The following is a 57,671-nucleotide window of genomic DNA, read 5'->3' on the forward strand; positions in this document are numbered from 1 at the left end:
CGCCGAACTTTTTTTAGCCGTAGGCCCTGGACCAGGAATGGTTCGGGGCCTACGGCATTTTTGCGTTGTGCCCACACTCGTGCCCATGCCCGTGCCCGTTCCTGTATTCGCATGACCCTTCAGCTATCCCCGGGGGGTGTGGGGAAGGGGAACGCCTCCCCCACACCCCCGGGATCAATTACTTCTGCTCGTCCTCCGCGGCGGCCCGCGTGAGTTCGATGTCCAAGGACTCGCGACGAATGCGCTGATCCATATACAGCAGAGCCGTCACCCCGGACGTAATGGGCAGGGCGACGGTCGAAGAAATGGTGGCGCTGATGCCGGTGATGATCAAGTAAGACCAGCTCATGGAACCGGGGGCGAACCCGGCGGAGAGGTTTTCAAGATCAGTAGAGGTGAGCAGTCCGATGACGGTCGACGGAATCTGGACCACTGTGCCGATCATGAATACAAGGAGAGCGGCGAGAAGCTGTATTCCGAGGATCCGCCATCCCGAGCCCCGTACCAGTTTCGCCGAGCGTCGCATACTCGCGATGGCGCCCTGCTTTTCCAGTACGAGCGCCGGCGCGGCGAGGCTGTAGCGGACCCAGAGCCAGGCGGCCAGGGCGACGGCCGCGAGTCCTCCGGTCGCCATCGCCAGCACCCCCGGACCTTCCGCACCGCTCGCGAGGAGCAGCAGGCCGGGCAGCAGGCCGACGCCGAAGACCCCCACGACCAGCAGCGGCACCAGGCAGAACAGTCCGGCCATGCTTCCCAGCTGGGGGCGGGTGCGAGCCCAGGCCTCGCGGGTCGTGACGGGCCGGCCCAGGACCGCGCGGCTCACGACGAAGGTGAGCATCGCGGCGGCGAAGACCGAGCCCACGAGGCCGACGAGCCCCATGACCGCCGTCCCGCCCAGGTCCTTCACCGCGGCGTCGAGCCACTCCCGCACCGGTGTGCTCTCGTCCAGGTCCGCCACGTCGGGCAGATCGCGGAGCCACAGTCCCGTGATGACGGTGCCGACGGCCTGGGTGGAGGCCGCGACGGCGAAGGAGACGCCCAGTGCCGTCTTCCAGTGCCTGCGCGCCGTGCTGAACGCACCGTCCAGGATCTCGCCGACGCTCAGCGGCCGTAGGGGGACCACACCCGGCTGCGGTGCCTGAGGCTGCTGGAGGCCGCCCCAGCCGCCTCCAGGGCCCCATCCCCCGGTTCCCCGGCCCTGGCCACCGCTGCTGTCGGCGTGGGCCCGGCCCCAGCCGGGCGGAATCCCGCCCGGAGACTCGTTCATTTGCATAGCTCCTTCTGACATTCCTTACCAGTCGGCCATCGTGTCACGGCCCCCGGCGGCGCCCCCCGGCTCGTGATGCTCGTAAGAGGGAGCCGGGTCGGGGAGGCCTTCAATAGTTGGTGTGCGCGGGGCAGACTGGACTAATGGCTGATCAGCACGCGGCACCCGCGTCCCGCTCCGGATCTTCCGCCGTCCCCGCCCTGCGCTGGGAGGACCTCCCCGAAGGCCCCGTGATCGTCCTCCTGGACCAGCGGCGGCTTCCCGCCGACGAGACCGAGCTGATCTGCACCGACGTACCCGCGCTGATCGAAGCGATACGGAGCCTCGCCGTGCGCGGTGCCCCCCTCCTGGGGGTCGCCGGCGCGTACGGGCTCGCGCTGGCGGCCGTACGCGGCTTCGACGTGGAAGAGGCGGCCGAGATGCTCGCCCATGCGCGTCCCACCGCCGTGAACCTCGCCTACGGCGTGCGTCGCGCCCTCGCGGCACATCGCCTCGCCCTCCGGGCCGGCGCGGGCCCGGAGAAGGCCGCCGCGGCCGCTCTCACCGAGGCGCGCGCCCTGCACCGGGAGGACGCCGAGGCGAGCGCGGACATGGCGGCGCACGGGCTCGCCCTGCTCCAGGAACTGCTGCCCGGCGGCGGCTACCGCATCCTCACCCACTGCAACACCGGTGCCCTGGTCTCCGGCGGCGAGGGCACGGCCTTCGCCGTGGCGGGTGCCGCGCACCGGGCCGGTGAGCTGCGGCGGCTGTGGGTGGACGAGACGCGGCCGCTGCTGCAGGGTGCCCGGCTGACCGCCTACGAGGCGGGCCGGGCCGGGATGCCGTACACGCTGCTCACCGACAACGCGGCGGGCTCCCTGTTCTCGGCCGGGGAAGTGGACGCCGTGCTCATCGGCGCGGACCGGATAACCGCGGACGGCTCGGTGGCCAACAAGGTCGGCAGCTATCCGCTGGCCGTGCTGGCCCGCTACCACCACGTGCCGTTCATCGTCGTCGCGCCGACCACGACCGTCGACCTCGGTACGCAGGAGGGCTCCGCGATCGAGGTGGAGCAGCGGCCCGGCCATGAGGTGACGGAGTTGCCGGCGACGGGCACGGGCACGGGAACGGGAGCGACGGCTTCTGTCACCGTCGCTCCGGTCGGTGCGCAGGCCTACAATCCTGCGTTTGATGTCACACCGCCGGAGTTGGTGACCGCGATTGTCACGGAAAACGGCGTTCTCTCACCCGTCACGGAGGCGGGTCTGGCGGAGCTGTGTGACAGGTCACGATCGGGTAATGGGATGATGTCGATATGAAGGGACGCGTCCTTGTCGTCGACGACGACACAGCACTGGCCGAGATGCTCGGAATTGTGCTTCGTGGTGAGGGTTTCGAGCCGTCGTTTGTAGCGGACGGCGACAAGGCTCTCGCTGCTTTTCGGGAGGCCAAACCCGATCTTGTATTGCTCGATCTGATGCTGCCCGGCCGTGACGGCATTGAGGTGTGCAGACTGATCCGGGCCGAGTCCGGGGTGCCGATCGTGATGTTGACGGCGAAGAGCGACACGGTCGATGTGGTGGTCGGGCTGGAGTCCGGCGCGGACGACTACATCGTCAAGCCGTTCAAGCCGAAGGAGCTGGTGGCCCGCATCCGGGCGCGTCTGCGCAGGTCGGAGGAGCCGGCACCGGAGCAGCTGACCATCGGCGACCTGGTGATCGACGTGGCCGGGCACTCGGTGAAGCGCGACGGGCAGTCGATCGCGCTGACGCCGCTGGAGTTCGACCTGCTGGTGGCCCTGGCCCGTAAGCCGTGGCAGGTGTTCACCCGTGAGGTGCTGCTCGAGCAGGTCTGGGGCTACCGCCACGCCGCCGACACGCGGCTGGTGAACGTGCACGTGCAGCGGCTGCGCTCGAAGGTCGAGAAGGACCCCGAGCGGCCGGAGATCGTGGTGACCGTCCGTGGTGTGGGCTACAAGGCGGGGCCGAGCTGACATGCCGGGCAACGGTGCCGCTCCGGAGCGGGACACGGGGCGGCCCGTCGGCACGTCGTCGGGCGGCATATCGTTCTTCCGCCGTCTGTGGCGTGCCGGAAGGCTGCTGTCGGACGGCGCGGGCGCGGCACCGGTGCATCCGCTGCTGCGTCTGTACGTGCGCTGGGTGCGGCGGCCGCTGCTGCCCGCGATGCGGCTGTGGCGGCGCAACATCCAGCTGCGGGTGGTCGCCACCACGCTGCTGATGTCGCTCGGCGTGGTGCTGCTGCTGGGCGTCGTCGTCATCGGGCAGGTGCGCAACGGCCTGCTCGACGCGAAGCGGCACGCCTCGCAGAGCCAGGCCGAGGGCGGTTTCAAGGCGGCGCGGGACGCCGCCGACCCGGGCGCGGAGGGACGCGGCCAGGACGGTTCGCAGTCCGGCGGCAGGGGCAACCCCGACTCCGGCGCGTGGCTGACCGCTCTGGTGCAGCAGCTGGCCAGCGGTGGCCAGGGTGTCTACCACGTGGTGGCGCTCAGCGCCGCCGGTGACGGCAGCGGCTCGTACGTGGGCGCGGGCGGTACGCGCGGCCCGCGGGCCTCGGGGGACATCGACCCCGAGCGCAGTGTGCCGGCGGATCTGCGCCGGCAGCTGGACGTGCGCACGGGCACCTTCGAGAAGCCCGGCACGATCAAGCGCAGCGCCTCGGACGAGGGCGAGCCGGCGCTGATCGTCGGCAAGCGGCTGTACGACGTCAACGGTGAGCCGTACCAGCTCTACTACCTCTTCCCCTTCACTCAGGAGGAGAAGTCGCTGAGTCTGGTCAAGGGCACGCTGGCGACGGCCGGGGTGTTCGTGGTGGTGCTGCTGGGCGCCATCGCGTGGCTGGTGGTGCGGCAAATCGTTACGCCGGTGCGGATGGCCGCGAGCATTTCCGAGCGGCTGGCCGCCGGCGTGCTGCAGGAACGGATGAAGGTCACCGGCGAGGACGACATCGCGCGTCTGGGTGAAGCCTTCAACAAGATGGCGCAGAACCTCCAGGTGAAGATCCAGCAGCTGGAGGAGCTGTCGCGCATGCAGCGCCGCTTCGTCTCGGACGTCTCGCACGAGCTGCGGACGCCGCTGACGACCGTACGGATGGCCGCGGACGTCATCCACGAGGCGCGCGACGGCTTCGATCCGGTGACCGCGCGGTCGGCGGAGCTGCTCTTCGGGCAGCTCGACCGCTTCGAGTCGCTGCTGGCGGACCTGCTGGAGATCAGCCGGTTCGACGCGGGCGCGGCGGCCCTGGAGGCCGAGCCGATAGACCTGCGCGACGTGGTGAACCGGGTGATCGACGCCGCCCTTCCGCTCGCGGACCGCAAGGGCAGCAGGCTGCTCGTGCGCGGCGGTGAGCAGCCGGTGATCGCCGAGGCGGACGCGCGGCGCGTGGAGCGGATCCTGCGCAACCTCGTGGTCAACGCCGTGGAGCACGGCGAGGGCCGGGACGTGGTGGTGCGGCTGGCCGTGGCCGGCGGCGCCGTGGCGGTCGCGGTGCGCGACTACGGCGTCGGCCTCAAGCCGGGCGAGGCGACGCGGGTGTTCAACCGCTTCTGGCGGGCCGACCCCGCCCGGGCCCGGACGACCGGTGGCACCGGCCTGGGTCTGTCGATCGCGGTCGAGGACGCGCGGCTGCATGGCGGCTGGCTGCAGGCCTGGGGCGAGCCGGGCGGCGGTTCGCAGTTCCGGCTGACCCTGCCGCGCACGGCCGGCGACACGCTGCGCGGCTCGCCGATCCCGCTGGAACCGGACGACTCGCGGCGCAACCGCGGGGTGAACGAAGCGGGGGTGCCGCAGGCGCTGCCGGGAAGGCAGGCGCCGGTGCCGGCGCAGACCAGGAACGTACGCCCGACGGCGGACCCGACCGCCCTGCCGGGCAGCGGGGCGCGCGTGGTGCCGCGTCCGGGCGGGACGCTCGGCGGGGACAGGAACGAGAAGAACGGTGACCGGGCGGGCCACGGGTCCGCGGGCGGCGGTCGCGGGACGACCGGGGGTGACCGTGACGGTCAGGCGTAGGGTCCGGCGGGTCATCGGCGACCGTGGCCGCCGGGCGACGGGTTTCGGCGTGCTGGCGGTCAGCGGCATGCTGCTGGCGGGCTGTGCCTCGATGCCCGGCAGCGGGGAAGTGACCTCGGTCGACTCCTCGCAGCGTGCCGACGCCGACGCGCAGGTGCGGGTGTACGGCGTGCCGCCGCGCAAGAGCGAGCACCCCCAGGAACTCGTGGCGGGCTTCCTCGAGGCGACGACGAGCGACGACCCGGACTACGAGACGGCCCGGATGTACCTGGCCAAGAACGTCAAGCGGCAGTGGGACCCGTCCGCGTCGACCACCGTGCTGGACCGCACGCCGCAGGTGCGCGTCGAGCGCCGCGGCGGCGACCGCGAGCAGTCCTACACCGTCACGCTGACCGGCCGGCAGATCGCGCAGGTCGACGCCAAGCACGCGTACAAGCCGAACGAGCGCCAGTTCACGACGACCCTGCACATGGCGCGGGAGGACGGCGAGTGGCGCATCGACGCGCTGGACGCCGGCCTGGTGCTGGGGCTCTCCGACTTCCAGCGCATCTACCGGTCGGTCAATAAGTACTACTTCGCCGAGCTGGGGCCGGACGGGGGCGGCGCGGGCAGGGCCCGGGGCGTGCTCGTCGCGGACCCGGTCTACCTGCGCAAGCGGATAGACCCGGTGACCTCCGGAGTCAAGGCGCTGCTGGACGGGCCCACGAACTGGCTGGACCCGGTCGCGGGGACGGCCTTCCCCACCGGTACGCGCCTGGTCGAGCCGCGGCTGTCCCTGGACGATTCGAACGCCCTGAAGGTGCGGCTGAACGACCGGGCGGCCGGCGCCAACCAGGAGCAGTGCCGGCGCATGGCCGCGCAGCTGCTGTACACCGTGCAGGAGTCGGCCAAGGTCACCGATGTGACGCTGCAGCGCAAGGACGGCTCGCGGCTGTGCGCGCTCGGCAGGGAGCAAGCCAAGGAGTACGCGTCGGACCAGACCTCCGGGCGGCCCGACCGCCAGTACTTCGTCGACGGCCAGCACCGGATGGTGAGCCTGGCCGACACCGACCACGAGGCGCGCCGGGTGCCGGGGCCGTTCGGCACGGACGGGGCGGCCCAGTTGCGGTCGGTGGCGGTGGACCGCGACCAGCACCGTGCGGCGGGAGTGTCCGCCAACGGTCAGTCGTTGTTCGTCACCCATCTGCAGGGCGGCGCGCCGCTGGGCGAGGCCCGGGTGAACGTGCACGGCGGCGGCTCCGCGAAGACGGGGCTGACCGCGCCGAGCTGGGACGGGCTGGGCGACCTGTGGGTCGCGGACCAGGACCCGGACCGGCCGCGGCTGCTGCGGCTGGCGGGCGGCACGGGCACGCCGGAGGAGGTCCAGGTGCCCGGGCTGGACGGCGGGCGGATCAGCGGGGTGCGGGTCGCGGCGGACGGCGTCCGGATCGCGCTGCTGGTGACGAAGGGCGACCATACGGTCCTCAAGCTCGGCAGGGTCGAGCGCCGGGGCAGCGTGGGGCGGCCGAGTCTGTCGGTGCAGGAGTTGCGTGCCGTGGCGCCGCGGCTCGAGGACGTCGGCGCGGTGTCGTGGTCGGGTGCGAGCCGGCTGCTGGTGGCGGGCAGCGAGCAGGGCGGCCTGCAGCAGCTGCAGTACGTCGAGACCGACGGATCCCAGCAGAACGGCTCCGGGCTGCCCGGCATCACCGGGGTGCGCGGCATCGCCGCGTCCGAGACGCCCGGCAAGGCGCAGGCGCTGGTCGCCGAGGGCGACGGGGGCATCTTCCGGCTGCTGCCGGAGTCGAACTGGAAGCTGGTGGGCAAGGAAGGCTCGGCTCCGGTCTACCCGGGGTGACGGGTTCCTGCCCTTGGTGACGCCCCGGTGTTTGTGCTGGCCGGGGCCGGTCTTCCGGGTTTTCCACAGGGGTGGCGGGGTCGCGGCCGCGGCGGGACAGTGGATGCATGCGCGGGTGGTGGCGGGAGATCACGGGCCTGGTGCTGCCGCCGGTCTGCGCGGGTTGCGGGCGGCCCCGGGTCCTGTTGTGCGAGGAGTGCCGCGTGCGGCTGTGCGGCGGGCGGGCGCGCCGGGTGCTGCCGGATCCGGTGCCGCCGGGGCTGCCGTCCGTCCACGCGACCGCGCGGTACGCGGACGCGGTGCGGCATGTGCTGCTGGCGCACAAGGAGCGCGGGGCGATGGGGCTGGCCGAGCCGCTGGGCGCCGCGCTGGCGGCCGCGGTCGTGGGGGCGCGACGCTCGGGCGCGGGTGGGGATGTGCGGGACGGGAGTGCCCCTTTACTGCTCGTCCCGGTGCCTTCCGCGCGGAGCGCGGTGGCCGGGCGGGGGCATGACGCCGGGCGCCGGATCGCCCTCGCGGCGGCGGGCGGGCTGCGCGGTGCCGGGGTGCCGGCCCGGGTGGCGGGCGTGCTGCGGCTGCGGCGGGCGGTCGCGGACCAGTCGGGGCTGGACGCCCGGCAGCGCAGGGCGAATGTGTCGGGGGCGATGGGGGTAGCAGAGAGGGTGGGACGCCTGTGGCTGCAGGGAAAGCAGGTGATGGTGGTGGACGACCTGATGACGACCGGGGCCTCCCTGGCGGAGGCGGCGCGCGCGGTGTCCGCGGCGGGCGGCCGCGTCGTGGGGGCCGCCGTGGTCGCGGCCTCTTCGCGCGCTTTCGAAAACCACCGGAACTGACGGAGAAGGCCCTTCGTTCCTGAGGGAAACGGCAGGAAAACACCTGAATGGAGGTACGTCGCGGTAGGGGGTACCGACGGGCTTCCCAGCGAGATATGTTCGGTTGTGAGGAATGGCAAGAGCTATGCCTCATATCTCCGATTGGCGCGTTTCGTACGCCTTCGATGAAGCTTGAGAGAAGCGCGAAGGGGCTCGAAGCCAGGGGGTGTAGATCTTGTCGACGGGGGAGGAGGAGGTGGAAACCGCCTAGTCGGTGGCTCCGGGGATCCCCGGAGCCTGTTGCAAGAGGGATGCGCTCCGCAACCTTCGGCGGGGCGATCCGGGAACGGAGTTCTGCGTGGACATCGTCGTCAAGGGCCGCAAGACAGAGGTGCCCGAGCGGTTTCGCAAGCACGTGGCCGAGAAGCTGAAGCTGGACAAGGTCCAGAAGCTGGACGGCAAGGTGATTCGCCTCGACGTGGAGGTGTCCAAGGAGCCCAACCCCAGGCAGGCCGACCGTTCGGACCGGGTGGAGATCACGGTGATCTCCCGTGGACCGGTGATCCGGGCGGAGGCCGCGGCGACGGATCCCTACGCCGCGCTCGATCTGGCAACCAACAAGCTCGAGGCGCGGCTGCGCAAGCAGCACGACAAGCGCCACGACCGCCGGGGCAACGGACGCATCCCGGCGAGCAACGTTGCGGCGGCCGTCATCGGCGCCGCGGAACTCAACGACAGCGGTCAGCTGGCTTCGGAGCAGCAGACGGGCGGGGTGCCCGTCACGCACATGGGTTCGCTGGAGGTGCAGGGCGAAGGACCGCTGGTGGTCCGCGAGAAGACCCACTCCGCAGCCCCGATGACGCTCGACCAGGCGCTCTACGAAATGGAGTTGGTCGGCCACGACTTCTACCTCTTCGTCGACTCCGAGTCCAAGCTGCCCAGCGTCGTCTACCGGCGACACGCCTACGACTACGGCGTCATCCGCCTCAACGCCGACCCCCTCTTCGAGGCGGAGCCCGGCGGCTCGGGCGGAGCACTCGGAGGCTGAAGCGTGCGGCCACGGCCGTGATGCGCGGCCGTGGCCCGCGTGAGCCGTTGGACCCGTGAAGGTGCCCCAGGAACGCCGGAGCGCTCCCGGGGCACCGCCGTGCGACCGCGAAGAGCACTGCCCGGCGCCCCGGCATGAAATCATGAGGGGCCAACCTCCGGTCCTCCGAAACCGGTTGGGGCGGCGCAGACTGTGCAACCGCGAGGGGCCATGGCCTTCAGGGGGAGGAACAATGGCGGACAGGTTCGGACTCGTGACCGGGCCCGGCGAGGACGACGACGAGGGCGCCCACCCGGACCGGGAGGCCGCCCCGGCGGAGCCGATCCGGGTCCTGGTCGTGGACGACCACGCCCTCTTCCGCCGGGGACTGGAGATCGTCCTCGCGCAGGAGGAGGACATCCTGGTCGTGGGGGAGGCCGGGGACGGCGCGGAGGCGGTGGACAAGGCGGCCGACCTGCTGCCCGACATCGTGCTGATGGACGTCCGCATGCCCAAGCGCGGCGGCATCGAGGCCTGCACCTCCATCAAGGAGGTGGCCCCCAGCGCGAAGATCATCATGCTGACGATCAGCGACGAGGAGGCCGATCTCTACGACGCCATCAAGGCCGGGGCGACCGGCTACCTCCTCAAGGAGATCTCCACCGACGAGGTGGCGACCGCGATCCGCGCGGTGGCGGACGGGCAGTCCCAGATCAGCCCCTCGATGGCGTCCAAGTTGCTGACCGAGTTCAAGTCGATGATCCAGCGCACCGACGAGCGACGGCTGGTGCCGGCGCCCCGGCTCACCGACCGCGAGCTCGAGGTGCTCAAGCTCGTGGCGACGGGGATGAACAACCGCGACATCGCCAAGGAGTTGTTCATCAGCGAGAACACCGTCAAGAACCACGTCCGCAACATCCTGGAGAAGCTGCAGCTGCACTCCAGGATGGAGGCCGTGGTCTACGCGATGCGGGAGAAGATCCTCGAGATCCGGTGACCGGAGGCCGGTGACCCGAGCCGGTGACCCGAGGCCGAAGGCATGAGGCCGCCGGCTGCCGGCCCGTGATTCCGGCGCCCCCGGCCCGTATCCCGTAGGTCAGCCGAGGGCGGAGACCAGCGCCGCGGCGAGGCGGGCGTCGTCGCAGCGCTCGACGCGCACGGCGTCGCAGCCCACCCACTCCGCGGCCTCCCGCAGCGCCCGGGCCATGGGCTCCACGGCCCGGGGCCCCTCGAGGGAGACCTGCCGGGCCACCAGCGTCCGCCCCTCGCGGGCCGGGTCCACCCGCCCGGCCAGCCGGCCGCCCGTCAGCAGGGGCATCGCGAAGTAGCCGTGCACCCGCTTCGCCTTGGGCACGTACGCCTCCAGCCGGTGCGTGAAGCCGAATATCCGCTCCGTGCGCGGCCGGTCCCAGACCAGGGAGTCGAACGGCGACAGCAGCGTCGTGCGATGCCGCCCCCGGGCGTCGTCGGCCAGCGCCGCCGGGTCCGCCCAGGCCGGCTTGGACCAGCCCGCCACCGCGACCGGCACCAGGCCCGTGCCCTCGATGACCGCGTCCACCTGCTCGCCCTTGAGCCGGTGGTAGTCGGCCAGGTCCGCCCGCGTGGCCACCCCCATCGCCGCGCCGGCCTGCGCGACCAGGCGCCGCGTGCACTCGGCGTCGTCGAGGTCATCGTGGAGGAGCGCGTCCGGCACCGCGCGGTGGGCCAGGTCGTACACCCGCTTCCAGCCGCGCCGCCGCGTGCACACCACCTCACCGGTGTCCAGCAGCCACTCCACCGCGATCTTGGTCTCGGACCAGTCCCACCACTCGCCGCCGTTCCGCGCGCCGCCCAATTCCGCCGCCGTCAGGGGACCGTCCGCCTCGAGACGGGCGCGTACGGCCGCGCACGAGCGCTCGGAGTCCTTCATCACGTGCCAGCGGTGACCGCGCGCCCGCAGGGCGCGGCGGCGGAAGGCGAAGAGCGGCCACTCCTCGACGGGCAGGATGCACGCCGCGTGCGACCAGTACTCGAAGGCGTGGTCACCGGACCAGTACGCCTCCTCGACCGCGTCCCGCCCGACCGCGCCCAGGCGGGCGTACGGGACCAGTTCGTGCGAACGCGCCAGCACCGAGATCGTGTCCAGCTGGACCGCGCCCAGCCGGCGCAGCACTCCGCGCGTCGCCGCGCGCCGGTCGGGCGCGCCGAGCAGGCCCTGGGCGCGCAGCGCGAGCCGCCGGGCCTCGTCGGCGGACAGTTCGGTCTCGGGCCTGGGCGTCGCGGTCGTACGGGCGGTGCCCGCACGGCCGTTGGGGGCGGCGGTCGTCATACCGAGCACCCTAGAGCCGGCCACTGACATCGCCGCGGGGAAGATCAGCCGCGCTCGGGAAACGGCAGGTAGGGCGTCCGCGTCGGCATGCCGAGGTCGGAGGGGAGCAGCGAGCCGGTCCAGGCGTCGCGGCGGGTGCCGTTGTGGTGGATCTTCGCGCGCTGGATCCCCTCCATCCGGAAGCCGACCTTCAGCGCGACGCGGCGCGAGCCTTCGTTCCCGGCCTCGGCGGACCACTCCAGGCGCTCGACGCCGAGGTCCTCGAAGGCCCAGCGGATCACCTCGCGCGCCGCCTCCACGGTGTGGCCGCGGCCGCGGGCCTCCTTGGCGGTCCAGTAGCCGAGCTCCGCCTGCCGCTCGGGGGCGCGCAGCTCGGCGAGCCGGAGCAGGCCCATGGAGCCGACGAGGCGGTCGTCGTCGCGGCCGAAGAGCCCGAAGTTGTACATGGAGTCGTCGCGCCATCCGTTCGGGGACATCTCCTCGACGAAGGCGCGGGCGTCCTCCAGCGAGTAGGGGGAGGGCACGTGGGTGTAGCGCGGAATGTCCGGGTCCTGGCAGGCGGAGTGCACCGCGGGCACGTCGGCGGGGGTGAAGGGGCGCAGCACGAGCCGTTCGGTGGTCAGCTGTATGGGCTCCATGGCCGGAGTGTAGAGAGAAGCCCGCAAAACGGCGTCCGAATATCGGTGCCCGGCACCTTCCGGGAGCGCCGTTCGTTCTCCCTGCGGGTGACACCCGGCCTGGGTGGCGACGGACCTCCCGGCGCGGCGGGGTCCTCGCTTACGATGGCCGTTGCGGCGGGGACTGTCCCGTCGTGCCCGCGCACCCCACCGTGCCCAGGCCCGACCGGCAAGGAGCCAGCCTACGTGTCCGTCTTCGGCAAGATCATGCGTGCAGGAGAAGGCAAGATCCTGCGCAAGCTGCACCGCATCGCGGACCAGGTCAATTCCATCGAAGAGGACTTCCTCAACCTCTCCGACGCCGAGCTGCGTGCCCTGACCGAGGAGTACAAGCAGCGGTACGCGGACGGCGAGAGCCTGGACGACCTGCTGCCCGAGGCCTTCGCGACCGTCCGCGAGGCCGCCAAGCGCGTTCTCGGTCAGCGTCACTACGACGTGCAGCTCATGGGCGGTGCCGCCCTGCACCTGGGATACGTCGCGGAGATGAAGACCGGTGAGGGCAAGACCCTCGTCGGCACCCTCCCCGCGTACCTCAACGCCCTGTCCGGCAAGGGCGTCCACCTGATCACGGTGAACGACTACCTCGCGGAGCGCGACTCCGAGTTGATGGGCCGGGTGCACAAGTTCCTCGGCCTGTCGGTCGGCTGCATCCTCGCCAACATGACCCCGGCGCAGCGTCGCGAACAGTACGGCTGCGACATCACGTACGGCACGAACAACGAGTTCGGCTTCGACTACCTGCGCGACAACATGGCGTGGTCCCAGGAGGAGCTGGTCCAGCGCGGCCACAACTTCGCGGTCGTCGACGAGGTCGACTCCATCCTGGTCGACGAGGCCCGTACGCCGCTGATCATCTCCGGCCCGGCCGACCAGGCCACCAAGTGGTACGGCGACTTCGCCAAGCTGGTCACCCGCCTGACCAAGGGCGAGCCCGCCAACCCGCAGAAGGGCATCGAGGAGACCGGCGACTACGAGGTCGACGAGAAGAAGCGCACGGTCGCGATCCACGAGGCCGGCGTCGGCAAGGTCGAGGACTGGCTGGGCATCGACAACCTCTACGAGTCGGTCAACACCCCGCTCGTCGGCTATCTGAACAACGCCATCAAGGCGAAGGAACTGTTCAAGAAGGACAAGGACTACGTCGTCATGGACGGCGAAGTCATGATCGTCGATGAGCACACCGGCCGTATCCTCGCCGGTCGCCGCTACAACGAGGGCATGCACCAGGCGATCGAGGCGAAGGAAGGGGTGGACATCAAGGACGAGAACCAGACCCTCGCCACGATCACCCTGCAGAACTTCTTCCGCCTCTACGACAAGCTGTCCGGAATGACCGGTACGGCCATGACCGAGGCCGCCGAGTTCCACCAGATCTACAAGCTCGGCGTGGTGCCGATCCCGACGAACCGGCCGATGCAGCGCATGGACCAGTCGGACCTGATCTACCGCACCGAGGTCGCGAAGTTCGCCGCCGTCGTCGAGGACATCGCCGAGAAGCACGAGAAGGGCCAGCCGATCCTGGTCGGCACCACCTCGGTCGAGAAGTCCGAGTACCTCTCGCAGCAGCTCGCCAAGCGCGGCATCCCGCACGAGGTGCTCAACGCCAAGCACCACGAGCGCGAGGCGTCGATCGTCGCCCAGGCCGGCCGCAAGGGCGCCGTCACGGTCGCCACCAACATGGCCGGCCGCGGCACCGACATCAAGCTCGGCGGCAACCCCGACGACCTCGCCGAGGCGGAGCTGCGCCAGCGCGGCCTGGACCCGGTCGAGCACGTCGAGGAGTGGGCGGCCGCGCTGCCCGACGCCCTCAAGAAGGCCGAGGCCGCGGTCAAGGAGGAGTTCGAGGAGGTCAAGGCGCTGGGCGGCCTGTACGTCCTGGGCACCGAGCGCCACGAGTCCCGCCGCATCGACAACCAGCTGCGCGGCCGCTCCGGCCGTCAGGGCGACCCCGGCGAGTCCCGCTTCTACCTGTCGCTGGGCGACGACCTGATGCGCCTGTTCAAGGCCCAGATGGTCGAGCGCGTGATGGCCATGGCCAACGTCCCCGACGACGTGCCGATCGAGAATAAGATGGTCACCCGCGCCATCGCCTCCGCCCAGTCCCAGGTCGAGCAGCAGAACTTCGAGACCCGTAAGAACGTCCTGAAGTACGACGAGGTGCTCAACCGCCAGCGCGAGGTCATCTACGCCGAGCGCCGCCGCGTCCTGGAGGGCGAGGACCTGCAGGACCAGGTCAAGCACTTCATGGACGACACCATCGACGACTACATCCGCCAGGAGACCGTCGAGGGCTTCGCGGAGGAGTGGGACCTCGAGCGGCTGTGGAGCGCGTTCAAGCAGCTCTACCCCGTGCGCGTGACCATCGAGGAGCTCGAGGACGCCGCCGGCGACCGCGCGGGCATCACCGCCGAGTTCATCGCCGAGTCCGTCAAGGACGACATCCACGAGCAGTACGCGGCCCGCGAGGAGCAGCTCGGCTCCGACATCATGCGCGAGCTCGAGCGCCGCGTCGTGCTGTCCGTCCTGGACCGCAAGTGGCGCGAGCACCTCTACGAGATGGACTACCTCCAGGAGGGCATCGGCCTGCGGGCCATGGCCCAGAAGGACCCGCTCGTGGAGTACCAGCGCGAGGGCTTCGACATGTTCACCGCCATGATGGAGGGCATCAAGGAGGAGTCCGTCGGCTACCTGTTCAACCTGGAGGTCCAGGTCGACCAGCAGCTGGAGGAGGTCCCCGTCGACGAGGCCGAGCGCCCGTCCCTGGAGAAGGTCCAGGACACCGTGCCGGCGGCCCGCCCCGAGATCCGGGCCAAGGGCCTCGCCGCCCCGCAGCGGCCCGACCGGCTGCACTTCTCCGCCCCCACCGTGGACGGCGAGGGCGGCGTGGTCGAGGGCGACTTCACCAACGACGAGCCGGGTGAGTACCGCTCCGAGGCGGACGGCCTGACCCGCGCCGAGCGTCGCAAGGCGCAGCGCAGCGGCGGTGGCGGCCGCCGTCGCAAGAAGTAAGCCGCGCGAGCGGCCTCGGAGGGGCGGGACACCGGCGGTGTCCCGCCCCTCCGGCGTTCTCTCCCTCGCGTCCGCCGCCCCCTTCATGCCCGCTGTGCCCCGCCCAGCTCGACGGCGGAGCACCGCCAGCGCAGGTCGGGGCAGTGCTCGAGCCGGAAGGCCAGCGCCCGGAGCCGGTCGCCGGAGGCGATCCGCGCGTACGCCTCGATCACCCCGGGCCGGGGCCGGAACTCGTCGCAGCGGCGTACGACCGGGACGGCGCGGGCCGGCGGCTCGGGGCGCAGGGGCGCGCCGGGGGCCAGGGCGGCCAGCTGGTCGTAGGCCGGGCCGAGGGCGTAGCCGAGCATCCAGTGCACCGGGCGCTGCCCGCTGAGGGTGAGCAGCAGGCGTTCGGCGAACCAGTAGCGGGGGTGCCGTTCGCGTTCGCGGCGGCGGGCGGCGGGTCCGTCGGCCGGGCGCCGGCTGTCCGTACGCCGGCCGTCCGTACGGCGTGGCGGTGCTGTCCTGAGGCCGCTCTTCGTCCTGTGCATCTCTCGCCCCCGCGGTGCCCGGGCCCGGTGCTCGTACCGGGCGGTAGGTTCGGTCGTGGATCTTCTACCGGCGGCTTCTCAGGGGCGGCAAGGACGCGGCGCGGGCGCGGGCGCGGCGGGCGGGGTTCACCTATCCGGGGGAGGCGGGCCGTGCCGGGCGGGCGCGGCCGGGAACGGCGGGGGCCGGCGGGGCGGCACGTGGGGGGTGACCGGCACTTCGAAGGGGGACTCGCGCCCGTATGCTGGCACCACTGTTCGTAAGCCCTCAGTCACCAGAAAGCGGCGGTCATGCGCGTCTACGTCCCCCTGACCCTCCCCGGTCTCGCCGAGGCGCACAAGGCGGGCGAGCTGGGCCCGGCGCCGCTGGACGCCTACGCCGTCACCCCCGCCCTGCGCGAGTGGTACGTCTCGGAGGACATCGAGGAGCTGGAGTACGCGGCCCTCGGGCGCGCGGCCCAGGGCTCGCTGCGCCGGCTGGCCGCCGATCCGGGGGCTCCGCGCCGCCGGGTGGTCGTCGCCGTGGACGTGCAGGACGGCGCCGTGACCATCGACCCCGAGCGGGGCCTGGACCAGTCGGCGCTCGGCTGGGTGCGGCTGGCCGAGACCGTGCCGCTGCGGAAGGCGGCGGCCGTGCACGTCGACTCCGACGACGCGGTGGAGGACGTGGCCGCGGCGGCCGCCGCCCTGGGGGCCGCGGACCGGGGCGACGACGACGCGCAGTTCACGGTGGACGGCGCCGAGGACCACGAGCTGATGTGGTTCGGCGTGCAGGAGATCCCGAACCTGATCTGACACCGGTCCGGGGCGTTGTCACACCCCCCGGGTACCGTCGTGGCATGGGGACGCACAACGTGAAGGACGCTGTGACCGCCGGGCACGCCGAGAGCGGGGCCGGGCGGGCGGCGCACATCGTCTGGGACTGGAACGGCACGCTCTTCCACGACGTCGACGCGGTGATCTCGGCGACCAACGCCGCCTTCGCCGAGCTCGGCCTGGAGCCCATCACCCTCGCGCGCTACCGCGAGCTGTACTGCGTGCCGATCCCGCGCTTCTACGAGCGGCTGATGGGCCGCCTCCCCACCCCGGCCGAGTGGGACCACATGGACACGGTCTTCCAGCGGCACTACCGGGACCATCACATACGCTGCGCGCTCGCGGACGGGGCCGAGTCGCTGCTGCGGCGCTGGCAGGAGGCGGGCGGCACGCAGTCGATCATGTCGATGTACGGGCACGAGGACCTGCTGCCGCTGGTGCGCGGCTTCGGCATCGAGCGCCGGTTCATCCGGGTGGACGGGCGCACGGGCCCCTCCGGCGGCAGCAAGGCGGAGCACATGGCCCGCCACATCGCCGGTCTCGACGGGGTGAGCGCCCGCCGCACGGTCGTCATCGGCGACGCGGTGGACGACGCCGTGGCGGCGGCCCACGTCGGCGCGCACGCCGTGCTGTACACGGGTGGTTCGCACAGCCGTGAGAGCCTGGCGGAGGCCGGGGTTCCGGTGGTGGACAGCCTGGTGGAGGCCGTCGCGGAGGCCGAGCGTCTCGTCGGCTGACTCGTCGCTGTCCAGAGCGTCAAAGTTCGGGCCCGGGATTTGTACGAAAGCAGCTCGTGACGATATCGGGGGGAAGAGCGATAGCCTTACCAGGTGATCAGCGCGATATCCAGCAGGGGCGACGACGCCTCTGTCCTGCTCCCGGGATGCCACCGCACCCGGGCCGCCGCTGGTCCCCGGAACCGGGCGCTTCACACGAACTTCATCGAGAACGTCCCGGTCACCCCTCATCCCGGCATAACGTCGAAGACGACCGGAGACTCCGGGTCACGGCGTGAAGCCATCACCACCTATGTCTCGCAACGGCGCGCGACAGGAGCCAGAGGACATGCAGACCAAGCTGGACGAAGCCAAGGCCGATTTGCTCGAGCGGGCGGCCCGCGTCGCTGAAACCGGTCCGGCCGGGGGCCCACGCCCGGGTGGACCCCAGGGCGAGGGCGGGGTCGACCACGAGACCATGACCGCCTACCTCCAGCGTTATTACCTGCACACCGCGCCCGAGGACCTCACCGGACGCGATCCGGTCGACATCTACGGCGCGGCCATGTCGCACTACCGCCTGGCCGAGCAGCGGCCGCAGGGCACCGCGAACGTGCGCGTCCACACCCCGACCGTGGAGGAGAACGGCTGGACGTCCAGCCACTCCGTGGTCGAGGTCGTCACCGACGACATGCCCTTCCTGGTCGACTCCGTCACCAACGAGCTCTCCCGGCAGAACCGCGGCATCCACGTCGTCATCCACCCGCAGGTGATCGTGCGCCGCGACCTGACCGGTCGCCTGCTCGAGGTTCTCGGCTCCGCCTGCGACGCCCACGGCGCCGGCACGGGCACGGACGCCGAGCCGCCGCACGACGCGCTCGTCGAGTCCTGGATCCACGTCGAGATCGACCGCGAGACCGACCGCGACGACCTCAAGCAGATCGCCGCCGACCTGGTGCGCGTCCTCAACGACGTCCGCGAGACCGTCGAGGACTGGGGCAAGATGCGCGACGCCGCCCTGCGCATCGCCGACGGGCTCGCCGACGAGCCGACCGACGACATCCCCCGCACCGAGCTCGACGAGGCCCGCGAGCTGCTGCGCTGGCTGGCCGCCGACCACTTCACCTTCCTCGGCTACCGCGAGTACGACCTGACCAAGGTCGACACCGACGGCGACGAGGAGGACGTCCTGACGGCCGTTCCCGGCACCGGCCTGGGCATCCTGCGCTCCGACCCCTCCCACACCCCCGACGGGCACCACGACGGCCACCACGCGCCGCTCTCGCGCCCCTCCTCGCCCTCCTTCAGCCGGCTCCCGGCGGACGCCCGCGCCAAGGCCCGCGAGCACAAGCTGCTCGTGCTGACCAAGGCCAACAGCCGCGCCACCGTCCACCGCCCCTCCTACCTCGACTACGTCGGGGTCAAGAAGTTCGACGCCGAGGGCAACGTCGTCGGCGAGCGCCGCTTCCTGGGCCTGTTCTCCTCGGCCGCGTACACCGAGTCCGTGCGCCGCGTCCCGGTCATCCGCCGCAAGGTCGCCAAGGTCCTGGCGGACGCCGGCTTCAGCCCCGACAGCCACGACGGCCGCGACCTGCTCCAGATCCTGGAGACCTACCCGCGCGACGAGCTGTTCCAGACCCCCTCCGACCAGCTGCGCGCCATCGCCACCAGCGTGCTCTACCTGCAGGAGCGCCGCCGTCTGCGGCTGTACCTGCGCCGTGACGAGTACGGGCGCTACTACTCCGCCCTGGTCTACCTGCCGCGCGACCGCTACACCACCGGCGTCCGGCTGCGCCTGATCGACATCCTCAAGGAGGAGCTCGGCGGCTCCAGCGTCGACTTCACCGCCTGGAACACCGAGTCGGTCCTGTCCCGGCTGCACTTCGTCGTCCGCGTCGAGCCCGGCGCCACCCTGCCGGACCTCTCCGACGCCGACGTCGAGCGCATCGAGGGCCGCCTGGTGGAGGCCGCCCGCTCCTGGGCCGACGGCTTCGCCGAGACGCTGACCGCCGAGGTCGGCGAGGAGCGCGCCGCCGAGCTGCTGCGCCGCTACGGCCAGGCCTTCCCCGAGGGCTACAAGGCCGACCACAACCCCCGCAGCGCCGTCTCCGACCTCGGTCACCTGGAACAGCTGACCATGGCCGGCGGCGACCGCGACTTCGAGCTGAGCCTGTACGAGCCGGTCGGCGCGAAGCCGGGCGAGCGCCGCTTCAAGATCTACCGCACGGGCGAGCCGGTCTCGCTCTCCGCCGTCCTGCCGGTGCTCCACCGCCTGGGCGTCGAGGTCGTCGACGAGCGCCCGTACGAGCTGCGCTGCTCGGACCGGACCACCGCCTGGATCTACGACTTCGGGCTGCGGCTGCCCGAGAACATCGTGGGCGACGACGCGCGCACCCGCTTCCAGGAGGCCTTCGCGGCCGTGTGGACCGGCGCCGCGGAGAACGACAACTTCAACAACCTCGTCCTGCGGGCCGGCCTCGACTGGCGGCAGGCGATGGTGCTCCGGGCGTACGCCAAGTACCTGCGGCAGGCCGGTACGACCTTCAGCCAGGCGTACATGGAGGACACCCTCAGCAACAACGTCCACACCACCCGCCTGCTGGTCAACCTCTTCGAGGCCCGGATGTCCCCGGCCCTCCAGCGCGCCGGCAACGAGCTCATCGACGGGCTCGAGGAGGAGCTGGACGGCGCCCTCGACCAGGTCGCGAGCCTGGACGAGGACCGCATCCTGCGCTCCTTCCTGACCGTCATCAAGGCCACGCTGCGCACCAACCACTTCCAGCGCGACGCCGACGGCGCCCCGCGCCCCTACCTGTCGATCAAGCTGGACCCGCAGGCCATCCCGGACCTGCCGGCGCCCCGCCCGGCCTTCGAGATCTGGGTCTACTCCCCGCGCGTCGAGGGCGTGCACCTGCGCTTCGGCAAGGTCGCCCGCGGTGGTCTGCGCTGGTCCGACCGGCGCGAGGACTTCCGCACCGAGGTCCTGGGCCTGGTCAAGGCGCAGATGGTGAAGAACACCGTCATCGTGCCCGTCGGCGCCAAGGGCGGCTTCGTCGGCAAGCAGCTGCCGGACCCGTCGGTGGACCGTGACGCGTGGCTGGCCGAGGGCATCGCCTCGTACAAGACCTTCATCTCCGGCCTGCTCGACATCACCGACAACATGGTCGGCGGCGAGGTCGTGCCGCCCAAGGACGTCGTCCGCCACGACGAGGACGACACCTACCTCGTCGTCGCCGCCGACAAGGGCACCGCGACGTTCTCCGACATCGCCAACGAGGTCGCCCAGTCCTACGGCTTCTGGCTCGGCGACGCCTTCGCCTCCGGCGGCTCGGCCGGCTACGACCACAAGGGCATGGGCATCACCGCCCGCGGCGCCTGGGAGTCGGTCAAGCGCCACTTCCGCGAGCTGGGCCACAACACCCAGACCGAGGACTTCACGGTCGTCGGCGTCGGCGACATGTCCGGTGACGTGTTCGGCAACGGCATGCTGCTCTCCGAGCACATCCGCCTGGTCGCCGCCTTCGACCACCGGCACATCTTCCTCGACCCGACCCCGGACGCGGCCGTCTCCTACGCCGAGCGCCGCCGCCTGTTCGAGCTGCCGCGCTCCTCCTGGGCCGACTACGACACCTCCCTGCTGTCGGCGGGCGGTGGCATCCACCCGCGCACGGCCAAGTCGATCCCGGTCAACGCCCACGTGCGCAAGGCCCTCGGCATCGAGCCGGGCGTCACGAAGATGACCCCCGCCGAGCTGATGAAGACCATCCTCAGCTCGCCGGTCGACCTGCTGTGGAACGGCGGCATCGGCACGTACGTCAAGGCGTCCACCGAGTCGCACGCCGACGTGGGCGACAAGGCCAACGACGCCATCCGCGTCGACGGCCAGGACCTTCGGGTCAAGGTCGTCGGCGAGGGCGGCAACCTGGGCCTGACCCAGCTCGGCCGCATCGAGTTCGCGCTGTCCGGCGGACCGGAGTCCACCGGCGGCCGGATCAACACCGACGCCATCGACAACAGCGCCGGCGTGGACACCTCCGACCACGAGGTGAACATCAAGATCCTGCTCAACGCCCTCGTCATCGACGGCGACATGACCGTCAAGCAGCGCAACAAGCTGCTGGCGGAGATGACCGACGAGGTCGGTGAGCTGGTGCTGCGCAACAACTACGCGCAGAACGTCGCCCTGGCCAACGGCGTGACCCAGGCCCCCAGCCTGCTCCACGCCCACCAGCGGGTCATGCGCAGGCTCACCCGCGACGGCCACCTGGACCGCGCGCTGGAGTTCCTGCCCAGCGACCGGCAGATCCGCGAGCGGCTGTCCGCCGGCCGCGGGCTGACCCAGCCCGAGCTGGCCGTCCTCCTCGCCTACATCAAGATCACCGCGGCCGAGGAGCTGCTCACCACCGAGCTGCCCGACGACCCGTACCTGCAGCGGCTGCTCTACGCCTACTTCCCGCAGGCGCTGCGCCAGTCGTTCGGCGAGCAGATCGACAGCCACGCGCTGCGCCGCGAGATCGTCACCACCGTCCTGGTCAACGACACCGTCAACACCGGCGGTTCGACGTTCCTGCACCGCCTGCGGGAGGAGACCGGGGCCTCGCTGGAGGAGATCGTCCGGGCGCAGACCGCGGCCCGTGAGATCTTCGGCCTCAACGCCGTGTGGGACGCCGTCGAGGCGCTGGACAACGCGGTCTCCGCCGACGTCCAGACCCGCATCCGGCTGCACTCGCGCCGTCTGGTCGAGCGCGGCACGCGCTGGCTGCTCAACAACCGGCCGCAGCCGCTGCAGCTGGCGGAGACCATCGAGTTCTTCCGCGACGGCGTGGACGCGGTCTGGGCCGAGCTGCCCAAGCTGCTGCGCGGCGCCGACATGGAGTGGTGGCAGTCCATCCACGACGAGCTCGTCGCCGCCGAGGTGCCCGACGAGCTGGCGGTCAAGGTCGCCGGCTTCTCGTCCGCCTTCCCGGCGCTCGACATCGTCGCCACCGCCGACCGCACGGGCAAGCAGCCGCTGGACGTGGCCGAGGTCTACTACGACCTGGCCGACCGGCTGCACATCAGCCAGCTGATGGACCGGATCATCGAGCTGCCGCGCTCCGACCGCTGGCAGTCCATGGCCCGTGCCTCCATCCGTGAGGACCTCTACGCCGCCCACGCGGCGCTCACCGCCGAGGTCCTGTCGGCCGGCAACGGCGCCTCCACGCCGGAGGAGCGGTTCCGGGAGTGGGAGGAGCGCAACGCCGCGATCCTGACCCGGGCGCGCACCACGCTGGACGAGATCCGCGGCTCGGACGCCTTCGACCTGGCCAACCTGTCGGTGGCGATGCGCACGATGCGCACGCTGCTGCGCACGCACGGCTGAGGCGCGGCCTCCGCATCGGTATGAAAGGGGCGGCTCCGGGGAAAACCCCCGGAGTCGCCCCTTTCGCATGCTAAGAGAGACGGATGACAGTCGTTCCACGGCTTGTTTCCCGCCCGCCACGGCTCGTTTCCCTCCCCGCCCGTCGCGAGACGGCCGTCGCGGTGGCCCTCCACCTGGCCGTGGCAGCCGTCGGCTTCGCCGTGCTGCTGCTGGTGAGCCACCACCTCGGGCACGGGGTGCACTGGATCCTCCACCGCTGGGACAGCGGCAACTACCTGCGCGTCGCCGAGCGCGGGTACCCCGGCGCCATCGCCTACCGCCCCGACGGGACGCCCGAGTACAGCCGGCTCGCCTTCTTCCCGCTCGTACCGGCCCTCATCCGTGCCACGCACCTGCTGACCGCGCTTCCCTACGCGTACGCGGGCGTGCTCATCTCCTGGTGCGCCGCCGCGGTGGCCGCGGCCGGGGTGTTCGTGCTCGTACGGGCGGCCGGGGGGAGCGCGGGCGCCGGGTACGCGTGCGTGGCGCTGTGGTCCTGCTCGCCGTACGCCTTCGCGCTGTGGGTGCCGTACTCCGAGGCGGTCTTCAGCGCGCTGCTGGTGTGGGCCCTGGTGGCCCTGCTGGCGACCCGCTGGCTGACGGCCGGGGTGCTGTGCGCGCTGGCCGGCGCCGTCAGACCCACGGCCACGGTCCTCATCGCGACGCTCGCGCTGGCGGCGGGCTGGGCGGTGCTGCGGGGGCGGGACGGCTGGCGGCCGTGGGCGGCGCTGGCGCTGGCGCCGCTGGGGCTGCTGGCCGGGTGGCTGTTCCTGGGCAGCAGGGTGGGCCGCTGGGACGGCTGGTTCGAGGCGGAGCGGGCCTGGGGGCAGTCCTTCGACTTCGGCGTCGGCACGGTCCGGTTCCTGTGGGAGGTCCTCCTCTACCGGGACGGACAGGCCGGGGACGTACGGCACGTGGCCGTCGTCGCGGTGGTGCTGCTGACGGCGGTCGGGGCGCTGGCCCTGGCGCTGGACCGGAGCGTGCCCTGGCAGCTGGCCGCGCTGGTCGCCGCGGCCTGGCTGCTGATGATGGGAACGCCCGGCTCGCAGTTCTCGAAGCCACGCTTCATGCTGCCGTTCCTGCCGGTTCTGCTGCTGTTGGTGGCCAGGCCGCTCGCGCGTGTTCCGCTTGGGGTGCGGTGCTGTCTCTACGGTGGAGGTGCGGTGGTCTCGGGGTGGTACGCGGCCGGCTTGCTCGTACTGTTCGACGGCTCGCCATGACCTCCGTCGCCCGCCGCGCCGCCGTGCCCGGGCTCGTGCCGCGTGACGTGGCCGGGCAGGGCGCGGAACACCCAGGCCCGGTAGGACCAGAAGCGGAACAGGGTGGCCGTGGCGATGCCCAGGAACTTGAAGACGTTGCTGAGGAAGGGGCTCGCCCATCCGAAGCCGTAGGTGGCGGCGTAGAGGATGCCGTTCTCGATGACCAGGCCGACGCCGCTGAAGGCGGCGAAGAGGAAGACCTCCCTGCTGCGGTGGCCCTTGTCGCGGTCCCGGTAGGTGAAGTAGCGCAGGCCGAGGTAGTTGAAGGCGATGGCCACGGTGGTCGCGATGACGCTGCAGCGCACCACCGGCAGACCGGTGGCCCCCCGGCACACGTTGAAGACGCCGAGGTTGACGAAGATCCCCAGGCCGCCCACCGTGCCGAACTTCGCGAATTCGTGAACGAGCGCCATCAGGCGGTCGCGGCCACGCGCGCGTGTGGCCCTCGTCCCTCTCGATGGTGTCGGTCGCAAGGGCTTCTCCCGATACGGTCGCCACGCCTAGCGGACATTTCACGTAGACAACCGATTGTAGTGTAAATTGCCGCAAAAAATGACGCAGTGCGATGAGGCGAACACAACGGGCGAGGAACTGGCATGACAGAGGCGGTACTGCTCGTCGGCGGCAAGGGCACTCGGCTCCAGCCGCTCACCATCAACACGCCCAAGCCCATGGTCCCCGCGGCGGGGGTGCCCTTCCTCGCCCACCAGCTGGCCCGCGCGAGAGCTGCCGGGGTCGACCACGTGGTGCTCGCCACCTCCTACCTCGCCGAGGTCTTCGAGCCCTACTTCGGCGACGGCTCCGCCCACGGCCTGCGGCTCACCTACGTCACCGAGGACGAGCCGCTCGGCACGGGCGGCGCCATCCGCCACGCCGCCCGCGCACTGACCTGCGGGCCGTTCGAGCCCGTCCTGGTCTTCAACGGCGACATCCTCACCGGCCTCGACATCCGGGACCTGCTCCTGCGCCACGAACGGGCGCAGGCCGACGTCACCCTCCACCTGACGCGGGTGGCGTCCCCCGGCGCCTACGGGCTCGTGCCCACCGACGCCGACGGCCGGGTCCTCGCCTTCACCGAGAAGCCGCAGCGGCCCGAGGAGATCGTCACCGACCAGGTCAACGCCGGCTGCTACGCCTTCCGGCGCGAGGTGATCGACGCCATTCCCGGCGACCGCCCGGTCTCCGTCGAACGGGAGACCTTCCCCGGCCTGCTCGCCGACGGCGCGCTGCTGCACGGCGTGGTCGACGCCTCGTACTGGCTGGACGTCGGCCGACCCGCCTCCTTCGTCCAGGCCTCCGCCGACCTCGTCCGCGGCATCGTCCGCTCCCCGGCCGTCCCGGGGGAGCCCGGCGAACACCTCGTGCTGCCCGGCGCCCGCGTCGAGCCCGGAGCCCGGATCGGCGGCGGCACCGTCGTCGGCTCCGGCGCCCACATCGCGGCCGGCGCCGACGTCCAGGGCTCCGTCATCCTCGACGGCGCCCGCATCGAGGCGGACGCGCGCGTACACGCCTCCATGGTGGGCAGCCGCGCCCGGGTGGGCCCGCGGACCGTGCTCGACGGCGCGGTGATCGGCGACCACTCCCGGATCGGCGCGGACAACGAACTGCGCGAGGGGGCCCGCATCTGGTGCGGCACGGCCATCCCCGACGCCGCCATCCGCTTCTCCGCCGTGTGACCCCCGCTCCCGTCCGTCCTCCACCGGTCGTGGTCATCTCCGCCGGTCGTACCGACAAGGAACCGCCGCCCATGAGCGTTCACCGCCGCACCGCCCCCGCGACACCGCTCCCCGCGGAATGGGGCCGCACCCCCCTGACCGTGGTGATGCCCACCTACAACGAGGCGCAGAACCTGCCCACCATGGCCGAGGCGCTGATGGCCCTGCCGCTGCCGGGCCTGCGCCTGCTGGTCGTCGACGACAGCAGCCCCGACGGCACCGGCACCATCGCCGAGCAGCTCGCCGAGAAGTACAACGAACTCGGCCGCACCCGCATGGACGTCCTGCACCGCACCGCCAAGGACGGCCTCGGCCGCGCCTACGCCGCCGGAATGGACCGGGCGGTCGGCGAGGGCGCCGCCTACGTCCTGCAGATGGACGCCGACGGCAGCCATCCCGCCGACCGGATCGCCGAGATGCTCGGCGTCGCCCTGGCCACCGGCGCGGACGTCGTCGTCGGCAGCCGGTACGTGCCCGGCGGCACCCTCTCCGACGCCTGGGGCACCCACCGCAAGCTGCTCTCGCGCTGGGCCAACGCCTACGCCAGCGGCATCCTCGGCACCCGCGTCCGCGACATCACCGGCGGCTTCAACCTCTGGAGCGCACAGGCGCTGCGCGCCATCGACCTCGCCTCCGTCGACAGCGCCGGCTACAGCTTCCAGGTCGAGATGAAGTACCGCGCGCTGAAGGCCGGCTTCACCGTCGTGGAGGTGCCGATCCACTTCGAGGACCGCACCGCCGGGGAGTCGAAGATGAACCTGACGGTCCAGCTCGAGTCCGTCGCCATGCCCTGGCGGCTGCGGTCGAAGGCGCTGCGCGCGGCGAAGCCCGGCAAGCGCACCCGCTGACCCGTGACCCGGACCGCCCCGCCCCTCGCCGTGCGCGCCGCACGGCGGTCGGCCGCCGCCGCCGTCGTCCTGCTGACGGTCCTGCTGCTGCTCATGGTGGTGCGGCTGCCGTGGTCCGGCGACCTCGGCATGCACGGGGCGGTCCTCGAGCGGCTGCGCGCCGACCTCCTCCATCCGGGCAACCCCCTGGTGGACGAGGACACCGACAGCCCGTACTACTCGCCCTGGACGGTGGCGCTGGCGCTGGTCGCGACGGTGGGGGGCTGGAGCACCTTCGCGGTGCTGCGGCTGGCCGCGCTGGCGGGCCTCGTCCTGCTGGGCACGGGGACCGCCGCCTTCGTACGGACGTTCACCCGGAGGCGGGCGGCGGTGCCGCTCGCGCTGCTGTGCGTGCTGCTGCTGTACGGGGTGCGGCTGTTCGCGTGGAGCGGGGTGCCGGGCCTCACCTCGCTCTGCCTGACGCTGGCCTACCCCAGCACCTTCGCCCTCGGGCTCGCCCTCCACCTGTGGGCGCTGCTGCGGCGGGCCCTGGCCGGGGCCTGGGGGCTCGCCGGGTTCCTGGCGCTGGGGGCGCTGCTGGCCGGGGTGCTGCTGTGCCATCAGTTCACGGGAGCGGTCGCGGTGCTGGGCGCGGTGGCCGTGCTGCTGGGCGCCCGGCCGTGGCCGGGGAAGGTGGTGCGACGGAGGGTGGCCGCCGGGGCCGCGGTGGCGCTGGCGCTGCCCCTGTGCTGGCCGTACTACCCCTTCCTCGCGCTGGCCGGCGGTGGCGGCCTGGACGCGATCCACCGGCCTCTCTACGGCCATCTGGCACAGAAGTTCTGCCTGACCGGGCTGGGCGTGGTCGCCCTGGCGGCGCGCCTGCGGCGCGACCGCCGCGATCCCCTCGGGCTGCTGTTCGCGCTGAGCGCCGCGGTCTTCGCCGCCGGATGGGTGAGCGGGCACTACGCGTGGGGGCGGGTGCTGCCGGCCGTGCTGCTCTCCGCCCAGCTCGCGCTCGCGGTCGAGGTCGCGGAGGCGGCCGCACGCGGCGCGGGGGCGCGGCGGTGGCTGCCGGCCGTGGTGACGGGCGCGGCCCTGCTGGCGGGGGCGTGGACGCAGGCCGGCGTCCTGTCGTACGTCCTGCGCAAGGACGCCGTTCCCCCCGGGCTGCGCGACGTTCCGGCCGTCGCCCTCTGGCCGCGGTTCGGCTGGGCGGCGGCGAAGGTGCCCAAGCGCGCGACGGTGATGACGGACGACTACTACGCGCTGCGCACACTGCCCGCCTATGGCCCGTACACGGTGGCTCCCGCCTACCCCGATGCCTTCCTTCCCGACGAGAAGCGGCGCCGGGAGGCCACCCGGCGCTACTTCGCCCCTGCCACGACCCGGGCCGAACGGCTCGGCATCCTCAAGGAGTACGGCGTGCGATGGGTGCTGCAGAAGAACGGCGGAACGGGTCTCGCGCCCGGCGATCCCGCGCTGCGGGCGGCGGCGCGGGGGCCCGGCGGGTTCTCGCTGCTGGAGGTCGTCGACCGGTGAACGCCCCCTCCGAGCAGACGCGCGCCGGTTCCGGTTCCCCTTCCGGTTCCCCTTCCGATCCGGTGGCCGACGGATCCGGGCGCCCGGACGGCCTGGCCCGCCTGCTGCGCGCCAGGGCCTCGTGGCCGGTGCTGACGGCCGCGGTGCTGCTGTTCGTGCTGAGCTCGATCCGCCCGTACGCCAAGGACCGCATCGGCATCGACAACGCGGTCGTCGTGCGCGCGGCCCGGGCGCTGCTCGAGGGCGGCTCGCCGTACGCGGACAGGCGGTTCCTGTACCTGCCGGGGGCCGTCTTCGCGGCACTGCCCCAGACGGTCCTCTCCGAGCGGGTGCTGTTCTACGCCGTTCCGGTGGTGACGGGCGCGCTGGTGGCGGCGGGGGCGGTGCTGGCACTGCGGATCTTCGACGTGCGGGCCGACAGCCGGCTGGCGGCGGCGACGGCGGTGGGGATCGCGTTGTTCCTGCCGTTCCACAGCCTGGTCTTCCTGGGCAACTGGACGGCGGCCTCGGTGGTGGCGTTCCCGGCGGCCCTGCTGCTGGCGCGGCGGGGAAGGTGGAGCGCGGCGGGCGCGGTGGTGGGCGCGGCGATCGCGCTCAAGCCGATGCTGGTGCCGCTGCTGCTGCTGTTCGTCCTGGCCCGGCGGTGGCGGGCGCTGGGATGGGCGGCGGCCGTCCTGGCCGGGGTGTCGCTGGCGGCGGCGTCGGCCATGCCCAGGCCCGGGCTGTTCTTCACCCGGACGCTGCCGTTCCTGCTGCACGGGCAGGACGCCTACGCGCGTCCGTTCGACGCCGCGTGGCCGTCCGTGCTGCCCCGGCTCGGGGTGCCGCAGCCGCCGGCGTTCGCGCTGGCCGTGCTGGCGGCGGTGGTGGTGCTGTACTGCGCCGGGCTGCGGTGGCGGAGCGGGGGTGAGGCGGGGGTCCGGCTGGTGGAGTGCGGGGCGCTGCTGATGCTGGCGGCGTTCGTGGTGTCGCGGCCGTCGTTCCTCAACTACGCGCTGGTCGTGGTGCCATCGCTGGTGGCGTCGGTGGTGGTGCGGGGGGCAGTGGTGCGGTCGGTGTGGTTCTGGATGCCGCTGGTGCCGCAGTTGGGCGGTGTGCCGTGGCCGGGGCTGGACTCGGCGCCGCGGCACGCGTTCAAGGACATCGTGATGTTCGGGGGGCTGGCGGCGGTGCTGGCGTTGGCGGCCTGGCGGGGACGGAACCGGGGGCGGAATCCGGGGCGGACCGGGGGTTTGGTTACTGTCCGTAGTGGTGATTACTCTCAGTATCGAGAATCGGCCGCCGCTGCCGGCGCCGCCGAGTCGCTGCCCGACCGGAAGTGAGGTGATCGTATGCCCGCCACAGGTGAGTCCGCGCCCGTTCCCGGCGAACCCTTGTCCGCCGCCGGCGGGGGCGCTCCCGACGTCAGTGTCGCGCCTGATGACGGCGTCGTACCCGATGCCGGCGTCGTGCCCGATGTCAGCGTCGTGGTGATCGTCTACAACGACGCCCCCAGACTCCCGCGCGCCGTGCGGTCGGTGCTCGGGCAGTCGCTGCACCGCCTGGAAGTGATCGTCGTCGACGACTGCTCGACGGACGCCACGCCGTCCGTCGTGCGGGAGCTGGCCGCGTCCGATTCCCGGGTGCGCGGCCTGCGGCTGCCGGCCAACAGCGGAGGGTGCGGCGCGCCGCGCAACGCCGGCATCGCCGCGGCCCGGGCGCCCTACGTGATGTTCCTCGACAGCGACGACGAACTCCCCTACCACTCCTGCAAGTCATTGCTGCTGGCGGCCGAGGAGACCGGCGCCGACTTCGTGACCGGCGAGGTCACCCGCCTCTTCGAGGAGACCGGCACCACGGGCCTGTGGTACCCCGAACTCTTCGAGGACGTCCGCCTCGTGGAGGGCATCCGCGCGGCTCCCGAGTACTTCACGGACAACCTCTCCACCAACAAGCTCTACCGCGCCGACTTCATCGAGCGGCACGGCCTGCGCTTCCCCGAGGACCTGCACTACGAGGACCACCTGTTCACCGCCCGGGCCTTCACACTCGCACGCGCCTTCGCCGTCGTGCCCTGGCCCGTCTACACCTGGCGGCTCGCCGGAGACCCCGCGTCCGGGCCGTCCATCTCCTCCAGCCGGCACAAGATCCAGAACGTGGCGGACCGCATCCGGGTGGCCCGGCTCATCGACGACTTCCTGGAGGAGACGGGCAACGCCGACCTGAGGCCGGCCAAGGACGCCAAGTTCCTCCGGCACGACCTCCGTCTCCACCTGGGCGACCTGCCCTTCCGCGACCGCCGGTGGACCGAGGAGTTCGCCGCCACCGTCGTCCCCTATCTGGCAGGGGTCTCGGCCGAGGCCGTCGACGCCCTCCCGCCCGAACAGCGGATCTGCCAGTACCTGCTGACGGAGGGACGGCTCGAGGAGGCCGCCGAGTGCGCGCGCACCCTCGACCGCCCCCGGATCGCCCCGCGCCACGTCGTGGCGGACGACGCCGGGCGCACCTACTGGGGCCGGACCCCGCCGGCGGACGCGCGAGCCGCCGCCGTGCTGGACATCAGCGCGTGGCGGCTCGGCGAGCAGCCGTTCGCCACCGGTCCGCTGCGGCACGAAGTGGCCGCGCTCGAGCAGGCCGGTGCCCGGCTGCGGATCGCCGTGCGCACGTACGACCCGGCGCGGCTGCTGGCCGGCGCGGCGCCGGTCACGGCCGAGCTGCGCGTCGCCGCCGCCGGCGAGCCGCTCGTGGTGCCCTTCCGCTACGCCCCCGCCCAGGACCCTCCCGGTGCGCGGCGGGGACCTGAGGTGTGGACCGCCGATGTCGAGCTCGATCTGTCCCGGGTGCCCATGGGACTCAAGGGGTTCCGGGGCCGGCGCCACCCCGTGATCACGCTGGACCGGCTGGGGCTGACCCGCACCGACCCGCTGCTGGCCCCGGCCGGCCTGACCCCGCTGCGCGTCCGGACCGCGGGGCACGGGATCCGGGCGGCGTGCGAGGGCCGGGGCGCGGGCCGGCTCGAGCTGACCTGGGAGCGCACCGGCGCCCTGGGCCGCGCCGAGGCCGCCGGGCCGCACCTGAAGCCCGTCCGCCGCGGTGCCCACCGGCTCTCCCGCAGGATGACCGGCCCCCGCGCCAAGGCCCTGGCCTACCACGAGCTGCAGAAGCTGCCCATCGACGAGGAGCTCGTCGTCTTCGAGGCCCTGGAGGGCCGCGGCTACGCCGACAGCCCCCGCTACATCCACGAGGAGCTGTGCCGGCGCGGCCTCCCGCTGCGCGCCGTGTGGTCGTACGCGGGCAGCCGCTCCTCCTACCCGGACGGCGTGGAGCTGATCAGACGGGGCAGCTGGGAGTACGTCCGTACGGTCGCCCGCGCGCGGTACTGGGTGGACTCGCACGGCTTCCCGGCGCTCTTCGCCAAGCGGCCCGGCACCCGCTATCTGCAGACCTGGCACGGCCAGGCGTTCAAGCACATGGGGTTCGACATCCCCGAGCTGCGGCTCGCCGCCCCCGAACGGCGCCGGCAGCACCGCGAGATGGTGAACCGCTGGGACGCGCTGATCGCCCCGAGCGAGGAGTTCGAGCGCACATTCGTGCGGGCCAACGAGTACACCGGCGAGCTGCTGCGCACGGGCCTGCCCCGCAACGACGTGCTCGTGCGGTGGAACGACCCCGAGCAGCGCGAGCGCGCCGAGGCCGCCCGCGAGCGGCTGCAGATCCCCGACGGGCGCTCGGTGCTGCTGTACGCCCCCACCTTCCGCGACGGGGCGCGCGGCACCGGGGAGTCGGTGCGGGTGGACCTGGCGGAGCTGGCCCGCGCGGTCGGGGACGCGTGGACGGTCGTGGTCCGCCCGCACTACTACGAACGCTTCACGGTGCCCCGGGAGCTGGGGCACGCGGTGCGCGACGGCCGCGAGTTCACCGACCTCAACGACCTGATGCTCGCCTCGGACGCGCTGCTGACGGACTACTCGTCGGTGATGTTCGACTACGCCAACCTCGGCCGCCCCATCCTGCTCTTCGCCGATGACTACGACACCTACCGCTCCGTGGCGCGCGGGACGTACTACGACCTGGCGGACATCGCCCCCGGGCCGATGCTCTCGACGACCGGTGAACTGGCCGCGGCGCTGAGGGACCTGAAGGCGGTGCGCGAGCAGTGGGCCGGGGCCCACGCCGCGTTCCAGGAGAGGTTCAACCCGCTGGAGACCGGGCGCGCGAGCAAGGCCGTGGTCGACCTGTTCTTCGAGAGGAGCCCCCGGTGAGCCGTCGCGACGTCTTCCTCGTGGGCATCGACGTCGACTCCATGGGCGGCTCCCAGCGGGTGCTGCACACCCTCGCCCAGGGGTTCGCCGAGCGCGGCCACGACGTCGAGCTGACCGGCATCCGGCCGAGCCCCGAGCCGCACACCTATGCCGCCGACCCGGCCTACCGCCGCACCACGCTCTACCGCGCCCCGGCGGCCGCGGCCTGGCAGGCCGCCTCGATCGCCGAGCGGCTGAACCCGGCACGGCTGCGCGAGGCCCACGCCGAACGGGCCGAGCGTGACCGCGCCCGGCGGCGGCTGGCCCGGCGCTTCGCGGCGGCGCGGGAGGGCTATGTCGTCATCGGCTCGCCCTGGGCGGCGGTCTGGCTCGAGGCCGTGCCCCGGCCGCCGGGGCTGAGGGCCATCGGCCAGTACCACGAGTCCTTCGTCCAGGCCCGCTCGTCCGTCAACCTCCAGCTGATCCTGCGGCACTACCCGGAGCTGGAGAAGTCGTTGTTCCTCAGCGAGGCGGACGCGGCGGAGTTCCGCCGCCGGCGCCTGCCGAACGCGGGGGTGATGCCCAACCCGCTGCCCTTCACCCCCCTCGCGCCCGCACCCCTGGACACCCGGCGCGTCGGCGCGGTCGGCCGTCTCGAGCCCGTCAAGCGCCTGGACCGGCTGATCGACGCCTTCGCCACGGCCTGCGCCGGACACGAGGGGTGGGAGCTGCACTTCTTCGGCGACGGGCCGCTCGAGCCGGAGCTGCGGGCGCGGGCCGTCCGGTGCGGCATCGGCGACCGGGTGCGCTTCCGGGGCAGCGTACGCGACATGGCCGCCGCCTACCGGGAGCTGTCCGTCCTGGCCCTCACCAGCGAACGCGAGGGGCGCCCCATGGCCCTGGCCGAGGCCTCCGCGGCAGGGGTGCCCTGCGTCGGCTTCGACCTGTCCGGCGGCGTACGCGAGCTCGTGACGCACGGCCGTACGGGCACGCTCGTCCCGCACGGCGACACGGCGGCGTTCGCCGTGGCGCTGGAGGAGCTGATGGCCGACGGCGCGCTGCGCGAGCGCTACGGACGGGCGGCGCGCGAGCACGTCGCGCCGCTGGCGCTGCCGGCGGTGCTGGACCGGTGGGAGGCGCTGTTCGAGGAGATCGACCGGTGAGGCGGGCGAGGCGGGCGGTGTGCGCGGGGCGCGGGGACGCCGTGGCGGTGCGGCGGGCGGCCGCCGGCCTACCGGATCCGGCGGCGCAGCCTGCGCAGGCCGACGCCGAGGGCGCACCGCACGCCGGGCGCCAGGCGCAGGGCGAGCGAGCCGCCACCGGTGGCGTAGGGCTGGGCCAGCAGCAGCCCGTGCCGGGTGCTGGGCAGCGCGACCGGCCGCATGCCGTCGCCGGCCGCCCGCACGGCGGCCCGCAGGATGCCGCCGTGGGTGCAGTGGACGCGCACGTGGATGTCCCACGCCTGCGGGGTGTCGGCGCGGCGCCGGCCCTGCCGCGCCAGCTCGGCGAGGTCGAGGGTCAGCTGTGCTCCCCAGACGGAGTCGTCGGCGACCAGCGGGCGGGTGTGCTCGACGACGGCCTCGCCGTCCCTGAGCCGCAGTTCGATGTCGACGGTGTGCGGGCGGGCCGCCGTCAGGCGCCCGTAGAGGTCGTGCACGCGCAGGCGCAGCTTGGTGCGGGAGCCCGTCCGGGGGTGCAGCACGGCGTCGACGGTGACCGGAAGCCGGCGGGCGGGTTTGGCGCCGGGGCCGGTGAGGCCGTCGAGGAGGACCTGCGGCAGGTCCGCCGCCCACACCGCCCGGCCCGCCACCTCGGCGTACGGCGGGAGCAGCCGGGCGGGCCGGGCGGCGAGCTGGGCGAGCCGGTCCAGGTCGCGGGGCGTGGCCGCGGCCAGCACGACCCGGGCGATCCAGCGCGCCGGGGCGCGGGCGGCGCACAGGTCGGCCTCGTCGTAGGAGGCCAGGCAGTCGCGGGCCACGCGCCACCAGGCGCGGCGGTAGCCGGGCCCGTGGCCGGGCAGCTCCCGGACGTACATGCGCAGGTCGTGGTCGAGGAACTTCACCCGCGCGGCGTGGGCCAGCGGGGCGCTGCCCGCTTCGCGGAAGATCTCCACGCTGTGCTGGTGGGCGCGGACGCGGGCCTGCCAGTTGGAGACGCGCTCGCGGTCGAGGGAGATCGACGGGTGGTCCGCGTCCCGCCGCACGTGCCAGATGTAGACGGTGTCGGGGACGGTCGCCACCCGGGGGGCGGCCGCCAGGACCCGGGCGGTGAAGACGAAGTCCTCGTAGCGGACGGGGCCTTCGGGGAAGGCGATTCCGTGCCCGGTGAGGAAGGCTCGGGCGTAGAGCTTGTTGACGCAGAGGGTGTCGCGCAGCAGCGCCGGGTGTTCCTCGGGGGAGTCGTGGACGGCGGGCCGCCGGTAGAGGGGGGCCTGCCAGGGGATGTCGCGCCGCCGGGGGAGCTCCCGGCGGACGCACAGCCCGGCCGCCACGGCGGCGTCGTGCCGCAGCGCCGCGTCCAGGAGCGCGGCCGCCGCGCCGCGGGGCAGGGCGTCGTCGCTGTCCAGGAACATCACATAGGGCGCGGTGGCCGCCCGCACGCCGTCGTTGCGCGGGGTGCCGCAGCCGCCGCTGTTGACGGCGCGGTGGATGACCTTCAGGCGGGGCTCGTCGGCGGCGATGCGGTCCAGGACGGCGCGGGTGCGGTCCGTGGAGGCGTCGTTCACGACGATGACCTCGGCGACGGCCGGTCCCTGGGCGAGGGCGGAGCGGACGGCGTGACCGATGTGCGCGGCGTCGTTGTAGCCGATGACGATCACGCCGACCCGTGCGGTGAGGATTCCGCTCCCGTTCACTGTCACAAAACACAGTCTTATCGAATAAGTACTGCTATTCGGGGCATTCTGCTCGTCCGCGTGGCCGGACGGCACGGCAAGAGGCCAGGGCAGGGGAGGGGCGCACATGGTGATGGAACGCGAACGCGAACGGGCACGCGAACGGGCACGGGCACGGGAAGGCGAACGGGCACAGGCACAGGAAGACGAACGGGCGCGGGAAGGCGAACGGCCCGCGACGGCGGCCGTGCCGCGGCGAGGGTGGGCCGGAGCCGCGCCGCTGGCGACCGTCGTGCCGGCCGCCGTCATGCTCGTCCTCGGCCTGTGGGGGCTGGACCGGGGCACGATGTGGCGGGACGAGGCGGCCACGTTCCAGGTGGCCCGTCGCTCGCTGCCGGAGATCTGGCGCCTGCTCGGGGACGTCGACGCCGTCCACGGCCTGTACTACCTGCTGATGCACCCTCTGCTCGCGGCGGGCGCGGGGGAGACGACGCTGCGGCTGCCGTCCGTCGTGGCGGCCGCGGCCACCGCCGCGCTGGTCGCCGCCCTCGGCCGCCGACTCGCCCGGCCCCGGGTGGGCCTGTGGGCGGGACTGCTGTACGCGGCCACCCCGTTCGTCAGCCACTACGCCCAGGAGGGCCGCTCGTACGCCCTGGTCGCGGCGGGGGCCGCGCTGGCCACCTGCCTGCTGATACGGGCCGTCGAGGGGACGCCGGGGGAGGCGGACGGGCTGCGCCGGCACGGGCGCTGGGCCGGCTACGGCGCGGTGGTCGCGGTCACGGCGCTGCTGCACGAGTTCGCCGTCCTGCTGCTGGCCGCGCACGCCGTGACCCTGCTGGTCTCCCGGGTCCCCGGGCGGGTGTGGCGCGGCTGGGGCTGCGCGGCGGTGGCCGCGTGCGGGCTGCTGGCGCCGCTGGCCCTGCTCTCGCGACGGCAGAGCGAACAGGTCTCGTGGATCCGTACGCCGGACTACGAACAGGTCAGGGCGCTGGTGTACGCCTTCGCGGGGCCCGGCGAGGCCGTCGTGGCCGTCACGCTGCTCCTGGCGGTCGTCGCGATCGTGGCCCCGCTGCCCCGCAAGGGGCCGATCGGGCTGACCGCGGTGGCCCTGCCGCTGGCCCTCGTACCGCCCGTCCTGCTCTATGCCGCGTCCCAGCGGCAGCCGCTCTTCCTCGACCGCTATCTGCTCTTCTGCCTCGCGGGGGTGCCGCTGCTCGCCGCGGCCGGCGCCGAGCGGCTGCTCGGACTCCTGCCGTGGCGGCGGGTGGCGACGGCGGCCGGAGTGGCGGCCGTCGCCGCGGCCTTCGTCTGGCAGCTGCCCTTCCAGGAACGGGAGCGGCTGCCGAGCAGCCGGGGTGACGAGCTCGCCCGCGTCGCCTCCGCGGTCGGCCGGGTGGCCCGGCCGGGGGACGCGGTGCTGTTCCTCCCGCTGCACGAGCGCCGGATATCCCTGGCCTACCCGCGCGACTTCACCGGGCTGCGCGACCTCACGCTCAGGAGGTCGCCCGCCGCGTCCGGCACCCTCTTCGGGGAGGAGGTCGGGGCGGCCGAGCTGCGGGCCCGGCTGCGGGGGCTGCCCGCGCGGCAGCGGGTGTGGGTGGTGGCGGACACGACCACCGTGGGCACGCCGTGGTTCCGCGCCCAGCGCGAGGAGTTCGCCAAGACGACCGCGCTGGGCGCGCTGTACCGGGAGGAGTCCACCGTGTTCGTACGCGGCGGCTCCGTGTCGCTGTACGTACGCCGTCAGGGAGGGCGCTGAGGCCCGGGGGCCGCCGGGTCACTTGACGGCGCCGGCCATCACCCCGCTCACGAACTGGCGCTGGAAGGCGAAGAAGACCGCGAGCGGCACGATCATCGACAGGAACGCACCCGAGGCGAGGATGTCGACGTTGTCGCCGAACTGGCGGACCTGCTGCTGCAGGGCGACCGTGATCGGGGGATTGCCGCTGTCCGCGAAGATCAGCGCCACCAGCATGTCGTTCCACACCCACAGGAACTGGAAGATGCCCAGCGAGGCGATGGCCGGTCCGCCCAGCGGCAGCACGACCCGGGTGAACAGCCGCAGCTCGCCCGCCCCGTCCAGCCGGGCCGCCTCCAGCAGCTCGCGCGGTATCTCCGCGAAGAAGTTGCGCAGCAGGAACACCGCGAAGGGCAGACCGAAGGCGGTGTGGAAGAGGACGACGCCCACCGTGGACTCGAAGATGCCCAGCGTGTTGAAGAGCTTCGCCACCGGAATGAGGGCCACCTGTACGGGCACCACCAGCAGTCCCACGACCACCATGAACCACCAGTCCCGGCCGGGGAAGTCCAGCCAGGCGAAGGCGTAGCCCGCCAGCGCGCCGATCAGGATCACCAGCACGGTCGCCGGGACGGTGATCAGGGCGGTGGTCAGCAGGGACTGCATGACCTTGTCGTTGGCGAAGAGCGTGCTGTAGCTCTCCGTCGTGAGCTGGGCCGGGTGGGCGAAGACCTGCCACCAGCCCGACGCCGCGATGTCCGACTTGTCGCGGAGGGAGGAGAGCAGCAGCCCGACCGTGGGCATCAGCCAGAACAGCCCCACCACGACGAGGAAGACCCGCAGGAGGCCCCCGCCCAGGCGGGCGGCGATCCGTGCCGGCAGCGACTGCTCGGCCCGTACGACCGTGTTCGCGGTCGGGGTGACGCGTGCGGTGCTCATCGCCGGCCCTCCTTCTCCCTGCGGATCCGCCGGACGTTGACGACCACCACCGGCAGGACGAGCAGCAGCAGGAGGACGGCGATGGCGCTGCCCACGCCCTGGTTGACGTTCGTGCCGAAGGAGGACTGGTAGAGCTGCAGGGCCAGTACGTTGGCGTTGTCGAGGCTGGAGCCGGGCGCGATGATGTAGACGAGGTCGAAGATCTTCAGCACGTTGATCATGAGCGTGACGACCACGACCGCCAGCACCGGCGCCAGCAGCGGCACCGTCACCCGCCGGAAGACCTGCCACTCGTTCGCGCCGTCCACCCGCGCCGCCTCCAGCAGTTCGCGCGGCACGCCCGCCAGGCCCGCCGCGATGAGGACCATGGCGAAGCCCGCCCACATCCAGATGTAGGCGCCGATGATGGACGGCGTCACCAGGGTGGGCCCGAGCCAGTCCACCCCGTTGTACGCGGCGGCGAAGTTCGCCGCGGGCAGCCGCAGCCGGGCGCCGTCGGCCGCCGGGGGCAGGGTGAACGTCCCGTCCCCGGCCGTGGTGGCCGAGGCGACCGCACGGCCGTCCTTGACGGCTTCCACCGTCACCCCGGCCAGGGCCTTCTCGCCCGCGTCGATCTTCCCGGCGGTCCCGCCGCCGCCCCGGGTGAAGTCCATCCACACCGTGCCGGTGACCTTGCCCGCCACGTCCCGCGCGGGAATCGCCTCCTTCGCCCCGCCGACGTCCTCCGGCTTCACGGCCACCAGCGGCAGCGCGACCGCCGTGCCCGCCCGCACCGCGCCCCGGGTGGTGTACGAGCCGCCGTCGCTCGCCGTCAGGTCGCCGTTCGGCCGGGGTCGCGCCCCGGGGTAGGGCGCGGGCGCGGCGAACGTGTCGTGGATGCCGACCCACACGGCGTTGGCGACGCCGCGGTCCGGGTTCTGCTCGTACACCAGCCGGAAGATGATGCCCGCGGCGAGCATCGAGATGGCCATGGGCATGAAGACGACCAGTTTGAACGCCGTGCCCCAGCGCACCCGTTCGGTGAGCACCGCGAAGATCAGGCCCAGGGCGGTGGCCACGGCCGGCGCCACGACCACCCAGACGACGTTGTTCCTCAGGGCCGTGCGGATCCGGTCGTCGGTGAAGACCTCCTGGTAGTTGTCGGCGCCGACGAAGCCGTCGCCGGAGGCGTCGAAGAGGCTGCGGTAGAGGGAGTAGCCGATGGGATAGACGACGAGGGCCCCGAGCAGGGCCAGCGCGGGCAGCAGGAAGCAGGCGGCGATCCACGGGCGCGTGCCGAGCACGCCCCGGGTCCCGGCCGCCGGTCGCTTCCCGGCCGCGGGCGGGGGAGCGGTCGCGGAGGTCACGGCGGTGGCCCCGTCAGCTCGTGAAGGCCTTGGCCGCGTCGGTCTCCAGCCGCTGCTGGATGCCCGCCACGTCCTTCGGGTCGCGCAGGAAGTCCTGCAGGTGCTTCCACTCGCCCTGCCCCGGCTTGCCGCCGAACGCGGCGGGGGCCTGGTCGGACATGTCGAAGCGGAAGTCGTCGCCCGCCGCCACCACCGCCTTGGCGATGGAACGCAGCACCTCGTCGGGGTAGGCGGTCAGCGGCAGGCTCTTGTTCGGCGAGACGAAGCCGCCGTCCTTCGCCCAGATCGCCGCCGCGTCCGGGGAGGCCAGGAACGTCAGCAGCGCCTGGGCGGCCTGCCCGTCCTTCAGTGCCACGCCCACGTCCCCGCCGGTCACCACCGGGGAGCGGCTGCCCACCGCGGGGAAGGGGAAGACCTTGGCGTCCGTACCGATCCTCGCCTTGGCGCCGGTGATGGTGGCGGCGGAGAAGTCGCCCTCGAAGACCATGGCGGCCTTCGCCTTCTCCCCGCCGCTGAAGGTCTGGCTGACCGAGGCGGGGAACTGCGTCTGCAGCGCGCCGTCGTTGCCGCCCGCCAGCAGCTCCTTCTTGCCGAAGAGCTGGGCCAGCGTCTCCAGCGCGTCCTTCACGGACCCGTCCGTCCATTTGATCTTGTGCTGGGCGAGCTGGTCGTACTTGTCCCGGCCCGCCTGCGAGAGGTAGACGTTCTCGAACCAGTCGGTGAGCGTCCAGCCGTCCGCGCCGCCGACCGAGACCGGCGAGACGCCGAAGTCGGCGACGGCCTGGGCGGTGCGCAGGAACTCCTGCCAGTTCTTCGGCTCCTTGGCGCCCGCCGCTTCGAATATCTTGGTGTTGTACCAGACGAGGGACTTGTTCGTGGCCTTGAAGTACACGCCGTACTGCTTGCCCTCGGAGGCGCCGAGTTCCCGCCAGCCCTTGGCGAAGTTCTTGTCCAGCTGGGCGTTGGCCTCGGCGCCGAGCGGCTTGAGCCAGCCCTTCTTCGCGAATTCCCGCAGGACGCCGGGCTGTTGCAGCATGGCGACGTCCGGCGGATCGCCGCCGGCGACCTTCGAGCCGACGAACGCCGACATGTCGTCGCCGCTCGGCACGAACGAGACCTCCGCGCCGGTGCGCTTGGCGAACTCGTCCAGCACCTTGGTGAAGCTCTTCTGCTCGGCGCCGGTCCACACGGCGGTCACCTTGAGCTTCTGGCCGTTGAGCTTGGGGAGTTGGACGGTGTGGGGGATGACGTCGGACTTGCCGGGAGCCGGTGCGCCGCTCGCGTCGCCCTTGCCTCCGTCGTCATCGCCGCCGCCGCAGCCGGCCGCGGTGAGCGCCAGGCTCCCCGCCACGACCAGGGCGAGCGTGCCGCGTATGGCGCGCGTGGATGGTGTTGCGGTCGGTGATGTGCGTGTCGCCCTGCGCATGGCCCGTACCTCCCGTGCCCGGTCCCCGTTGACGGCCGCGCCGTGCGTTGTCCCTGCGTACGGCCGCACTCCCGTGCGACAGTCCTACGCCGGGTGTCAGGTCACCGCAATACCGTCTCCGGGGTGAACGGGCCGATCGTGACCGGGATGTGACGCGCTGTCGACAGCAGGGGCCGGCGACGGCGCGGTCACAGCAACGACGGGGCGGCCTGCGCGCCCGCGGACTGGGCCGCCCGCTGCAGGGCGCTGGCCAGCAGGGCCAGGTCGGTCGGTCCGTTGCCCAGCTCGCGCAGCGGGCGCCGGGTGGGCGGGTCGCCCATGCGCTGCCAGTCCAGGGGGACCACCGTCGGCCGCTGCGTGGCCGTACGGGGGATGCGGCCGGTGACCCGGCCCGCCTGGAAGGGGATGGTCGCGGCGTCGTCGGGGCGCTGCAGCCGGCCCCGGCCGGGGGCCGGTTCGCCCGCGCCCGTGCCGTCCGCTTCCGTCGCGGGCGCGTCGGCCGACGGCGGCGCGATCTCCAGCGTCGCCCGCAGCCCGGCCCGTTCGACCGCCGCCGTGTCGGCCGTACGGTCCGGGCGGCCCGACGCGACGATCAGATGGACGCCCAGCCGCTCGCCGTCGCGGGCCACGGACTCCAGCGCCCTGACCACCGAACCGGCCGCCGGCCGGCCCGTGGCCCCCAGGGCGGGGGCGACCAGGGCGTCGAAGTCGTCGACGAGGACGACGAGCCGCGGCAGCGCGGTCTCGGCCGTGCGCGCCGGACCGCCGCGCTGGGTGCGCAGCTTCAGGGTGCCGCTGGAGGCCGATTCGAGGTCGCCGGAAGAGGGCTCCACCGGGCGGCGCGGGGCGACCACCGAGGGCGCGGAGGCCGCGGTGTCGCGCTCGTGCCAGCCGGAGAAGTCGAGGGTGCCCAGCAGCTCGGCGCGGCGCTTGAGCTCCGAGCTCAGCGCCTGGGCGAACTCCCGCATCCGCACCGGGTCGGAGGCGGCGAGGTAGGTCGAGACGTGCGGCAGGTCCGTGCAGACCCGCAGGCCCTCCCCGCGCTCGGCGGCCGCGCCGTCGACCAGGACCAGCGAGAGCCGGTCGGGCCGGTCGGCGGCGGCCAGCGACGCGGCGAGCGAGCGCAGCAGTTCGGTCTTCCCGCTGCCGCGTCCGCCGTGCACCACCAGGTGCGGGCCGTCCGCCGCCAGGTCGACCGTGAGCGGCCCGTGCGGCCCGGCGCCCAGCACGGCGACGGCCCGGCCCCCGGGCCGGGCGCCCCGGTCTGTCGCGGCCGCCCAGCGGGCGGTGAGCGAGGCGGGGGTGGCGCGGGCGAGGCCCAGTTCGTCCAGCAGCCGCGCGGTGCGCGGCAGCGCCGCCGCGATGCGCGAGCCCTGTGGCGCGCCGCCGGCGGTGTCCGCGAGCCGCAGCGGGGCCAGCGCCCGGGCGAACCGCTCGGCCCAGGCGCCGGAGACGGCGTCGAGTGCGGCGATGACCGGCCGTCCGGCGGCACCCTCCACGGCTGCTGTGGTGCTCTGCTGCCCCTGGCCCCCGGCCTGCGGGGCCGATGCGGGCACCTGGCGGATGACCTGGACCACCGTGGCCACGTCGCCGCTGAGCAGGGCGACGGCGCCGCAGTGCGGGAAGGCGGGCGAGGCCGCCGCGGCCGTCTTGAGGGTCGCCGACACCGGGGAGGAGGGCGTGGTGGCCGGGGCGTCCGCCAGGCACAGCAGGTGGATGCCGGCCGCCGGGCCGGCCACGGCCAGCCGGGCGACCGTCTCGCGCAGGGCCGCCGAGCCGGGGTCGCCGTCCACGATCAGCACCGTGTACGGACCGCGGTGGCGCCCGGCGGCCGCGGCGATCACCTCGGGGGAGGCACCCGGCCAGCTCGTGCCCAGCGGGCCGTCGTCCAGGCGGCGCACCAGCTCGGCCGTGCGGGCCTCGGCCTGCTCGCGGTCGTAGGCCAGCAGCAGGCGGCAGTCCTGCCCGTGCGCGGGCCGCACGTGCGGCAGCCAGCCCAGCCAGGACCACTCCGCCAGCCGCTCCTCGACGGGGCGTGCGCGGTCGGCGCTGATCAGTACGTACTCGAGCGAGGCCGGCGCGTGCAGCGCGGCGAGCTGCGCGAGGACGGAGCGGGCCAGCCCGGACAGCCGCGCCCGGGGGCCGGCCAGGCCCAGCGAACCGGTCTCCCGCAGGCCGACCGTGACCGGCACGGACGGCAGCGGGCCGCCGCCGTCGGGGCGGTAGCGGTCGGCCGTGCCCAGCCGCACGGTCAGCAGGTCGGGGTGGTCCGCGCCGCGCTCCCACAGGCGCGGCCCCGGCCCGAGCGCGGTCAGCAGGACGGCGGCCGGGTCCGGCCAGCGCTCGCGCAGCGCGGCCGCGCCGGAGCCGGCGGGACCGCTCGCGGCACTCTCGCCGCCGGCCGGGCGCTGCTCCGTGGCGGGGTCGCCGGGGCGCCGGTCGCCGTCGCGTCCGGTCAGCCCGCCGGTCAGCCGGCGGGCCCAGGCTCCTATGCCGCGGCCGCGCCGCTTGCCGCCCGGCTCGGCGGCCTCGGGCCGCTCGGGGTCCGCGGCGGGCTCGGGCCGGCCCGGGGCCGGCGGGGCGCCCAGGTCGGCGTACCCGGCGGCGCTGGTGGTGGCACCGGGCCCCGCCGGGGCGGGCGCGGTGGCGGGGCCGGCCGGGGCGTGGCCCGCGCCGGGGCCGCCGTGCCAGGTGCCCTCGCCGTAGGCCGTGCCCGGCGTGCCGTTGCCCTGGGAGGCGCGCGGGGGTGTGCCGCCGGGGTGCGGGGCGCCCGGCGCGCCCTGCGCCGGGGCGGCGTCGGGCGCCGCCCCCACCCGCAGGTGCCCCTCGCCGTCCGGCACCGCCGCCAGGACGCCGGGCCCGGAACCGTTCGGGGAGCCCGCGCCGTGCAGGCCGAGCGTGGATTCGCCGACCCGCAGCAGGGCGCCCGCCGGCAGCGGCACGGGCTCGCCGCCCACCGCCTCGCCGTCGAGCAGCGTGCCGTTGGTGGAGCCCAGGTCGTGCAGGGTGACCGAGCCGTCGTCGGCGAGGGTCACCGCGCAGTGCAGGCGGGAGACGTCGGGGTCGTCCAGCGGGATGTCGGCGGAGCTCGAGCGGCCGACGCGGACCTCGCCGCCGTGCAGCAGGTGGACGCCGCCGGCGTCCGGGCCGGAGACCACGTGCAGCCGGGCGGCCGCGTCCGGGACGCCGGAGTGGAGCACGCCCGCGTGCCGCTCGGGATCGGCGGGGGCGCCCAGCGAGAGCACCGCGCCGTCCGTCAGCGGCGGCTCGCCCAGCGCGCAGCGCTGGGGGTCGAGGCGCTCGGCGCCGGCGTGGACCACGACGGCACCGCTGCCGAGGTCGGAGCCGGCCGCCGCGACGGCGGTCGCGAGTCCGCTCGCCACGGCCGCGAGCGCGGTCCCCGTGGGGGCGGTCACGAGCACATCGCAGGCGCACGTGGTGTGGCCGCTGAGCGGCCCGAGGACGGTCAGCCGGATCTGCATCGCCGTCAACGGTCCCTTCCTGCCCCGGGTGTGCGGCGGGGTCAGGCCTCCCCCCACCGCGCACGGGCGCGTCGGCACGTACAGGTCACCACGTCGCGCGGGGTCTCCCGCTCCCTCCCCGCCGCATCCGTGCTGCGAGCATCCTCGCACCTGCCGCCGACGACGCGCCCGGCGAGAGCCGATTCGTGATCTTGAACGACCATCCGAGTATCGGAAAGCTCGCGGCCCACGTCCGTCATTGGCTGATTTCTTTAACCGCTTGTCCGCTCTCGACCTATTTATTGCTGTTGTTTACGAGAGCTTCCGCCGCGCGGCAACCATCCGCCCGCGACCCGCGTCTTTCCCACAAGCCCCACCGGATTCGCCGGACGAACGGTCCGGGACGCGGCACTACAGTGGGCGGGAAGCCGAACACCTCGGAGAGCTTGGATCACAGAGCTCGCATCACGACCAGGGAGCGCATGACGTGCGGCCGGTAGGCAGCAAATACCTGCTCGAGGAGCCGCTCGGACGCGGGGCCACGGGCACCGTCTGGCGAGCGCGCCAGCGCGAGTCGGCCGGTGCCGAGGCGGCGGTGGCCGGGCAGCCCGGCGAGACCGTCGCGATCAAGGTCCTCAAGGAGGAGCTGGCCAACGACGCGGACGTCGTGATGCGCTTCCTGCGCGAGCGGTCCGTCCTGCTCCGGCTCACCCACCCGAACATCGTCCGCACCCGCGACCTGGTGGTCGAGGGCGACCTGCTCGCGCTCGTCATGGACCTCGTCGACGGCCCGGACCTGCACCGCTATCTCCGCGAGAACGGCCCCTTCAGCCCGGTCGCGGCCGCACTGCTGACCGCGCAGATCGCCGACGCGCTGGCCGCCAGCCACGCCGACGGCATCGTCCACCGCGACCTGAAGCCCGCCAACGTCCTGCTGAAGAGCGACGGCGGCCAGATGCACCCGATGCTCACCGACTTCGGCATCGCGCGCCTGGCCGACTCGCCGGGCCTCACCCGCACCCACGAGTTCGTCGGCACCCCGGCCTACGTCGCGCCCGAGTCCGCCGAGGGCCGCCCGCAGACCTCCGCCGTCGACATCTATGGCGCCGGCATCCTGCTGTACGAGCTGGTCACCGGCCGTCCGCCGTTCGCCGGCGCGACCGCGCTGGAGGTGCTCCACCAGCACCTGAGCGCCGAGCCGCGCCGCCCCACGACGGTCCCCGAGCCGCTGTGGACGGTCATAGAGCGCTGCCTGAGCAAGCGGCCCGAGGAGCGGCCGTCCGCCGAGAACCTCGCCCGCGCCCTGCGCGTGGTCGCCGCGGGCGTCGGCGTCCACGCCTCCCCGGCGCAGGCCGAGGCCGCCCTCGGCGTCGGAGCGCTGCTCGCCCCGGACCCCGATCCCGCCACCGTGCCCGGCACCGGCCTGGGCGCCGGCCCGGCGGCCGGCTCCGGCGACGCCGACCCCACGCAGATGCTGCCGCCCGTCGCCCCGGGGTCGTACGACCCGAACGCCGCGACGAGCGTGATGAACAGCACCGGCCACGGCGCCGGGCCCGACGCCGACCCCACGCAGATGCTGCCCGCGGGCGGCCCCGGCGCGCACGGCGGCCCGGACCGCACGCGCGTCATGCCGCCCGTCCCCCCGGGCCCGCCGCAGGGCCGGCCGGACCAGCAGCAGGGCGACAGCCCGCACCCGTGGCAGACGCAGATGCGCGCGGCCCGCGACCGCAACGACCAGACCCAGGTGCAGTACCTCGACCCGAGCGAGGACCCGCTGCGCCGCCGCCCCGCCCGCCGCCCGGGGCCCGCGCCCCAGCAGCCCCAGCAGCAGTACGGGCAGCAGCACGGCCAGCAGTCGTACGGGCAGCAGCAGTACCCCGCCCAGGCCCCGCAGCCGCGGCCCCAGCAGTACGCGCCGCCGCGCGCCCCGCAGGGCCGCCCGGAGCGGCGGCCGCAGCGCCACCACACGCCGCAGCCTCCCCAGCCGCAGCCGTACACCCCGCCGCCCGCCCCCGCGCCGGCCCCCGCTCCGCGCCGCGAGCCGCGCCCGCCCCGGCAGCGCAGCGCGAACCCGATGCGGATCCCGGGGCTGGGCTGCCTCAAGGGCTGCCTGTTCATGATCGTGGTGCTGGTCCTCGGCTCCTGGCTGGTGTGGGAGTTCACCCCGCTCAAGGACTGGGTGGCCGACGGCAAGAGCTTCTGGGACGCCACGTGGGACTGGGTCACCGACTTCAAGGACTGGATCTCGAACGTCGGTTCCCAGGCCAAATAGGCCGCCGTGCCGGGCTCCGCGTGTCTGTCGATATGTCGACACCTGAAGGGTGTTTTCTGCCGCAGAAGTGACGGTTGGCGGCGAATCGGAGTCCCCAACGGTCCGTCAGACGCGTAGCTTGGTCGCCAGTGCGTCTGTCGGATGACGGAGGAGTCGGGGAACAGTCTTGGCACGGAAGATCGGCAGCCGGTACACCGCCCATCAGGTCCTGGGACGCGGCAGCGCCGGGACGGTGTGGCTCGGCGAAGGCCCCGAGGGGCCCGTCGCCATCAAGCTCCTGCGTGAGGACCTCGCCTCCGACCAGGAGCTGGTCGGCCGCTTCGTGCAGGAGCGCGCGGCCCTCCTCGGTCTGGACCACCCGCGCGTGGTCGGCGTCCGCGACCTCGTCGTCGACGGCGCCGACCTCGCCCTGGTCATGGACCTCATCCGCGGCACGGACCTGCGCACGCGGCTCGACCGCGAGCGCCGCCTGGCGCCCGAGGCGGCCGTCGCCATCGTCGCCGACGTCGCGGACGCGCTCGCCGCCGCCCACGCCGCCGGGATCATCCACCGCGACGTCAAGCCCGAGAACGTCCTGCTCGACATGCAGGGCCCGCTCGGCCCCGCCGGCGCCCACCCCGCGCTGCTCACCGACTTCGGCATCGCCCGCCTCGTGGACTTCCCGCGCCCCGCCCGCGAGCGGTCCGCCGGGGGCTCCGGCGACACGGCGGGCGGCCGCTCGCCGAGCCCGCGCAGCGTCATCGGCACCCCCGACTACCTCGCCCCCGAGATCATCGAGGGCCTGCCGCCGCGCGCCTCCGTCGACGTCTACGCCCTGGCCACCGTTCTGTACGAGCTGCTCGCCGGCTTCACGCCCTTCGGCGGCGGCCATCCGGGCGCGGTGCTGCGCCGGCACGTGACGGAGACCGTGGCGCCGCTGCCCGGCATCCCCGACGAGCTGTGGCAGCTGATCGTCCAGTGCCTGGCCAAGGCGCCCGCCTCCCGGCTGCGCGCCTCGGAGCTCGCCGCGCGCCTGCGCGAACTGCTGCCCGGCCTGGCCGGGATCCCGCCGCTCGACATCGACGAGCAGCCGGACGAGGAGGCCGAAGCGGCGGGCGCGGAGCGCGAGGGGCCGTACGAGGCCGCCGCGGCCGCACCCGGCGCCGCCGAGCCGCGCCGGCGCGGCGCCGTCCCGCTGGTGCCCGGCGGCGTTTCCGACTCCTCCCGCGACACGCACACCAGCATGCGCGTCCCCGGGCCCGAGGAGCTCGCGGGCGGCGCCCACGGCACGGCGCGCGCCCCGCGCGCGCCCGGCCAGCCGCGCGCCGGGTCCGCCCGCAACCGGGCCGAGGCCGCGCGGCGGCGCCGGATCAAGCTGGGCGCGGCGGCCGTGGCCCTGGCTGCCGCCGCCGGCGTGGGGGGCTGGTTCGCCACGAGCGGCGGCTCCGACCCCGGCGACGCCAAGCCGGGCGGCAAGCCCGGCGTCCACCGCACCGACCCCGCGCGGCCCCCGGCCGGGCCCGGCCGGGACTCCGGGCAGGGCTCGGTGGCCCCGCTGCGCTAGGCGTCCGGGCCGCTCCGGCGGCCCCCGGGGCGGCCCCCGGACCGCCCTTCGGACCGGGATGCCGCGTGTAGCCGTTAGGCTGGGTGCGTGGCAGTCGTTGATGTATCCGAAGAGCTGAAGTCCCTCTCCTCGACCATGGGGTCGATCGAGGCCGTTCTGGACCTCGACAGGATGAGGGCCGACGTCGCCGTGCTCGAGGAGCAGGCGGCCGCCCCGTCCCTGTGGGACGACCCCGCCGAGGCGCAGAAGATCACCAGCCAGCTGTCGCACCTCCAGGCCGAGGTCCGCAAGGCGGAGACCCTGCGCGCCCGCATCGACGACCTCGCCGTGCTCTTCGAGCTCGCCGAGGCCGAGGACGACGCGGACACCCTGGCCGAGGCCGAGGCCGAGATGGCGTCGGTCCGCAAGGCGCTGGACGAGATGGAGGTCCGCACCCTCCTGTCCGGCGAGTACGACTCCCGCGAGGCGCTGGTCAACATCCGCGCCGAGGCCGGCGGCGTCGACGCCTCCGACTTCGCCGAGCGCCTGCAGCGCATGTACCTGCGCTGGGCCGAGCGCCACGGCTACAAGACCGAGATCTACGAGACCTCGTACGCCGAAGAGGCCGGCATCAAGTCGACCACCTTCGCCGTCCAGTCCCCGTACGCCTACGGCACGCTCTCCGTCGAGCAGGGCACGCACCGCCTGGTGCGCATCTCGCCCTTCGACAACCAGGGCCGCCGCCAGACGTCCTTCGCCGGCGTCGAGGTGCTCCCGGTCGTCGAGCAGACCGACCACGTCGAGATCGACGAGTCGGACCTGCGCGTCGACGTCTACCGCTCCTCCGGTCCCGGCGGCCAGGGCGTCAACACGACCGACTCCGCGGTCCGCCTGACGCACCTCCCCACCGGCATCGTGGTCTCCTGCCAGAACGAGCGCTCGCAGATCCAGAACAAGGCGACCGCCATGAACGTCCTCCAGGCCAAGCTCCTCGAGCGCCAGCGCCAGGAGGAGCGCGCCAAGATGGACGCCCTCAAGGGCGACGGCGGCAGCTCCTGGGGCAACCAGATGCGTTCGTACGTCCTGCACCCGTACCAGATGGTCAAGGACCTGCGTACCGAGTTCGAGGTCGGCAACCCGCAGTCGGTGCTCGACGGCGAGATCGACGGCTTCCTGGAGGCCGGTATCCGCTGGCGCAAGCAGCAGGAGCAGGCCGAGAAGTAGGCGTCGGCGACGCCTGACGACAACTGCGAACAACCCCCCGCCTAGCGGGACATACCCGCCCGTAACTTCCTTGACGCTGCCCGGAAAACTGGGAAGGCTGACGGGTGGCATGCGATCACTGGGGCGCGTGTGGCGGGGGCGAGGCGGCACGGCCGGTACGGCATTCGTACGGCCGGAGTCACGCCGTCCCCGGAACGCCCCCGCCCCGTGCATTGGCTGCTCCAATGACGAGATCGGCTACTGGGGGTAGCAGCAGATGACGAACAAGACGCGACTGCGTGTCGCGCGAATAGCCGCGGGCGCGATGATCGCCGCGGGCGCCTCCCTGACGGCCGCGGGCGCGGCCTCGGCCGCCGGTGTGGACGTCGAGGTCGGCGGCGCCAAGGTGAAGGCCCACGTGGGCGTGCGTGCGCCCGACGGCGACCCGACCACGGGTCCGACCGAGATCCCGCAGCCCCCGACCTCTGGGGGCTCCACTTCCGGCGGTTCGACCAGCGGTGGCTCGACCGGGGGCGACCCGACGACCAGCGGCGGCTCCACGAGCGGCGGCTCCACGAGCGGTGGCTCCACCGGTGGTGACCCGACGACCTCCGGTGGCTCCACCTCCGGCGGTTCGACCAGCGGTGGCTCCACCGGTGGTGACCCGACGACCTCCGGCGGTTCCACCTCCGGCGGTTCGACCAGCGGTGGCTCCACCGGTGGTGACCCGACGACCTCCGGCGGCTCCACCAGCGGCGGCTCCACCAGCGGCGGTTCCACCTCGGGTGGTTCCACCAGTGGCGGCTCCACCTCCGGTGGCTCGACCTCCGGCGGTTCCACCTCGGGTGGTTCGACTAGCGGCGGCTCCACCTCCGGCGGCTCGACCTCCGGTGGTTCCACCTCGGGTGGTTCGACCAGCGGTGGCTCCACCTCCGGCGGCTCCACCAGCGGTGGCTCCACCGGTGGCGGCGACCACGACGGCTCCTCCGCCACCGGCGGCAGCGGCTCGACCGGCGGCAGCGGCGACGACGACACCCACACCTGCCCCGTGGACACCGACGGCAACTGCAACACCGGCACCGACAGCGCCGGCTCGCGGCCCGTGGACCAGGGCAAGGACAAGGAGGAGCTCGCCCAGGTCGGCCAGCCCAGCCAGGGCGGCTCGTCCGGTTCCTCCGACTCCGCCACGCCGTCCGGTGAGCTTGCCCAGACCGGTGCCGGTCAGACCGCCTTCCTGCTGGCCGGCGCCGCGACGATGATCGCGGGCGGCATCGGCTTCCGGATGCTGCCGCGCCTGATCAACCGCGGTACCGCCGCCTGACGGCCGTACCCCAGCTGACACGATCGAGGCCCGGAGCGCTGTCGCGCTCCGGGCCTCGATGGCTCAGTTCGGCGTCGGGGCGTCACCCGGCGAAGCCGCGGGCGAGCACGGCCACCGCGACGAGCGCCACCAGCAGCGCTATCAGCGCGGCCGGCGTCAGCCCGCCGAAGACGCCTTCCTGGTGCTGCAGCCGCTCACGGCTGGCCCGGCACACCGGGCACCTGCCCTCGGCGACGGGGGCCGCGCAGTTGGCGCACACCAGTCGGTCGCATGTCATGCGAATTCCTCCTCCGGTACGTCCAACGCGCGAGAAAGCCGAGCGGTTCCCCTTACCACTGTGCCAGCTTTCCCGCCGTTCGGCGCGGGCGGTCCCCCAAACCACGGGATGGGGGCCGAATGTCCGGGACTTTGTCCCCGATGGGGCGGGTCATCGGCGTCAACGCCGGATGCCCACTGCGCGTGCACGAGTGGTTCGGTAGGGTCACGCACACCGACGGACGCCGTACGACGCGGCTCCGTGCCGCTACGAGGTCGACACGTGGTGCACTTGTGATCCGATTCGACAACGTCTCCAAGTCCTATCCGAAGCAGAACCGCCCGGCACTCCGGGACGTCTCGCTCGAGATCGACAAGGGCGAGTTCGTCTTCCTGGTCGGCTCCTCGGGTTCCGGGAAGTCCACGTTCCTGCGCCTGCTGCTGCGCGAGGAACGCGCCACCCACGGTCAGGTCCACGTGCTCGGCAAGGACCTCGCCCGGCTGTCCCACTGGAAAGTGCCCCACATGCGCCGCCAGTTGGGCACCGTCTTCCAGGACTTCCGGCTGCTGCCCAACAAGACCGTCGGGCAGAACGTCGCCTTCGCCCTGGAGGTCATCGGAAAGCCGCGCGGGGAGATCCGCAAGGCCGTGCCGCAGGTCCTGGAGCTGGTGGGGCTCGGCGGCAAGGAGGAGCGGATGCCCGGTGAGCTCTCCGGCGGCGAGCAGCAGCGGGTCGCGATCGCCCGCGCGTTCGTCAACCGCCCCCTGCTGCTGATCGCCGACGAGCCGACCGGAAACCTGGACCCCCAGACCTCCGTCGGCATCATGAAGCTGCTGGACCGCATCAACCGCACGGGGACCACAGTGATCATGGCCACCCACGACCAGCAGATCGTCGACCAGATGCGCAAGCGCGTCATCGAACTCGAACAGGGCCGTCTCGTGCGCGACCAGGCGCGCGGCGTCTACGGCTACCAGCACTGAACCGCCTGACGGCACTGAAGGCACTTGAAAGGACGCCATGCGCGCCCAGTTCGTCCTGTCGGAGATCGGCGTCGGTCTCCGCCGCAATCTCACGATGACCTTCGCGGTGATCGTCTCCGTCGCCCTGTCGCTCGCCCTGTTCGGCGGTTCCCTGCTCATGCGGGAGCAGGTCGGCACGATGAAGGGCTATTGGTACGACAAGGTCAACGTGTCGATCTACCTCTGCAACAAGAACGACGCCGAGACCCAGCCCGCCTGCGCCCGGGGCGCGGTCACCGAGGACCAGAAGAAGCAGATCAGGGCCGATCTGGAGAAGATGCCGATCGTCCAGGACGTCCAGTTCGAGACGACGGACGAGGCGTACAAGCACTACAAGGAGCAGTTCGGAAAGTCCCCGATCGCCTCCTTCCTCACCCCCGACCAGATGCAGGAGTCCTTCCGCGTCAAGCTCCGCGACCCCGCCAAGTACCAGGTCGTCTCCAGCGCCTTCGCCCAGCGCGCCGGGGTGCAGGAGGTGGAGGACCAGCGCAAGACGCTCGAGCCGCTGCTCAACCTCCTCAACGGCATGAACATCGCGGCCCTGGGCGTGATGGCGCTGATGCTGGTGGTGGCCCTGATGCTGATCGTGAACACGGTCCGGGTCTCCGCCTTCAGCCGCCGCCGCGAGACGGGGATCATGCGGCTGGTCGGCGCCTCCAGCTTCTACATCCAGATCCCGTTCATCATGGAGGCCGCGTTCGCCGGGCTGCTCGGCGCGGGCTTCGCGTGCGTCCTGCTGGTGGGCGGCCAGTACTTCCTGGTGAACAACTGGCTGGTTCACCAGATCGACGTCATTCAGTTCATCGGGTGGGACGCGGTGCTGGCCAAGCTCCCGCTCGTGCTCGCCATCGGGCTGCTGATGCCCGCCCTGGCGGCCTTCGTCGCGCTGTGGAGATACCTCAAGGTGTGAGACCTGCCAAGGGCGTCGTACGGTCAACTCCCCGTGCGGCGCGCCCGGGTGTCCTAGACTCACGCGCATGCCCGGCCCGACGATGTTCGCTCCGCAGCGCCGCGCCCGCCGCGGAGCGGCGCTGACATTGGTCTTCGCCGGTGTGCTGGCGACGGGCGCCGCCGCCGGAGCGTTCGACGCGGACCCCGACGACGGCCGGACTCCGGCGTACGGCGCCCCCGCGCGCACCGCCGCCCGGGCCGTCGACCGCAACGCCGTGGACCGCCGGGCCGTCGAGGCCGCCGCCGAGGCGGCCGCGCAGGACGGCCGGTCCGGCTCGGAGGCGGCCGCCGAGGTGGTCAGCCGCAGCGGCGACAGCTGGGGCGCGGTCTACAGCGCCCGGGAGTACGAGGGCTTCGCGCTCGCCCTGGACGGCGCGTACGTCGGCGTGGGCCTCACCACCCGGCGCACCCCCGACGGCCGGATGGAGGCGGGCAGCGTCCTGCCCGGCAGCCCCGCCGAGCGCGCCGGCATCGCGTCCGGCGACCGCATCGTCAGCATCGACGGCACGGACGTCACCGGCCGCCCGGTCACCGAGGTGGTCTCCCTCCTGCGCGGCGACCGCCCCCGCGACGACCGGTCCGCCGGGGCGGCCCGGAGCGGGCCGAACGGGGTCGGCACGCCCGTACGCCTGGTGCTGCAGCGCGGGCGGAGGCAGTGGGAGCGGACGCTGCGGCGGGTGCGGCTGGTCACCGAGAGCGTCGAGGTCGCCCGGACCGGTGACGGCGGGGGGCCGCCCGCCACCCTGGTCAAGGTCGTCTCCTTCACCAAGGGCACCGGCGAGCGGGTCCGCGAGGCGGTGGCCGGAGCCCCGCACGGCGAGGGCGTCGTGCTGGACCTGCGCGGCAACTCCGGCGGGCTGGTCACCGAGGCCGTCACCGCGGCCTCCGCCTTCCTCGACGGCGGCCTCGTCGCCACCTACGACGTCCACGGCCGCCAGCGGGCCCTGCGGGCGCAGCGGGGCGGGGACACCCGGCGGCCGCTGGTCGTCCTCGTCGACGGCGGCACGATGAGCGCCGCCGAGCTGCTGGCCGGGGCGCTGCAGGACCGCGGCCGGGCGGTCGTGGTCGGCTCGTGGACCTTCGGCAAGGGGTCCATCCAGATGCCCAGCCGGCTGCCCGACGGCTCGGTCGCCGAGCTCACCGTGGGCCACTACCGCACTCCCGCGGGCCGCCGGGTCGACGGCGCCGGCATCGCCCCCGACCTCGCCGTACGCGGCGACGCCGAGCAGCGGGCCCGCACAGTATTGGGTGGCCTCGGGGGTGGGTCCTAGTGCGAGAATGGCGGCGCTATGGCTAAGAAAGAGAAGACGGGTCGCAAACTGGTCGCGCAGAACAAGAAGGCGCGACACGATTACCACATTCTGGACACCTATGAATGCGGCATGGTGCTGACCGGCACCGAGGTGAAGTCGCTGCGCCAGGGTCGTTCCTCGCTGGTGGACGGCTTCGTGCAGATCGACGGCGGCGAGGCCTGGCTGCACCAGGCCCACATCCCCGAGTACGCCCAGGGCACGTGGACCAACCACAGCGCGCGCCGCAAGCGCAAGCTGCTGATGCACCGGGCGGAGATCGACAAGCTCGACTCGAAGTCGCAGGAGACGGGGCACACCATCGTGCCGCTCGCCATCTACTTCAAGGACGGCCGGGCCAAGGTCGAGATCGCCCTGGCCAAGGGCAAGAAGGAGTACGACAAGCGCCAGACGCTGCGCGAGAAGCAGGACACGCGCGAGTCGAACCGGGCGATCGCGGCCGCCCGCAGGCGTCAGCGGGCCCAGCAGGCCCAGCGGGGCTAGCCCCTCCGGGAATACGCTGGCACCGTCGTGCGTTGGTCACGTACGATGGGCGAACCGCACACCGGCTGGTAACCGGTGCGCAGCTTGAAAACACAACATGGGGATGATCGGTTTCGACAGCGGATGTCGAAGCAGGGGAAGCGTGTCGAGGAAGCGGCAATGATCTCGTAAACCATATGTCGCAACCAATAATCGCCAACACCAAGCGCGATTCCTTCGCCCTCGCTGCCTAAGTAGCGACTCGCGAAGTGTCAGCCCGGGGCTGTTCCCGACCCGGATCCTGGCATCAGCTAGGGAACTAAACCACCAGGCCTGGCCACGGGGCCTGGTGGGAAATCAAACAGTGGCTGGGCCTGTCGGAGACTTGTTCGCGTGATCTCCGGGGCCGAGAAAATCGCAGCGAACTGCACACGGAGAAGCCCTGATTCTGCACCGTTGGACGCGGGTTCGATTCCCGCCATCTCCACTCATCCCATGTGAGGCGAAGGCCCCACCGCCGAAAGGCGGTGGGGCCTTCGTCGTGTCCACGGCCCTCCGGGAGCAACCGCACGCCCGGCCCGGCCCTCTTACAGGAGGACCGAAGGGGGTGGTCCGGGTGAACTGGACACGGACGGCGGTCGCCGCGCCGGCCATGGTCGCGCTGTGGCTGGGCGCGGTCCCGGCCGCGACGGCCGACGACGGACCGGGCGGGGTGCAGCTGCTGCTCAACGGCGCCTTCGACAACCGCCCCGGCGAGCTGATCGACATCGATGTGCGGGGCGTGCGGGGCCCCGGCGAGGTCACCGTCTCCTCGCCCGTCTTCCCCCGCCCCGTGCGCCTGACCCCCTACGCCGAGGACGGCCCCGGTCATCACGGGCGGCCCGCGATCTCGATGAGCGTGGCGCCCGGTACGTACCCCCTCACCGTCCGGGCCGGCGGCCGGTGGGTGGCCGAGGACCGGGTGGAGGTCAAGGCCGCGCGGCGGCCGGAGTTCCGGGTGAGCGCGCCGGGCGAGGTGCTGCGGCCGGGGGAGCGGGTGGCCCTGTCGTTCGACGACCTCTACCCGGGGGAGCGGGGCGACGTCTTCACGGCGGCCTCGCCGGCCTTCGGCGCGAAGGTGCGGCTGACCCATGATCCGGCCGGCAGTCACTGGAACAACCCGCGGATGTTCACCGCGCTCGTCGCCCTGCCCATGGACGTCAAGGACGGCACGTACAAGGTCGAGCTCAGCGGCCCGGACGGGCGGCGGATCGACGAGAAGCCGCTCGAGGTGCGGGCGGCCCGGCACGGCGACCACGACTACGTGGGCAGGGTGCGCGGGCCGGCGTTCTTCACCGGCCCCGGCCGGCCCGACGACGCCCGCGTCCACGGCCACCGGGTCCGGGCCGGCGGCAGCGTCAACGTGCTGTGGAGGGACTCCTCACCCGATCCGGGGGAGGAGGAGCGGCTGATGGCGACCTCGCCCGCCTTCGAGCGGCCCGTGCCGCTCCGGCGCGACGACAGCAAGGCCGGGGACGGCGACGACCCCCGCTACTACGGCCCGGCCCGCGTCCGGGCGGGCCTGGAGCCCGGCCGCTACCCCGTCACCGTCATCAGCCACCACGGCCGGGTCAAGCGCACGGGCCACCTCGTCGTCACCAACCCGGCCGCCTCCGCGGCCGCCTCCGGCAGCGACGACGACGGCCCGGACCGCACCCTGCTGATCGCGGCCACGAGTGCCGGCCTCGCGGCGGCGTGCGCCGCGACGGGCGTCGGGCTGCTGCGGCGCCGGGCGAGGGCCGGGGCGTGAGCGCGGGCGCGTGAGGCGGCGCGGGCGCGCCGAGGGGTCCGTGCGGAGCCGACCGGCCCGGGACTTTTCGGGACCGCCCGGCCGGGGCACCCTGAGGTGCGGCGGGGGCCTCCGCCGGGCCCGGTCGCAGGACCCGGGGCAGGGGCCCCGGGAACCCGGGATTCGTCACCCCGGGAATTCGTCACCTCGTGAAAGGGGACGCGCATGGCGTCGGCAGCGGCCTCCTACGACCTGCGCTTCGACGCCGGGAGGCTGTGCCTCGACCTGGTCGCCACGGCCGAGCCGGTGGAGCGCCTCGACAGCCCCCGGCGATTACGGGTCTGGCTGCTCGGCGTGGGCCTGGTGCCGCCGGGCACCCCGCTGGAGGCCGTGGACGCGGCGTGGCTCGCGCGCTTCCAGGCGGCCCGCGGCCTGCTGCACCGCGTCGTGCACGCCGAGCTCGACGGCCGGGCCGCCGACCCCGACCTGGAGCGCGTCAACGCCCTCGCCGCCACCGCGCCGCCCGCGCCGGTCGTCGTACGGACCGCCGACGGCGACCTCGTACGCGCCGTCACCGGCACCCCCGACTGCGGCGCCCTGGTGGGGCAGATCGCCCGGGACGCCGTGCAGCTGCTCACCGACCCGGCGGAGCGGGACCGGCTGCGGCGGTGCGAGGGGGACGGCTGCTCGCTGGTCTACGTCGACACCTCGCGGGGGCGGCGCCGGCGCTGGTGCTCCAGCGAGGTGTGCGGCAACCGCGAGCGGGTGGCCCGCCACCGGGCGATGAAGCGGCGGTAGCGCTCCCGGAGCGAATTTCCCTCCCCGGCGGTGAACAGGGCGGCCCGCGCGTGCGTACTCATGGCCGAAAGGGGCTTCGGGCCCGCACCCGCACACCAAGGGGACGTCATGACGGCACACACGCGAAGGACCGCACGACTCGGCCTGTTCGCGGTCTGCGGGGCGGTGGCGCTCGCGCTCACCGCGACGGGCTGCGGCTCGGGCGACTCCTCCGGCGCGGGCGACAAGAACACGCCGGGCCCGCAGCAGGAACAGCGGCAGGAACAGCCGAAGGAGCAACCGCAGCAGCAGCCCGACGCCGCCGGCGCCGTCGGCCTGGCCACGGCCAAGGACGCCAAGCTGGGCACCGTCGTCACCGACGCCAAGGGCTTCACCCTCTACCGCTTCGACAAGGACAAGGCCAAGCCCTCCGCCTCCAACTGCAACGGCGACTGCGCCGCCGCCTGGCCGCCCGTGACCGCCGCCGACCAGGTCTCCCTCAAGGGCATCGACAAGAGCCTCGTGGCCACCGTCACCCGCGCCGACGGATCCAAGCAGCTGACGCTCGGCGGCTGGCCGCTCTACCGCTTCGCCAAGGACGCCAAGCCCGGCGAGACCAAGGGCCAGGGCGTCGGAGGCACCTGGTTCGCCGCCGGCCCGCAGGGCAAGAAGGCGGCCCCGTCCGGCGACTCCGGCTCCACCGGCGGCACGTCCGGCGGAACCGGCGGTTACGGCTACTGACGGCAGCGGTAACCCGCGCCCCGGGAATCTCCCCGGACCGCGCTCTCGACCCAGGGGGATGGCTTGCGCAAGGATGCCGCCGTGGCTGACAGGACGCGTCCCGACGAGGACCTGATGCGGTCGCTCTACGAGGAGCACGCGGGCCCTCTGCTGGCCTTCGTGCTGCGCCTGGTGGCGGGCGACCGCCAGCGTGCCGAGGACGTCGTCCAGGAGACGCTGCTGCGCGCCTGGCGCAACGCCGACCAGCTGCGCGGGGCCGCCGGCTCCGTACGGCCGTGGCTGGTGACCGTCGCCCGGCGGATCGTCATCGACAACCACCGCAGCCGGCAGTCCCGCCCCCGCGAGGTCGACCCCGGCCCCCTGGA

General features: G+C 73.1%; 42 protein-coding genes and 1 other RNA gene (1 of these 43 running past the window's edge). 32 read left to right on the top strand and 11 right to left on the bottom strand.

Features of this window, described 5'->3' with window-relative positions; translation table 11 throughout:
• Positions 1-178: 178 nt before the first annotated feature.
• The gene (locus tag IE295_RS32185; RefSeq protein WP_224323608.1) at positions 179-1,267 is read right to left on the bottom strand and encodes a glycerophosphoryl diester phosphodiesterase membrane domain-containing protein; all 1,089 of its coding nucleotides are present in this window, start codon (positions 1,265-1,267) and stop codon (positions 179-181) included.
• A gap of 143 nt (positions 1,268-1,410) precedes the next feature.
• On the opposite strand from IE295_RS32185, the gene mtnA reads away from it, so the two are divergent.
• The 7 genes from mtnA (at position 1,411) to IE295_RS32220 (ending at position 9,941) form a co-directional block, all read left to right on the top strand.
• A complete protein-coding gene (gene mtnA / locus IE295_RS32190; protein ID WP_190067345.1) occupies positions 1,411-2,565 on the top strand; it encodes an S-methyl-5-thioribose-1-phosphate isomerase in 1,155 nt (384 codons plus the stop codon).
• Positions 2,562-3,239 (top strand): two-component system response regulator MtrA, encoded by a 678-nt coding sequence (mtrA, locus tag IE295_RS32195; protein WP_010356958.1) that lies wholly within the window; start codon positions 2,562-2,564, stop codon positions 3,237-3,239. The genes mtnA and mtrA overlap by 4 nt, the downstream gene beginning before the upstream one ends.
• A gap of 1 nt (position 3,240) precedes the next feature.
• Positions 3,241-5,271 carry an MtrAB system histidine kinase MtrB gene (gene mtrB, locus IE295_RS32200; protein WP_190067346.1) on the top strand — a complete coding sequence of 677 codons (2,031 nt, stop codon included), beginning with the start codon at positions 3,241-3,243 and terminating at the stop codon, positions 5,269-5,271.
• Positions 5,255-7,105, top strand: a complete 1,851-nt coding sequence (locus tag IE295_RS32205; RefSeq protein WP_224323609.1) for an LpqB family beta-propeller domain-containing protein — start codon at positions 5,255-5,257, stop codon at positions 7,103-7,105. The genes mtrB and IE295_RS32205 overlap by 17 nt, the downstream gene beginning before the upstream one ends.
• A gap of 107 nt (positions 7,106-7,212) precedes the next feature.
• Positions 7,213-7,938: a ComF family protein gene (locus IE295_RS32210; RefSeq protein WP_190067347.1), complete on the top strand. Its 726-nt coding sequence runs from the start codon at positions 7,213-7,215 to the stop codon at positions 7,936-7,938.
• A 337-nt stretch (positions 7,939-8,275) separates the two neighbouring features.
• A complete protein-coding gene (gene hpf / locus IE295_RS32215; protein ID WP_190067348.1) occupies positions 8,276-8,965 on the top strand; it encodes a ribosome hibernation-promoting factor, HPF/YfiA family in 690 nt (229 codons plus the stop codon).
• Positions 8,966-9,197: 232 nt separating this feature from the next.
• On the top strand, positions 9,198-9,941 hold the full coding sequence (locus IE295_RS32220) for a response regulator (protein WP_190067349.1): 744 nt from the start codon (positions 9,198-9,200) through the stop codon (positions 9,939-9,941).
• Positions 9,942-10,040: 99 nt separating this feature from the next.
• Here IE295_RS32220 and IE295_RS32225 read toward each other — a convergent pair whose 3' ends face one another.
• Together IE295_RS32225 and IE295_RS32230 are read right to left on the bottom strand one after the other, a co-directional pair.
• A complete protein-coding gene (locus tag IE295_RS32225; RefSeq protein WP_372479915.1) occupies positions 10,041-11,252 on the bottom strand; it encodes a winged helix-turn-helix domain-containing protein in 1,212 nt (403 codons plus the stop codon).
• A gap of 44 nt (positions 11,253-11,296) precedes the next feature.
• Positions 11,297-11,890 (bottom strand): GNAT family N-acetyltransferase, encoded by a 594-nt coding sequence (locus IE295_RS32230; protein WP_190067351.1) that lies wholly within the window; start codon positions 11,888-11,890, stop codon positions 11,297-11,299.
• A gap of 225 nt (positions 11,891-12,115) precedes the next feature.
• Here IE295_RS32230 and secA point away from each other — a divergent pair, with 225 nt between their 5' ends.
• Positions 12,116-14,938 (top strand): preprotein translocase subunit SecA, encoded by a 2,823-nt coding sequence (secA, locus tag IE295_RS32235; protein ID WP_190067352.1) that lies wholly within the window; start codon positions 12,116-12,118, stop codon positions 14,936-14,938.
• Between the two features lie 83 nt (positions 14,939-15,021).
• Here the strand turns inward: secA and IE295_RS32240 are convergent, their stop codons facing one another.
• On the bottom strand, positions 15,022-15,468 hold the full coding sequence (locus tag IE295_RS32240; RefSeq protein ID WP_190067353.1) for an Rv3235 family protein: 447 nt from the start codon (positions 15,466-15,468) through the stop codon (positions 15,022-15,024).
• 288 nt (positions 15,469-15,756) lie between these two features.
• Here IE295_RS32240 and IE295_RS32245 point away from each other — a divergent pair, with 288 nt between their 5' ends.
• The 4 genes from IE295_RS32245 to IE295_RS32260 all read left to right on the top strand — a co-directional run bounded on the left by IE295_RS32245 (position 15,757) and on the right by IE295_RS32260 (position 23,618).
• Positions 15,757-16,260: a DUF6912 family protein gene (locus IE295_RS32245; RefSeq protein ID WP_190067354.1), complete on the top strand. Its 504-nt coding sequence runs from the start codon at positions 15,757-15,759 to the stop codon at positions 16,258-16,260.
• Between the two features lie 44 nt (positions 16,261-16,304).
• Positions 16,305-17,018, top strand: coding sequence for an HAD family hydrolase (locus tag IE295_RS32250; RefSeq protein WP_190067355.1), 714 nt, complete (start codon positions 16,305-16,307; stop codon positions 17,016-17,018).
• Between the two features lie 328 nt (positions 17,019-17,346).
• Positions 17,347-22,359, top strand: a complete 5,013-nt coding sequence (locus IE295_RS32255; RefSeq protein ID WP_190067356.1) for an NAD-glutamate dehydrogenase — start codon at positions 17,347-17,349, stop codon at positions 22,357-22,359.
• 83 nt (positions 22,360-22,442) lie between these two features.
• Positions 22,443-23,618 (top strand): hypothetical protein, encoded by a 1,176-nt coding sequence (locus tag IE295_RS32260; protein WP_190067357.1) that lies wholly within the window; start codon positions 22,443-22,445, stop codon positions 23,616-23,618.
• Here the strand turns inward: IE295_RS32260 and IE295_RS32265 are convergent.
• Positions 23,546-24,070, bottom strand: a complete 525-nt coding sequence (locus tag IE295_RS32265) for a GtrA family protein (protein WP_190067358.1) — start codon at positions 24,068-24,070, stop codon at positions 23,546-23,548. The two genes, IE295_RS32260 and IE295_RS32265, sit on opposite strands and share 73 nt — an antisense overlap.
• Positions 24,071-24,253: 183 nt before the next feature.
• Between IE295_RS32265 and manB the strand changes: the two genes are divergently transcribed.
• From manB to IE295_RS32295, 6 genes are all read left to right on the top strand, one after another.
• Complete coding sequence (manB, locus tag IE295_RS32270) at positions 24,254-25,333, top strand: mannose-1-phosphate guanylyltransferase (RefSeq protein ID WP_190067359.1); 1,080 nt, start codon at positions 24,254-24,256, stop codon at positions 25,331-25,333.
• Between the two features lie 71 nt (positions 25,334-25,404).
• Positions 25,405-26,220, top strand: a complete 816-nt coding sequence (locus tag IE295_RS32275) for a polyprenol monophosphomannose synthase (protein WP_190067360.1) — start codon at positions 25,405-25,407, stop codon at positions 26,218-26,220.
• A gap of 3 nt (positions 26,221-26,223) precedes the next feature.
• On the top strand, positions 26,224-27,738 hold the full coding sequence (locus tag IE295_RS34225) for a hypothetical protein (RefSeq protein WP_268255743.1): 1,515 nt from the start codon (positions 26,224-26,226) through the stop codon (positions 27,736-27,738).
• A gap of 62 nt (positions 27,739-27,800) precedes the next feature.
• Positions 27,801-29,060, top strand: a complete 1,260-nt coding sequence (locus IE295_RS32285; protein WP_224323610.1) for a glycosyltransferase 87 family protein — start codon at positions 27,801-27,803, stop codon at positions 29,058-29,060.
• Positions 29,061-29,186: 126 nt separating this feature from the next.
• Entirely contained in the window at positions 29,187-31,979 is a 2,793-nt protein-coding gene (locus tag IE295_RS32290) for a bifunctional glycosyltransferase/CDP-glycerol:glycerophosphate glycerophosphotransferase (protein ID WP_224323611.1), read from the top strand.
• Entirely contained in the window at positions 31,976-33,121 is a 1,146-nt protein-coding gene (locus tag IE295_RS32295; protein WP_224323612.1) for a glycosyltransferase, read from the top strand. The genes IE295_RS32290 and IE295_RS32295 overlap by 4 nt, the downstream gene beginning before the upstream one ends.
• 68 nt (positions 33,122-33,189) lie before the next feature.
• On the opposite strand, the gene IE295_RS32300 is transcribed toward IE295_RS32295, so the two are convergent.
• On the bottom strand, positions 33,190-34,818 hold the full coding sequence (locus tag IE295_RS32300) for a glycosyltransferase family 2 protein (RefSeq protein WP_224323613.1): 1,629 nt from the start codon (positions 34,816-34,818) through the stop codon (positions 33,190-33,192).
• A gap of 100 nt (positions 34,819-34,918) precedes the next feature.
• On the opposite strand from IE295_RS32300, the gene IE295_RS32305 reads away from it, so the two are divergent.
• The gene (locus IE295_RS32305; protein ID WP_224323614.1) at positions 34,919-36,550 is read left to right on the top strand and encodes a glycosyltransferase family 39 protein; all 1,632 of its coding nucleotides are present in this window, start codon (positions 34,919-34,921) and stop codon (positions 36,548-36,550) included.
• Positions 36,551-36,568: 18 nt separating this feature from the next.
• Here the strand turns inward: IE295_RS32305 and IE295_RS32310 are convergent, their stop codons facing one another.
• The 4 genes from IE295_RS32310 to IE295_RS32325 all read right to left on the bottom strand — a co-directional run bounded on the left by IE295_RS32310 (position 36,569) and on the right by IE295_RS32325 (position 43,722).
• Positions 36,569-37,468 (bottom strand): carbohydrate ABC transporter permease, encoded by a 900-nt coding sequence (locus IE295_RS32310; protein ID WP_190067364.1) that lies wholly within the window; start codon positions 37,466-37,468, stop codon positions 36,569-36,571.
• The gene (locus IE295_RS32315; protein ID WP_190067365.1) at positions 37,465-38,814 is read right to left on the bottom strand and encodes a carbohydrate ABC transporter permease; all 1,350 of its coding nucleotides are present in this window, start codon (positions 38,812-38,814) and stop codon (positions 37,465-37,467) included. The genes IE295_RS32310 and IE295_RS32315 overlap by 4 nt, the downstream gene beginning before the upstream one ends.
• A gap of 13 nt (positions 38,815-38,827) precedes the next feature.
• Positions 38,828-40,240: an ABC transporter substrate-binding protein gene (locus IE295_RS32320; RefSeq protein WP_190067366.1), complete on the bottom strand. Its 1,413-nt coding sequence runs from the start codon at positions 40,238-40,240 to the stop codon at positions 38,828-38,830.
• 188 nt (positions 40,241-40,428) lie between these two features.
• Positions 40,429-43,722, bottom strand: coding sequence for an FtsK/SpoIIIE domain-containing protein (locus IE295_RS32325; protein WP_190067386.1), 3,294 nt, complete (start codon positions 43,720-43,722; stop codon positions 40,429-40,431).
• A gap of 466 nt (positions 43,723-44,188) precedes the next feature.
• Here IE295_RS32325 and IE295_RS32330 point away from each other — a divergent pair, with 466 nt between their 5' ends.
• The 4 genes from IE295_RS32330 (at position 44,189) to IE295_RS32345 (ending at position 50,019) form a co-directional block, all read left to right on the top strand.
• Positions 44,189-45,973 (top strand): serine/threonine-protein kinase, encoded by a 1,785-nt coding sequence (locus IE295_RS32330; RefSeq protein ID WP_190067367.1) that lies wholly within the window; start codon positions 44,189-44,191, stop codon positions 45,971-45,973.
• A gap of 166 nt (positions 45,974-46,139) precedes the next feature.
• Positions 46,140-47,516: a serine/threonine-protein kinase gene (locus IE295_RS32335; RefSeq protein ID WP_190067368.1), complete on the top strand. Its 1,377-nt coding sequence runs from the start codon at positions 46,140-46,142 to the stop codon at positions 47,514-47,516.
• A gap of 87 nt (positions 47,517-47,603) precedes the next feature.
• On the top strand, positions 47,604-48,719 hold the full coding sequence (prfB, locus tag IE295_RS32340; protein WP_190067369.1) for a peptide chain release factor 2: 1,116 nt from the start codon (positions 47,604-47,606) through the stop codon (positions 48,717-48,719).
• Positions 48,720-48,975: 256 nt separating this feature from the next.
• Positions 48,976-50,019, top strand: a complete 1,044-nt coding sequence (locus IE295_RS32345) for a hypothetical protein (protein WP_190067370.1) — start codon at positions 48,976-48,978, stop codon at positions 50,017-50,019.
• Positions 50,020-50,101: 82 nt separating this feature from the next.
• Here IE295_RS32345 and IE295_RS32350 read toward each other — a convergent pair whose 3' ends face one another.
• Entirely contained in the window at positions 50,102-50,296 is a 195-nt protein-coding gene (locus IE295_RS32350; protein ID WP_086567842.1) for a hypothetical protein, read from the bottom strand.
• 272 nt (positions 50,297-50,568) lie between these two features.
• Between IE295_RS32350 and ftsE the strand changes: the two genes are divergently transcribed.
• From ftsE to IE295_RS32395, 9 genes are all read left to right on the top strand, one after another.
• Complete coding sequence (ftsE, locus tag IE295_RS32355; protein ID WP_190067371.1) at positions 50,569-51,258, top strand: cell division ATP-binding protein FtsE; 690 nt, start codon at positions 50,569-50,571, stop codon at positions 51,256-51,258.
• A 37-nt stretch (positions 51,259-51,295) separates the two neighbouring features.
• A complete protein-coding gene (ftsX, locus tag IE295_RS32360; RefSeq protein ID WP_190067372.1) occupies positions 51,296-52,207 on the top strand; it encodes a permease-like cell division protein FtsX in 912 nt (303 codons plus the stop codon).
• A gap of 67 nt (positions 52,208-52,274) precedes the next feature.
• Positions 52,275-53,519 (top strand): S41 family peptidase, encoded by a 1,245-nt coding sequence (locus IE295_RS32365; RefSeq protein WP_190067373.1) that lies wholly within the window; start codon positions 52,275-52,277, stop codon positions 53,517-53,519.
• 18 nt (positions 53,520-53,537) lie between these two features.
• The gene (smpB, locus tag IE295_RS32370; RefSeq protein ID WP_190067374.1) at positions 53,538-54,041 is read left to right on the top strand and encodes an SsrA-binding protein SmpB; all 504 of its coding nucleotides are present in this window, start codon (positions 53,538-53,540) and stop codon (positions 54,039-54,041) included.
• Between the two features lie 99 nt (positions 54,042-54,140).
• Positions 54,141-54,510: a transfer-messenger RNA gene (gene ssrA, locus IE295_RS32375) on the top strand.
• A gap of 126 nt (positions 54,511-54,636) precedes the next feature.
• Entirely contained in the window at positions 54,637-55,809 is a 1,173-nt protein-coding gene (locus tag IE295_RS32380) for a hypothetical protein (protein ID WP_190067375.1), read from the top strand.
• A 204-nt stretch (positions 55,810-56,013) separates the two neighbouring features.
• Positions 56,014-56,586, top strand: coding sequence for a CGNR zinc finger domain-containing protein (locus IE295_RS32385; protein ID WP_190067376.1), 573 nt, complete (start codon positions 56,014-56,016; stop codon positions 56,584-56,586).
• A 108-nt stretch (positions 56,587-56,694) separates the two neighbouring features.
• Positions 56,695-57,306 carry a hypothetical protein gene (locus tag IE295_RS34350; protein WP_190067377.1) on the top strand — a complete coding sequence of 204 codons (612 nt, stop codon included), beginning with the start codon at positions 56,695-56,697 and terminating at the stop codon, positions 57,304-57,306.
• Between the two features lie 63 nt (positions 57,307-57,369).
• Positions 57,370-57,671, top strand: the 5' portion of a protein-coding gene (locus tag IE295_RS32395; protein WP_190067378.1) for a sigma-70 family RNA polymerase sigma factor. It continues 238 nt past the right edge of the window; 302 of the gene's 540 nt are visible here — the first part of the coding sequence; its start codon is at positions 57,370-57,372; its stop codon lies off the right edge, out of view.

The organism is Streptomyces griseocarneus (assembly GCF_014655595.1).
Taxonomy (GTDB): Bacteria; Actinomycetota; Actinomycetes; order Streptomycetales; family Streptomycetaceae; genus Streptomyces; species Streptomyces griseocarneus.

Bases quoted from the DNA above. Each gene is read 5' to 3' on its own strand.
- mtrB (WP_190067346.1), top strand. From the start codon at position 3,241: ATGCCGGGCAACGGTGCCGCTCCGGAGCGGGACACGGGGCGGCCCGTC.
- IE295_RS32325 (WP_190067386.1), bottom strand. From the start codon at position 43,722: ATGCAGATCCGGCTGACCGTCCTCGGGCCGCTCAGCGGCCACACCACG.
- IE295_RS32320 (WP_190067366.1), bottom strand. From the start codon at position 40,240: ATGCGCAGGGCGACACGCACATCACCGACCGCAACACCATCCACGCGC.
- IE295_RS32275 (WP_190067360.1), top strand. From the start codon at position 25,405: ATGAGCGTTCACCGCCGCACCGCCCCCGCGACACCGCTCCCCGCGGAA.
- ftsX (WP_190067372.1), top strand. From the start codon at position 51,296: ATGCGCGCCCAGTTCGTCCTGTCGGAGATCGGCGTCGGTCTCCGCCGC.
- IE295_RS34350 (WP_190067377.1), top strand. From the start codon at position 56,695: ATGACGGCACACACGCGAAGGACCGCACGACTCGGCCTGTTCGCGGTC.
- IE295_RS32385 (WP_190067376.1), top strand. From the start codon at position 56,014: ATGGCGTCGGCAGCGGCCTCCTACGACCTGCGCTTCGACGCCGGGAGG.
- IE295_RS32345 (WP_190067370.1), top strand. From the start codon at position 48,976: ATGACGAACAAGACGCGACTGCGTGTCGCGCGAATAGCCGCGGGCGCG.
- smpB (WP_190067374.1), top strand. From the start codon at position 53,538: ATGGCTAAGAAAGAGAAGACGGGTCGCAAACTGGTCGCGCAGAACAAG.
- IE295_RS32240 (WP_190067353.1), bottom strand. From the start codon at position 15,468: ATGCACAGGACGAAGAGCGGCCTCAGGACAGCACCGCCACGCCGTACG.
- IE295_RS32220 (WP_190067349.1), top strand. From the start codon at position 9,198: ATGGCGGACAGGTTCGGACTCGTGACCGGGCCCGGCGAGGACGACGAC.
- IE295_RS32245 (WP_190067354.1), top strand. From the start codon at position 15,757: ATGCGCGTCTACGTCCCCCTGACCCTCCCCGGTCTCGCCGAGGCGCAC.
- IE295_RS32255 (WP_190067356.1), top strand. From the start codon at position 17,347: ATGCAGACCAAGCTGGACGAAGCCAAGGCCGATTTGCTCGAGCGGGCG.
- IE295_RS32250 (WP_190067355.1), top strand. From the start codon at position 16,305: ATGGGGACGCACAACGTGAAGGACGCTGTGACCGCCGGGCACGCCGAG.
- IE295_RS32225 (WP_372479915.1), bottom strand. From the start codon at position 11,252: ATGACGACCGCCGCCCCCAACGGCCGTGCGGGCACCGCCCGTACGACC.
- mtrA (WP_010356958.1), top strand. From the start codon at position 2,562: ATGAAGGGACGCGTCCTTGTCGTCGACGACGACACAGCACTGGCCGAG.
- IE295_RS32265 (WP_190067358.1), bottom strand. From the start codon at position 24,070: ATGGCGCTCGTTCACGAATTCGCGAAGTTCGGCACGGTGGGCGGCCTG.
- IE295_RS32185 (WP_224323608.1), bottom strand. From the start codon at position 1,267: ATGAACGAGTCTCCGGGCGGGATTCCGCCCGGCTGGGGCCGGGCCCAC.
- IE295_RS32305 (WP_224323614.1), top strand. From the start codon at position 34,919: ATGGTGATGGAACGCGAACGCGAACGGGCACGCGAACGGGCACGGGCA.
- IE295_RS32365 (WP_190067373.1), top strand. From the start codon at position 52,275: ATGCCCGGCCCGACGATGTTCGCTCCGCAGCGCCGCGCCCGCCGCGGA.
- mtnA (WP_190067345.1), top strand. From the start codon at position 1,411: ATGGCTGATCAGCACGCGGCACCCGCGTCCCGCTCCGGATCTTCCGCC.
- IE295_RS32350 (WP_086567842.1), bottom strand. From the start codon at position 50,296: ATGACATGCGACCGACTGGTGTGCGCCAACTGCGCGGCCCCCGTCGCC.
- manB (WP_190067359.1), top strand. From the start codon at position 24,254: ATGACAGAGGCGGTACTGCTCGTCGGCGGCAAGGGCACTCGGCTCCAG.
- IE295_RS32260 (WP_190067357.1), top strand. From the start codon at position 22,443: ATGACAGTCGTTCCACGGCTTGTTTCCCGCCCGCCACGGCTCGTTTCC.
- IE295_RS32230 (WP_190067351.1), bottom strand. From the start codon at position 11,890: ATGGAGCCCATACAGCTGACCACCGAACGGCTCGTGCTGCGCCCCTTC.
- IE295_RS32210 (WP_190067347.1), top strand. From the start codon at position 7,213: ATGCGCGGGTGGTGGCGGGAGATCACGGGCCTGGTGCTGCCGCCGGTC.
- IE295_RS32310 (WP_190067364.1), bottom strand. From the start codon at position 37,468: ATGAGCACCGCACGCGTCACCCCGACCGCGAACACGGTCGTACGGGCC.